This window comes from Rhizobium sp. 'Codium 1' (assembly GCF_020889605.1).
Taxonomy (GTDB): domain Bacteria; phylum Pseudomonadota; class Alphaproteobacteria; order Rhizobiales; family Rhizobiaceae; genus Allorhizobium; species Allorhizobium algae.
Genome location: NZ_JAJGPW010000001.1, coordinates 626,987 through 682,382 on the forward strand (window position 1 = coordinate 626,987; position 55,396 = coordinate 682,382).

At 62.1% G+C, this 55,396-nt stretch carries 55 protein-coding genes, 2 tRNA genes and 1 riboswitch (2 of these 58 cut by a window edge); of the genes, 25 read left to right on the forward strand and 32 right to left on the reverse strand.

Annotated features, from left to right (window positions below; translation table 11 throughout):
- Positions 1-417, reverse strand: partial view of a methyltransferase domain-containing protein gene (locus LJE98_RS02940; RefSeq protein ID WP_229573301.1) — the start only. 522 nt of this gene lie to the left of the window's left edge; only the first 417 of its 939 coding nucleotides appear in the window; its start codon is at positions 415-417; its stop codon lies beyond the left edge, outside the window.
- A gap of 150 nt (positions 418-567) precedes the next feature.
- On the opposite strand from LJE98_RS02940, the gene LJE98_RS02945 reads away from it, so the two are divergent.
- Genes LJE98_RS02945 through LJE98_RS02955 form a run of 3 tightly spaced genes read left to right on the forward strand, consistent with a single transcriptional unit; the run spans position 568 to position 2,722 of the window.
- On the forward strand, positions 568-834 hold the full coding sequence (locus LJE98_RS02945; protein WP_229573303.1) for a DUF6460 domain-containing protein: 267 nt from the start codon (positions 568-570) through the stop codon (positions 832-834).
- A gap of 7 nt (positions 835-841) precedes the next feature.
- Positions 842-1,339, forward strand: coding sequence for a CAP domain-containing protein (locus LJE98_RS02950; protein ID WP_229573304.1), 498 nt, complete (start codon positions 842-844; stop codon positions 1,337-1,339).
- A gap of 36 nt (positions 1,340-1,375) precedes the next feature.
- On the forward strand, positions 1,376-2,722 hold the full coding sequence (locus LJE98_RS02955; RefSeq protein ID WP_229573306.1) for an MATE family efflux transporter: 1,347 nt from the start codon (positions 1,376-1,378) through the stop codon (positions 2,720-2,722).
- Here the strand turns inward: LJE98_RS02955 and LJE98_RS02960 are convergent.
- A complete protein-coding gene (locus LJE98_RS02960; RefSeq protein ID WP_229573307.1) occupies positions 2,698-3,786 on the reverse strand; it encodes a quinone-dependent dihydroorotate dehydrogenase in 1,089 nt (362 codons plus the stop codon). The two genes, LJE98_RS02955 and LJE98_RS02960, sit on opposite strands and share 25 nt — an antisense overlap.
- Complete coding sequence (locus LJE98_RS02965; RefSeq protein WP_229573309.1) at positions 3,786-4,142, reverse strand: DUF952 domain-containing protein; 357 nt, start codon at positions 4,140-4,142, stop codon at positions 3,786-3,788. The genes LJE98_RS02960 and LJE98_RS02965 overlap by 1 nt, the downstream gene beginning before the upstream one ends.
- 98 nt (positions 4,143-4,240) lie before the next feature.
- Between LJE98_RS02965 and LJE98_RS02970 the strand changes: the two genes are divergently transcribed.
- The 5 genes from LJE98_RS02970 (at position 4,241) to LJE98_RS02990 (ending at position 7,476) form a co-directional block, all read left to right on the forward strand.
- Positions 4,241-4,672 carry a hypothetical protein gene (locus LJE98_RS02970; RefSeq protein WP_229573310.1) on the forward strand — a complete coding sequence of 144 codons (432 nt, stop codon included), beginning with the start codon at positions 4,241-4,243 and terminating at the stop codon, positions 4,670-4,672.
- Positions 4,673-4,793: 121 nt separating this feature from the next.
- A complete protein-coding gene (locus tag LJE98_RS02975; protein ID WP_229573312.1) occupies positions 4,794-5,441 on the forward strand; it encodes a response regulator in 648 nt (215 codons plus the stop codon).
- Positions 5,442-5,565: 124 nt separating this feature from the next.
- The gene (locus LJE98_RS02980) at positions 5,566-6,234 is read left to right on the forward strand and encodes a S24 family peptidase (RefSeq protein ID WP_229573314.1); all 669 of its coding nucleotides are present in this window, start codon (positions 5,566-5,568) and stop codon (positions 6,232-6,234) included.
- 12 nt (positions 6,235-6,246) lie between these two features.
- Positions 6,247-6,960, forward strand: a complete 714-nt coding sequence (locus tag LJE98_RS02985; RefSeq protein WP_229573316.1) for a thermonuclease family protein — start codon at positions 6,247-6,249, stop codon at positions 6,958-6,960.
- 102 nt (positions 6,961-7,062) lie between these two features.
- Complete coding sequence (locus LJE98_RS02990; protein WP_229573317.1) at positions 7,063-7,476, forward strand: tellurite resistance TerB family protein; 414 nt, start codon at positions 7,063-7,065, stop codon at positions 7,474-7,476.
- Between the two features lie 6 nt (positions 7,477-7,482).
- On the opposite strand, the gene LJE98_RS02995 is transcribed toward LJE98_RS02990, so the two are convergent.
- Positions 7,483-8,355, reverse strand: a complete 873-nt coding sequence (locus tag LJE98_RS02995) for a transporter substrate-binding domain-containing protein (RefSeq protein ID WP_229573319.1) — start codon at positions 8,353-8,355, stop codon at positions 7,483-7,485.
- A gap of 64 nt (positions 8,356-8,419) precedes the next feature.
- Between LJE98_RS02995 and LJE98_RS03000 the strand changes: the two genes are divergently transcribed.
- Positions 8,420-10,414, forward strand: a complete 1,995-nt coding sequence (locus LJE98_RS03000) for a glycosyltransferase family 2 protein (RefSeq protein WP_229573891.1) — start codon at positions 8,420-8,422, stop codon at positions 10,412-10,414.
- On the opposite strand, the gene LJE98_RS03005 is transcribed toward LJE98_RS03000, so the two are convergent.
- The gene (locus LJE98_RS03005; protein ID WP_229573320.1) at positions 10,363-11,907 is read right to left on the reverse strand and encodes a VOC family protein; all 1,545 of its coding nucleotides are present in this window, start codon (positions 11,905-11,907) and stop codon (positions 10,363-10,365) included. The genes LJE98_RS03000 and LJE98_RS03005 overlap by 52 nt on opposite strands.
- A 54-nt stretch (positions 11,908-11,961) precedes the next feature.
- Here LJE98_RS03005 and LJE98_RS03010 point away from each other — a divergent pair, with 54 nt between their 5' ends.
- Positions 11,962-12,516: an NADPH-dependent FMN reductase gene (locus LJE98_RS03010; RefSeq protein ID WP_229573322.1), complete on the forward strand. Its 555-nt coding sequence runs from the start codon at positions 11,962-11,964 to the stop codon at positions 12,514-12,516.
- A gap of 7 nt (positions 12,517-12,523) precedes the next feature.
- On the opposite strand, the gene LJE98_RS03015 is transcribed toward LJE98_RS03010, so the two are convergent.
- Together LJE98_RS03015 and LJE98_RS03020 are read right to left on the reverse strand one after the other, a co-directional pair.
- Positions 12,524-12,597 (reverse strand) — tRNA-Gly (locus tag LJE98_RS03015).
- A gap of 83 nt (positions 12,598-12,680) precedes the next feature.
- Positions 12,681-13,778 (reverse strand): 2'-deoxycytidine 5'-triphosphate deaminase, encoded by a 1,098-nt coding sequence (locus tag LJE98_RS03020; RefSeq protein ID WP_229573323.1) that lies wholly within the window; start codon positions 13,776-13,778, stop codon positions 12,681-12,683.
- A gap of 73 nt (positions 13,779-13,851) precedes the next feature.
- Positions 13,852-13,930, forward strand: a riboswitch (SAM riboswitch).
- A 45-nt stretch (positions 13,931-13,975) separates the two neighbouring features.
- On the opposite strand from LJE98_RS03020, the gene LJE98_RS03025 reads away from it, so the two are divergent.
- The 3 genes from LJE98_RS03025 to LJE98_RS03035 all read left to right on the forward strand — a co-directional run bounded on the left by LJE98_RS03025 (position 13,976) and on the right by LJE98_RS03035 (position 16,765).
- On the forward strand, positions 13,976-15,154 hold the full coding sequence (locus tag LJE98_RS03025) for an O-succinylhomoserine sulfhydrylase (protein ID WP_229573325.1): 1,179 nt from the start codon (positions 13,976-13,978) through the stop codon (positions 15,152-15,154).
- A gap of 193 nt (positions 15,155-15,347) precedes the next feature.
- Positions 15,348-15,740, forward strand: a complete 393-nt coding sequence (gene apaG / locus LJE98_RS03030) for a Co2+/Mg2+ efflux protein ApaG (RefSeq protein WP_229573326.1) — start codon at positions 15,348-15,350, stop codon at positions 15,738-15,740.
- Positions 15,741-15,820: 80 nt separating this feature from the next.
- Positions 15,821-16,765, forward strand: coding sequence for an MYG1 family protein (locus LJE98_RS03035; RefSeq protein WP_229573328.1), 945 nt, complete (start codon positions 15,821-15,823; stop codon positions 16,763-16,765).
- A 162-nt stretch (positions 16,766-16,927) separates the two neighbouring features.
- On the opposite strand, the gene LJE98_RS03040 is transcribed toward LJE98_RS03035, so the two are convergent.
- From LJE98_RS03040 to LJE98_RS03050, 3 genes are all read right to left on the reverse strand, one after another.
- Positions 16,928-17,917 (reverse strand): Hsp33 family molecular chaperone, encoded by a 990-nt coding sequence (locus tag LJE98_RS03040; RefSeq protein WP_229573330.1) that lies wholly within the window; start codon positions 17,915-17,917, stop codon positions 16,928-16,930.
- A 123-nt stretch (positions 17,918-18,040) separates the two neighbouring features.
- A complete protein-coding gene (argF, locus tag LJE98_RS03045) occupies positions 18,041-18,958 on the reverse strand; it encodes an ornithine carbamoyltransferase (RefSeq protein WP_229573331.1) in 918 nt (305 codons plus the stop codon).
- A gap of 16 nt (positions 18,959-18,974) precedes the next feature.
- On the reverse strand, positions 18,975-20,177 hold the full coding sequence (locus tag LJE98_RS03050) for an aspartate aminotransferase family protein (RefSeq protein ID WP_229573333.1): 1,203 nt from the start codon (positions 20,175-20,177) through the stop codon (positions 18,975-18,977).
- 438 nt (positions 20,178-20,615) lie between these two features.
- On the opposite strand from LJE98_RS03050, the gene LJE98_RS03055 reads away from it, so the two are divergent.
- The gene (locus tag LJE98_RS03055) at positions 20,616-21,149 is read left to right on the forward strand and encodes a GcrA family cell cycle regulator (protein ID WP_229573334.1); all 534 of its coding nucleotides are present in this window, start codon (positions 20,616-20,618) and stop codon (positions 21,147-21,149) included.
- Positions 21,150-21,279: 130 nt separating this feature from the next.
- Here the strand turns inward: LJE98_RS03055 and phoB are convergent, their stop codons facing one another.
- The 7 genes from phoB to phoR all read right to left on the reverse strand — a co-directional run bounded on the left by phoB (position 21,280) and on the right by phoR (position 28,941).
- Positions 21,280-21,963 carry a phosphate regulon transcriptional regulator PhoB gene (gene phoB, locus LJE98_RS03060; RefSeq protein WP_076391845.1) on the reverse strand — a complete coding sequence of 228 codons (684 nt, stop codon included), beginning with the start codon at positions 21,961-21,963 and terminating at the stop codon, positions 21,280-21,282.
- Positions 21,964-21,988: 25 nt separating this feature from the next.
- Positions 21,989-22,702 (reverse strand): phosphate signaling complex protein PhoU, encoded by a 714-nt coding sequence (gene phoU / locus LJE98_RS03065; protein WP_229573335.1) that lies wholly within the window; start codon positions 22,700-22,702, stop codon positions 21,989-21,991.
- A 46-nt stretch (positions 22,703-22,748) separates the two neighbouring features.
- Positions 22,749-23,534 carry a phosphate ABC transporter ATP-binding protein PstB gene (gene pstB, locus LJE98_RS03070; RefSeq protein ID WP_229573893.1) on the reverse strand — a complete coding sequence of 262 codons (786 nt, stop codon included), beginning with the start codon at positions 23,532-23,534 and terminating at the stop codon, positions 22,749-22,751.
- Between the two features lie 35 nt (positions 23,535-23,569).
- Positions 23,570-24,922, reverse strand: coding sequence for a phosphate ABC transporter permease PstA (pstA, locus tag LJE98_RS03075; RefSeq protein ID WP_420710085.1), 1,353 nt, complete (start codon positions 24,920-24,922; stop codon positions 23,570-23,572).
- The gene (pstC, locus tag LJE98_RS03080; protein ID WP_229573336.1) at positions 24,919-26,379 is read right to left on the reverse strand and encodes a phosphate ABC transporter permease subunit PstC; all 1,461 of its coding nucleotides are present in this window, start codon (positions 26,377-26,379) and stop codon (positions 24,919-24,921) included. Before pstC ends, pstA begins: the two co-directional genes overlap by 4 nt.
- Before the next feature lie 68 nt (positions 26,380-26,447).
- Entirely contained in the window at positions 26,448-27,488 is a 1,041-nt protein-coding gene (locus LJE98_RS03085) for a substrate-binding domain-containing protein (protein ID WP_229573337.1), read from the reverse strand.
- A gap of 187 nt (positions 27,489-27,675) precedes the next feature.
- Positions 27,676-28,941 carry a phosphate regulon sensor histidine kinase PhoR gene (gene phoR, locus LJE98_RS03090; RefSeq protein ID WP_420710099.1) on the reverse strand — a complete coding sequence of 422 codons (1,266 nt, stop codon included), beginning with the start codon at positions 28,939-28,941 and terminating at the stop codon, positions 27,676-27,678.
- Between the two features lie 225 nt (positions 28,942-29,166).
- Here phoR and ppk2 point away from each other — a divergent pair, with 225 nt between their 5' ends.
- Positions 29,167-30,048 (forward strand): polyphosphate kinase 2, encoded by an 882-nt coding sequence (gene ppk2, locus LJE98_RS03095; protein WP_229573339.1) that lies wholly within the window; start codon positions 29,167-29,169, stop codon positions 30,046-30,048.
- 39 nt (positions 30,049-30,087) lie between these two features.
- On the opposite strand, the gene LJE98_RS03100 is transcribed toward ppk2, so the two are convergent.
- Positions 30,088-31,269 (reverse strand): FUSC family protein, encoded by a 1,182-nt coding sequence (locus LJE98_RS03100; RefSeq protein ID WP_229573341.1) that lies wholly within the window; start codon positions 31,267-31,269, stop codon positions 30,088-30,090.
- Between the two features lie 269 nt (positions 31,270-31,538).
- Here LJE98_RS03100 and LJE98_RS03105 point away from each other — a divergent pair, with 269 nt between their 5' ends.
- Positions 31,539-32,498, forward strand: coding sequence for an NAD(P)H-dependent flavin oxidoreductase (locus LJE98_RS03105; RefSeq protein WP_229573342.1), 960 nt, complete (start codon positions 31,539-31,541; stop codon positions 32,496-32,498).
- Positions 32,499-32,877: 379 nt separating this feature from the next.
- Positions 32,878-32,953: transfer RNA gene (locus LJE98_RS03110), tRNA-Thr, on the forward strand.
- Positions 32,954-33,187: 234 nt separating this feature from the next.
- Here the strand turns inward: LJE98_RS03110 and LJE98_RS03115 are convergent.
- Complete coding sequence (locus LJE98_RS03115; RefSeq protein ID WP_229573344.1) at positions 33,188-33,583, reverse strand: PRC-barrel domain-containing protein; 396 nt, start codon at positions 33,581-33,583, stop codon at positions 33,188-33,190.
- 230 nt (positions 33,584-33,813) lie between these two features.
- Here LJE98_RS03115 and LJE98_RS03120 point away from each other — a divergent pair, with 230 nt between their 5' ends.
- From LJE98_RS03120 to LJE98_RS03135, 4 genes are all read left to right on the forward strand, one after another.
- A complete protein-coding gene (locus tag LJE98_RS03120) occupies positions 33,814-35,520 on the forward strand; it encodes a long-chain fatty acid--CoA ligase (RefSeq protein ID WP_229573345.1) in 1,707 nt (568 codons plus the stop codon).
- Positions 35,521-35,622: 102 nt separating this feature from the next.
- Positions 35,623-37,251: a glucose-6-phosphate isomerase gene (pgi, locus tag LJE98_RS03125; RefSeq protein ID WP_229573347.1), complete on the forward strand. Its 1,629-nt coding sequence runs from the start codon at positions 35,623-35,625 to the stop codon at positions 37,249-37,251.
- A 297-nt stretch (positions 37,252-37,548) separates the two neighbouring features.
- Entirely contained in the window at positions 37,549-38,943 is a 1,395-nt protein-coding gene (locus LJE98_RS03130) for an MATE family efflux transporter (RefSeq protein ID WP_229573349.1), read from the forward strand.
- Entirely contained in the window at positions 38,940-39,362 is a 423-nt protein-coding gene (locus tag LJE98_RS03135; protein WP_229573350.1) for a glyoxalase superfamily protein, read from the forward strand. Before LJE98_RS03130 ends, LJE98_RS03135 begins: the two co-directional genes overlap by 4 nt.
- 45 nt (positions 39,363-39,407) lie before the next feature.
- Here the strand turns inward: LJE98_RS03135 and LJE98_RS03140 are convergent, their stop codons facing one another.
- Both LJE98_RS03140 and LJE98_RS03145 read right to left on the reverse strand, forming a co-directional pair.
- On the reverse strand, positions 39,408-40,334 hold the full coding sequence (locus LJE98_RS03140) for a carbohydrate kinase family protein (RefSeq protein ID WP_229573352.1): 927 nt from the start codon (positions 40,332-40,334) through the stop codon (positions 39,408-39,410).
- A gap of 77 nt (positions 40,335-40,411) precedes the next feature.
- A complete protein-coding gene (locus LJE98_RS03145; RefSeq protein WP_229573353.1) occupies positions 40,412-41,104 on the reverse strand; it encodes an orotate phosphoribosyltransferase in 693 nt (230 codons plus the stop codon).
- 126 nt (positions 41,105-41,230) lie between these two features.
- Here LJE98_RS03145 and LJE98_RS03150 point away from each other — a divergent pair, with 126 nt between their 5' ends.
- Positions 41,231-41,386, forward strand: coding sequence for a DUF3096 domain-containing protein (locus LJE98_RS03150; RefSeq protein ID WP_229573355.1), 156 nt, complete (start codon positions 41,231-41,233; stop codon positions 41,384-41,386).
- A 69-nt stretch (positions 41,387-41,455) separates the two neighbouring features.
- Here the strand turns inward: LJE98_RS03150 and pyrC are convergent, their stop codons facing one another.
- From pyrC to LJE98_RS03195, 9 genes are all read right to left on the reverse strand, one after another.
- The gene (pyrC, locus tag LJE98_RS03155) at positions 41,456-42,493 is read right to left on the reverse strand and encodes a dihydroorotase (protein ID WP_229573357.1); all 1,038 of its coding nucleotides are present in this window, start codon (positions 42,491-42,493) and stop codon (positions 41,456-41,458) included.
- Positions 42,494-42,558: 65 nt separating this feature from the next.
- The gene (locus LJE98_RS03160) at positions 42,559-43,644 is read right to left on the reverse strand and encodes an HD domain-containing phosphohydrolase (protein ID WP_229573358.1); all 1,086 of its coding nucleotides are present in this window, start codon (positions 43,642-43,644) and stop codon (positions 42,559-42,561) included.
- Positions 43,645-43,661: 17 nt separating this feature from the next.
- Positions 43,662-45,923 (reverse strand): ATP-binding protein, encoded by a 2,262-nt coding sequence (locus LJE98_RS03165; protein ID WP_229573896.1) that lies wholly within the window; start codon positions 45,921-45,923, stop codon positions 43,662-43,664.
- Positions 45,924-45,925: 2 nt separating this feature from the next.
- Complete coding sequence (locus tag LJE98_RS03170) at positions 45,926-46,420, reverse strand: molybdopterin-dependent oxidoreductase (protein ID WP_229573360.1); 495 nt, start codon at positions 46,418-46,420, stop codon at positions 45,926-45,928.
- 17 nt (positions 46,421-46,437) lie between these two features.
- Entirely contained in the window at positions 46,438-46,833 is a 396-nt protein-coding gene (locus LJE98_RS03175) for a response regulator (protein WP_229573361.1), read from the reverse strand.
- Positions 46,834-47,034: 201 nt separating this feature from the next.
- Positions 47,035-47,658 carry a nucleoside triphosphate hydrolase gene (locus LJE98_RS03180; RefSeq protein ID WP_229573363.1) on the reverse strand — a complete coding sequence of 208 codons (624 nt, stop codon included), beginning with the start codon at positions 47,656-47,658 and terminating at the stop codon, positions 47,035-47,037.
- A complete protein-coding gene (locus LJE98_RS03185) occupies positions 47,655-48,437 on the reverse strand; it encodes an ATP-binding cassette domain-containing protein (RefSeq protein ID WP_229573364.1) in 783 nt (260 codons plus the stop codon). The genes LJE98_RS03180 and LJE98_RS03185 overlap by 4 nt, the downstream gene beginning before the upstream one ends.
- Positions 48,437-49,519 carry an ABC transporter permease gene (locus LJE98_RS03190; RefSeq protein WP_229573366.1) on the reverse strand — a complete coding sequence of 361 codons (1,083 nt, stop codon included), beginning with the start codon at positions 49,517-49,519 and terminating at the stop codon, positions 48,437-48,439. The genes LJE98_RS03185 and LJE98_RS03190 overlap by 1 nt, the downstream gene beginning before the upstream one ends.
- Positions 49,520-49,661: 142 nt before the next feature.
- Positions 49,662-50,687 (reverse strand): sugar ABC transporter substrate-binding protein, encoded by a 1,026-nt coding sequence (locus LJE98_RS03195; RefSeq protein ID WP_229573367.1) that lies wholly within the window; start codon positions 50,685-50,687, stop codon positions 49,662-49,664.
- A 229-nt stretch (positions 50,688-50,916) separates the two neighbouring features.
- Here LJE98_RS03195 and LJE98_RS03200 point away from each other — a divergent pair, with 229 nt between their 5' ends.
- A complete protein-coding gene (locus LJE98_RS03200; protein WP_229573369.1) occupies positions 50,917-52,161 on the forward strand; it encodes an ROK family transcriptional regulator in 1,245 nt (414 codons plus the stop codon).
- Entirely contained in the window at positions 52,145-52,573 is a 429-nt protein-coding gene (locus LJE98_RS03205) for an RbsD/FucU family protein (protein ID WP_229573371.1), read from the forward strand. The genes LJE98_RS03200 and LJE98_RS03205 overlap by 17 nt, the downstream gene beginning before the upstream one ends.
- Before the next feature lie 3 nt (positions 52,574-52,576).
- On the opposite strand, the gene LJE98_RS03210 is transcribed toward LJE98_RS03205, so the two are convergent.
- A complete protein-coding gene (locus LJE98_RS03210) occupies positions 52,577-53,224 on the reverse strand; it encodes a Crp/Fnr family transcriptional regulator (protein ID WP_229573373.1) in 648 nt (215 codons plus the stop codon).
- A 244-nt stretch (positions 53,225-53,468) separates the two neighbouring features.
- A complete protein-coding gene (locus LJE98_RS03215; protein WP_229573375.1) occupies positions 53,469-54,509 on the reverse strand; it encodes a 4-hydroxyproline epimerase in 1,041 nt (346 codons plus the stop codon).
- A 349-nt stretch (positions 54,510-54,858) separates the two neighbouring features.
- Between LJE98_RS03215 and LJE98_RS03220 the strand changes: the two genes are divergently transcribed.
- Positions 54,859-55,396 carry the 5' portion of a class I SAM-dependent methyltransferase gene (locus LJE98_RS03220; RefSeq protein ID WP_229573377.1) on the forward strand. 266 nt of this gene lie beyond the right edge of the window, so the window shows 538 of its 804 coding nt (coding positions 1-538); it begins with the start codon at positions 54,859-54,861; the stop codon falls past the right edge of the window.

A 55,396-nucleotide genomic window follows, 5' to 3' on the forward strand; every position in this document is an offset into this window, starting at 1 on the left:
ATGTTCGGCAATCAGCTGTGCGAGCTCGGCCGGGACCGCGTAGCCCAGCCGTTCCACGAGTGCTGCATCGAAGCGGTCGGCATAGTCATCGAACAAGGCCTCCACATAACGGGAGGGCGGCTGGTCAGGAACTTCTTCCGCCCCCAGAAGCGCAAGTTTCAGCTGTGCGCCGAAAAGATCTTCAGGGTCGAGGTCGAGCAGCCGCCTCAGGGCAAGGATCGCCTTTTCCACCAGGCTCGCCTTTTCGGCATAGTCCGCGAACGTGACAAGGCCGGCCGGCCAGTCAGGCACGAGTTCAAGCGCCTGCTCCATCAATTCCACCGCTGCCTCATGTTCGCCATTCTCGGCAAGCATGCGGGCATAGTCGGCACGACGGTCGGCGATGACGTCGCCGGACGAAAACTGGGTAGGCTGCATCGAAGAGATCCTCGCGCCTTCCAGCATGGAGACGGCGCGCGGTCTTGACCGATCGCCGGAAAAAACTCAAGTGCTAATAGGCGCCTGCTTCGCCGGCTTGCGGGGCGGGCGGACCACGCCCATATCAGCGGACGACAACAGGAGATACGAATGGCGGATGGCATCAATCGATTTCTCGGCGACACGCCGGGCCGCACGCTCGTCAAGCTGATCGTCGTTTCGCTCATCGTCGGCTTCGTAATGTCGATCTTCGGGCTCGATCCGATCGACCTGCTTGACGGTATCCGCCATTTCATCCTCGACATCTGGTACACGGGCTTCGATGCGCTGGGTCGCGTTGGTCAATATCTGCTGATCGGTGCAACGGTCGTCATTCCGGCCTTTATTCTGCTGCGCCTCTTTGCGTCCCGGAACTGAGCCGCCGATGGCCGAGATCACCCTTCCCCGTCGCCGGCTGCTTCTGATCTCGGCCGGTCTCCTGACAGCCACGATCGCCGGCTGCCGCTCGACCGACATTCTCAATCCTGGCGAGGGCCAGTCGCGGGCCGAGACCGCGGCAGCATTGCCCTTGGTCAACCGGCTTCGGCAATCACGTGGTCTTTCGTCGCTCTCGCGCGGCCGATCGGCAGAGGTCGCGGCGGTTGCTCAAGCCAAGCGCATGGCACGCGCCGGTCAGATGTCGCATCTGATCGGCTTCAATGACAGTTTCGGTGCCCGCATGAAGGGCCATGACGTGCCCTTGCCGGCAGCGGAAAACATCGCGGCCGGCCAGGACACGGTCGAACGGGCCGTACAAGCCTGGATCGATTCGAAGCGGCATCTCGACAATATGCTCGGTGGCTTCAACGGACTCGGCGTCGCCGTCGCCTGGGATTCCTCTTCCGGCAACCGCCCCTACTGGGCCATGGTGCTCTCGGCCTGAGTGATTCTCCCGCTCCGGTCCCCACCGGAGCGATTTATGCACAGCCCATCATCTTTCGTTTCAAGGCCGATTACGGTCAGCCACCGCTCCGTGCTTGCGATCGCGGTGCCCATGACGCTGGGCTTCATCACCACGCCGCTGCTCGGCCTCACCGATACCGCTGTCGTGGGGAGAAGTGGCGAAGCTGCCCAGCTTGCGGGGCTTGCGATTGCGGCGGCGCTTTTCGATCTGCTCTTCGCCAGCCTCAATTTTCTGAGAGCCTCGACCACGGCACTTGTCGCCCAGGCGCAGGGACGCGGAGAAGCGCTCGAACTCTTTGCCGTCTTCTGGCGCTCCATCGTCCTGTCGCTCGGCTTTGGCCTGCTGATCCTCATCGCCTCCCCCGCCATCGTCGGCTTCGGACCGCCGCTCATGGGCGCAGATGGCGGCGTTCAGGCGGCGGCTGCGACCTATATCGGCATCCGCATTCTCGCCGCCCCGGTGACGTTGTCCAACTTCACCCTGCTCGGCTTCGTGCTCGGACGCGGACTAGGCTCCGTCGGCCTTGCCCTGCAGATCCTGCTCAATGGCGTCAACATTGCCATGTCAATCCTGCTCGGCCTTACCTACGCCTACGGCATTGCAGGGGTCGCCTGGGCAACGGTGATCGGCGAGTTCGTCGCCATGGTCGCCGGCTTCGCCTTCATCTTCTGGCGCTACGGTCGCGACGCCGTCCCGCAGGCCTCGATGGTCACCGACCGTGTAAAGCTGATGGCACTCTTCCGGCTCAACCGGGACATCCTCATCCGCACCTTCTCGCTGATCACGGCCTTCACTGTCATGACCCGGATCGGGGCCGGCTTTGGCGCGGTAACCCTGGCTGCCAATGCAGTATTGATGAATTTCTTCATGATCGCGAGTTTCTATCTCGACGGCATGGCGACGGCGGCCGAACAGATCACCGGCGAGACAATCGGCGGCCGGCAACGCCCGGCCTTCGAGCGTGCAGTCAAACTGACGGGTCTCTGGTCCTTCGGCCTGGCGCTTGCCAGCCTCGCCTTCTTCCTCGCATTCGGAAGCGCGATCATCGGCTTCATCACCACCGCCGGAGATGTGCGCAGCGTCGCTGAAACCTATCTCGTCTATGCTGCCTTCACGGCACTGACAGGAGCGCTGGCCTTCCACATGGACGGCGTCTTCATCGGCGCGACCTGGTCATCCGACATGCGCAACATGATGCTGCTCGCACTGACAGGCTATCTCGCGAGCGTGGCAGTCCTCGTGCCGCTGTTTTCCAATCACGGCCTCTGGATCGCGCTCAACGTGTTCCTTGGGTTGCGCGGCCTGCTTTTGCTCATGAGGCTGAAACCGAAGACCGATCAGACCTTCACCGACAGCCAGTGATCCAGCCTCGAGTCGCGAAGCTCGCGGATATTGGCGACCCTTTCGCGGTCAAGAAGGGTGGACAGCCCGCGCAGGATCCGGCCGGGCAGTGCAGGCCCTTGATAGACCATGCAGGAATAAAGCTGCACGAGGTCGGCACCGGCGCGGATCTTCTCGAGCGCCGTTTCGGCCGAGGAAACCCCACCCACGCCGATGATCGGCAAGTTGGGGCCGACACGCTTGCGCATGCGGGCGAGTACGGCGGTCGACCTGTCGAAGAGCGGGGCACCGGACAGGCCTCCCGCCTCACCGGCAAGCGTTGTGTCGGTCAGGCCGTCGCGTGACAGCGTGGTATTCGAGACGATCAGGCCGTCGAGATCATGTGCGGCCGCGACCTCGGCGATGTCATCCATGCCTTCTTCGGTAAGGTCGGGCGCGATCTTCAGGAAGACAGGCAAGCGCTTGCCGGCGCGCAAGCCCTCTTCCGATCGGGCGGCGAGCACGGCCGAGAGCAGCGCATCGAGGCTCTCCCTCGCCTGCAAATCGCGCAGGCCGGGCGTGTTGGGCGACGAAATGTTGGCGGTGAAATAGGTGGCAACGGAATAGAATCGGCGAATGCCGGCCACGTAATCCGCGACCCGGTCCGTCGCATCCTTGTTGGCGCCGATATTGACACCGACGATGCCCGGGCGGCTGCGACGAGCAGACAGGCGCGCAAGGGCTGCGGCGTGGCCTTCATTGTTGAAGCCGAGGCGGTTGATCACGGCATTGTCGCGTTCGAGACGAAAGATGCGCGGCTTCGGGTTGCCTGCCTGCGGCTTGGGCGTCAGCGTGCCGACCTCGGCGAAGCCGAAACCGAGGGACAGCAGTGCATCCGGAACCTCAGCATTCTTGTCGTAACCAGCCGCCATGCCGAGCGGGTTGGAGAACCGGATGCCGGCTACGGTCTGGGCGAGTCGCGGATCGGCAGGCGCTTTGCAAGCCGGAACGAGGCCGGTCCTGAGTGCCGCGATCGAGAGACCATGGGCGGTTTCGGCATCGAAGAGAAAGAGGCCGCGACGGCCAAGGGAAAAGAGATCGGACATCAGCGAGGATCCTCTTGCATCGGGGGAAAGACATGAAGCCCATCATCCCCGAGCGGCAGGGGCTTTTCCCAGATCACGGCGTCGAGCGGAAGGTCGGCATAAAGATGCGGGAAGAGATCGCCCCCGCGCGATGCTTCCCATTTCAGCGCCTCGCCGAACATCGTGGCGTCGACAGCGACAAGCAGGAGCCCCGCCTGCCCGGCGAAATGCAAACGCGCGGTCTCGACGGCCTGGGCAGAAGTGGAAAAATGGATGTAGCCATCGAGGAGATCGATGGCAGCGCCCTTGAAAAGGCCGGCCACCCGGGCCTCCTGCCATAATTCTCGCGGCACGATCTTGTATATGGTCTTGTCCAAGGTCCCGTCTCTCGCAGATCATGAGGGTTGTGGCGGGTTTGCCGCAAACGCCGGCAAATGTCCACGCCCGGCGAGACGGACGACAGGAGGAGACACAGATGGCCATCAGGAAAACGATGCTCTCGCTTGCGGTCCTTTCGCTCCCAATCACGGCGGCCGTTGCGCAGGAAGCCAATCCGGATCGCTACAGCCTTGAACGGTCCGAGGGCGGCTTCGTACGGCTCGACCGCCAGACCGGGGCGGTGACGCTCTGCACCGAGGCCGATGGAACGCTCACCTGCCGGATGGCCGCCGACGAGCGGGCGGCCTATGATGCGGATCTCGCGCGGCTCGAAAAACGGGTCGAGGCGCTGGAGAGCCAGATCGCCGGCGCGATGCCCGGAAAAAGTGGCGACATGCCCAGCGATGCCGAGATCGACCGATCGATCGGCATCATGGAACGCTTCATGCGCGCCTTCTTCAACCTCGTGCAGGAGTTCCAGGGAGAAGAACAGCGATCGGAACCAGAGAGAATTCCCGACCGGACCTGACGTTCGTCAAGGGCTATTCTTTCATTCGCTGCACGACCATTGTCTAGTGCCGCGGCAAACGTTAAAAGGACTGAACGCATTCGTGCGCAATATGACATCGCTCTTGGGAGGGGGCTTTGACATGGCTGCATCCACCTTCATCATTGCCGACGACCATCCGCTGTTCCGAGGCGCGCTGCGCCAGGCTGTCAGCGGTATCGACGGCATGCAGACGATCATCGAGGCCGGTGATTTCGAAGCCGCGCGCAAGGCAGCGGCGAGCCATTCCGACGCCGACCTGATGCTGCTCGATCTGGCCATGCCTGGCGCTTCCGGCTTTTCGGGGCTCATGGCATTGCGCGCCGAATTCGCCAGCCTGCCGCTGGTGATCGTGTCGGCGTCAGACGACCCCGTCACCATTCGGCGTGCGCTCGAACTCGGCGCCTCCGGTTTCATCTCGAAATCAGCCGGCATCGACGAAATCCGGGCCGCGATCCAGTCGGTGCTCGAAGGGGATATCGCGACGCCGGCGAGTTATCAGGGCGGCCAGGAAACCGACCCCGATGTCGCCGACCTCATCAATCGCCTTCGTACATTGACGCCACAACAGAGCCGCGTGCTTGGCATGCTCGGCGAGGGCCTGCTCAACAAGCAGATCGCCTATGAACTCGGCGTGTCGGAAGCGACGATCAAGGCGCATGTCTCCGCCATCTTACTCAAGCTCAAGGTCGACAGTCGCACACAGGCCGTCATCCAGCTGGGCAAGATCAACATGGCGATGGTCGCCTGACCATCCGGAGAGTCGGAGAGGATTTTATTCCTTTTCGACTTTACTAAGCCTGGCCCCTCGTCTATGATTTGCGCCATTGCCGGACCGGGGATCCAATGCGTTCCGGCGCTGAAGAGGCGCGAACATGCTTTCGCATGACAGCATATGGGCCGCGATCGATCGGCTGGCGGAGCAGCATTCGCTGACGCCGTCGGGTCTTGCGCGCCGGGCGGGCCTCGACCCTACATCCTTCAACAAATCCAAGCGCGTCGGCGCGGACGGCCGCATGCGCTGGCCCTCGACCGAATCCATCGCCAAGGTGCTGGAAGCGACCGGCGCCAGTCTCGATCAGTTCATGCGCCATGTTTCGCCGGACGGCATGCGCGGCCATGCCCTGCCGCAAGGCGCCTTCCCGCCCCAGGCAAGCTCCATACCCCTGCTCGGCATGGCCCAGGCGGGTGCCGGCGGCTTCTTCGATGATGGCGGCTTCCCCGCAGGCCAGGGATGGGATCTCGTTGAGTTTCCAGCAGCGCCCGGGCGCAATAACGGCGTCTATGCACTGGAAGTCCAGGGCGAGAGCATGAAACCACTCTATCGCGATGGTGACATCCTGATCGTCGAGCCCGGCGCCCAGGTGCGGCGCGGCGACCGCGTCGTCGTCAAGACCCGCGAAGGCGAGGTCATGGCGAAGATCCTCGCGCGCCAGAGCGCCAAGTCGGTCGAGTTGCAGTCGCTCAATCCCGAGCATCCGCCGCGCATGCTCGACATGAGCGACGTCGAGTGGGTGGCGCGCATCATCTGGGCGAGCCAGTAGGAAAACGCACCTATGCAACGCATCGGCACCTTCATTGCAGGCGCGATCGGCCTCCTTCTCTGGGCCTATCTCGTGGTGCAGGCCGGTGAACATTTCCGGGAGGATCCGGTCGATTACAATATCGAGGACCTCGATGTGCCGGATCCGTCCGAGCTCGATCTGCCGGAAGTCGGGGCAGCCGTCGAAGAAGCGATCGAGCCCGCCCCACAGACCGAGGCGCGACGCCGGGTCAGGGCCATCGAGCCCAAAGCCTTCGGCTCGCCGGCCTTCACCGACACCGGCGACCTTGAACGGGTCGCGGCACGCGCGCCTCTGTCCGAGGTGGAGACAAAGACAAAACCCAAGGTGGTCCTTCTCCATCGGCCAGTCAGCGTTTCCGCCGGCATCGTCGCCTTCGGTGCCGACCAGCGCGTGCGGCTTGCCGATATCATCGAGACCCCGACAGAGCGCAGCTGTGTTGCAAGCGACGGCACATCATGGCCCTGCGGCGCCATGGCACGGACCCAGCAACGCGTTTTCCTGCGCAACAGGTCGCTTGCCTGCGAGACGAGCGCCACGGCCTGGCAGGGAGAGATCCGGACACGCTGTTGGGTTGGCGTCCAGGATGTCGCGTCATGGCTTGCGAAATATGGGTGGGCGGAGGCAGAGCCGGGCTCAGCCCTGGTCGCACTGACGGAAGAAGCCCGCCTCGCCAGACGCGGGCTTTTTGGTGACCCCGTGCGCTGAGCACGATGCCGCCCGCCAGACTGTCGCTCGGCCAGCGCCTTCCCTTGAAACGCTCCGCCGCACCTCCTACTCTCTGGCCATCGCAACTGGAAAGCATCCTTCATGAACAAGCCCGTTTCTCCGGAAGAGTCCCTGATTTTCGTCATGGTCATGGCGTCTGCCGTCGACAATGCCATGGCCGAAAAGGAACTTGTCCGTATCGGTCAGCTGATCGACATCCTGCCGGTCTTCGACAATTTCGAGAAGGAAAGGCTGATTGAGGTCTCGCAACGCTGCGCCGGTCTGCTTTCAGGGCCGGAAGGTCTGGACATCGTCCTGGAGACCATACGCGACGCCCTGCCGGCATGGCTTCACGAGACGGCCTATGCACTCGCCGTCGAAATCGTGGCCGTCGATCTCACTGTCCGGGCCGAAGAAGTGCGTCTGCTTCAGCTTCTGCGTGATCGCCTCGGGCTCGACAAGCTCACCTGTGCCGCGATCGAACGCAGCGCGTCCGCCCGTTACCGGCAGATCTGATCTCGCTCAGAAAAGACCGGCCGGGAAATATCGCAGATAAATTTCCTCCAGCCGCCCATCCTTCGAAAGCGCGGCCAGCGCGCTTTCAAGCGCGCCTGCCAGCGCGCCATCCTGACCGCCGACCATGATCGTCATGCCTTCGCCGAGATGACGCTCCGACAGGAAGGGTCCATCGAAGAAACGGCAACAGCCGGCTGCTTGCGGGCTTACCATCCAGAAGGACAGCTGCAGGGCGTCGGCGAAGACGGCCGAAACCTCCTTCTCCTTCAGGGCCTGCATTGCGGCATCGCGATCCTCGAACTGGACCCGCTCAATATTCGGGAAGAAGGCCTCCAGCATCGCGGCATGGGCCGTATCCCTGACCACACCGACCTTGCGCCCGAACAGCCCGCTGGCATCCTGGCGTGGCAAGACTACGTCGCTGCGCAGAAGAAAACGGGCCGGCAAGAGCAAATAAGGGCGGGTGAAATTGAAGCGCTCGCGCAAATCCGGCGTGACCGCCACGCCCGCCATGACCGCCTCCCCCTGCTTGGCTTCGAGCGCCTGAGTGAGCTGCGCATAGGGCAGCGCCTGGATCTGGCAGCGCGTCTGCAGCCCGAGTTCCTCGCATAGCGCCCGGGCGAGATCGATATGGAAGCCCGAAAGCCTGCCGTTCTGGTCGGTGAAGTTAAACGGCGGAAAATCTGTCGTCGTCAGGAAGCGCAGGCGCAGAGCGCCACTGACATCGGGCCGGACCAACCGTTCACGCGCATCGAACAGCACCGGAAATTCCGGCTCCTGACTTCTGGCCGACGGTGCCACAAGCCCCCAGGTCAGCAGAAGGGCCACCAACAGCCTCCACAACCCCATTAAATCTAGGGATGTAACTTTTGCGCGCATCTCTATCATCATCGTCTGGGGTCAAAGCGGGGCGTCGTTCAGTCAGATGACGTGTAGCAGCTTGGTGTGGACGAGGGAATACGGCCCGCGGATCGTTGCCGCGCGCCAGGGGCGAACACCGGTGCATGACAGGCGGAGTGCCACAAGCGCGCCCGGCATGATCGATTGCGCGCAGCTGAAAGCGGAAGCACGGCGGCTCCATACACTCGGCATTTCCAAGCCGCTGATCGCCAAGATGGCGCAGCAAGCGGCAATCAACGGAACCAGCGTCGAGGCGGAACTTCTCGCGAGCGGCGCGGTCAACGAGGACGCATATTTCGCCGGTCTGGCGCGCATGTACGATCTGCCCTTTCTTTCCGAGATTGATCCGGCGCTCGTCGTGGACCACGTCCATGGCGACACACAGCTCGCCGAACCACGCATGCTGCGACTGCATCACACGGACAGGCCTCCGATCATGGCCGTGGCGGCGAACATCCTGCACATGGACGGTCTGGCGAAACGCTTCGGTCGTTGTGGAAATGGGGCCGGAAGCCTGGTGGTGACGACGCCGTCCGCAATCCGTCGAGCCATCTGGAAAGCAGGCGAGAACCGTCGCGTCAGCCATGCGGTGCGTGGTCTGTTCGATCATCAGCAACCTCTTTCGGCGCGGCTCGTGGTCACGGGTGATCAGGGCTTTTTCGCCGGCGCCAGCCTTTGCCTGCTCAGTCTGCTCCTGATCTATGCGCCGATGGTCGCGGTGGTGCTCGCCCACATGATGCTGTCCTTCTTCCACACAGCGGCCCTCTTCCTGAGGATGGCTGCGGTCTCCCACGGCCGGCATCATCCGCGACCGGACGTTTCCTTTGAAAGTACCGCGGGCACGCTTCCGATCTATACGGTCATGGTCGCGCTCTATCGCGAGACGGCCGTCGTGCCGCAACTGATCGCGGCCCTCGATGCACTCGACTGGCCACGCAGCCTGCTCGATGTGAAACTGGTCTGCGAGGCGGATGACCTTGAAACGCTGGACGCCATAAGGCGGGCGCAGCCCGGACCGCATATCGAAGTGGTCGAGGTGCCGGCCATGGCGCCGCGCACCAAGCCGAAAGCGCTGACCTATGCGCTATCAGGCGCGCGCGGCGAGTTCCTGACCATCTACGATGCCGAAGATCGACCGCATCCGCAGCAACTGCAGGAGGCCTATCATGCCTTCCGTCTCGGCCCTTCCGAGCTCGCCTGTCTGCAGTCACCACTGGTGATCGACAATGCCGGCGACCGATGGATCAGCGCGATCTTCGCGCTCGAATATTCCGCCCTGTTCCGCCGTCTCCTGCCGGCACTCGGCTTCTATCGCCTGCCCTTGCCACTCGGCGGCACGTCGAACCATTTCAAGACCGCGCTGCTCAAGGCGAGCGGAGGCTGGGACCCCTATAATGTAACCGAGGACGCGGATCTCGGCATGCGGCTCTGTCGCATGGGCTATCGCTCCTCGACGCTCACACTTCCGACCTATGAGGATGCGCCGACCGATTTTGCCATCTGGCTCGCACAGCGCACCCGCTGGTACAAGGGCTGGCTGCAAACATGGCTGGTGCTGATGCGCCATCCCCTGCGTACCGCGCGCGACATGGGCCCGTTTTCCTTCTTTGTCTTCCAGCTGCTTGTCGGCGGCATGCTGGTCGCAGCGCTCAGCCATCCCGGTCTGCTGATCTTCATCACGCTCTCTGTCCTGTCGCTGATGCAGATCCCGGCGCCGCAACCGAATGTCTTCACCACGATGATGCTTGCCATGGACATTTTCAACATCCTGGGCAGCTATGCCGTCTTCTTCGCGCTTGGGGCCACACCGATGACGGACCGGGAGAAAAAGGGCATGGGGTGGAAATGGGCGATGATCCCCGTCTACTGGATGGCCGTGTCGCTGGCAGCCTGGAAGGCCGTGGTCGAGCTCAGGCTCAAGCCCTTTCACTGGAACAAGACACCGCACCAGCCGAGACGCAGCACATCCCTGGCGCTCGGAATTGTTCAGACAAATCCGGCAGTCCCCGCCGTCACGTCCTCGTCCGAGAGGTTGTGATCCCCGGCGACCCGCGTCAGCGTGACCCGGGCGCCGCGGTCTCGCAATTGCTTGGCCAGGATCTCACTCTCGCCGGCTGCGGGATCGTCCGATCCGATGACCATCTGAATGCGCGTGCCCGAGAGATCGGCTTTCGGCGGATCGCTCAGAACCGGCATGGGCCGCAGAAGCACCGCCTCGCGAACGATACCCGGATGCAACATGATCGTGGCCGCGAGAAAATTCGCGCCGTTGGAATAGCCGGCGAAACGCAGGCGCGTTTCGTCAATGCCATAGGCCTGTTTGGCATCCTCGATGAATGCGGCGAAGGCTTCGGCCTCCGCAACGATGTCCTTCTGGTCGAAATCGCGCGGACCGAAGCGGCGAAAGAAGCGGGCCACACCTTCCTCCGTCGCGCGGCCCCGGAGGCTGAGAAGGGTCGACGACGGCGCGATCTTGCGCGCGAAGGGCAGAAGGCTCGCCTCATTGCCGCCGGTTCCGTGCAGCAGGACGAGCGTCGAGCCATCACCGGCATCCGGCTCGTGGATGCGGTGCACGAAGGACAGGTCGCGGTATATGGTCCGAGGTTCTCCCGGAAGCGCGAATTGCGGCAGCATCGGCACGATGTCTTGCGGGCGCAGGTGAAAGTGTTCGGGGATGAAGAGCCGATCTCCGAGGGTTTCCAGCGGCTCGTCGATGGCAAAGCCCGGACCATCGGAGGCGAGTTCGATCAGACAGCCTGCGGGCTCGCGGACATAGAGGGAATAGAAGTATTTGCGGTCATGCATATTGATCGTGTCGTCACCGCGCGATTTCAGCTCGGTCGCCTGCGCTTCGACGGCAGCGCGATCAGCCATGCGCAGCGCCACATGATCGATGGCGCCGGTGCCGGGGGCTGCGGGCCAGAAGCCACTGGCGTCGCGCACATCGATACCCTGACCGCTTTCAGACGTAAGGCGGGTGATCGTGCCTTCGGTCGCCGACACACGGAAAAAGGCATGGCGGGTGAGAAAGTCGGCGGTCTGCTGAGGCTGCTCCGACAGCAGGGTCGCTGCCCGCAGACGGGTGATTGCATCCCTCCCTTCAATGCCGCGCACCGGCCAGGCCGCGCCCGGCTCAACCGCGCTCGTGCCGACGAGCTTGACGATGATGCCATCAGGGTCGATGAGCCTGAGCACAGGCTCGGCGAATTCGGTTGCGGGGCCGGTCGCTGCAACACCGAACTGCAAGGCACGCGTCAGCCAGAAGCCGATCGCATCCGGCTGAATGGCAAAGGCGATTTCGCTTGCCGCCCCATGGCCGACGCGGCCGGGGGAACCGTCTTCCCAGGCCAGAAATGTCACCAGCGAGCCGGGACCTGCGACGGCATCGCCGTAAAACAGATGGAGCTGGGCGGCATCCTCGAAGCCCCCTGTGCGCTTGACGAGCCTCAGGCCCAGAAAACCGCAATAGAAGTCGACATTGGCCTGGATCTTCCGGGTGATCGCCGTGATGTGGTGCAGGCCGCTGGTCATCGCATTCTCCCTGTTCTACCCTCCCTTACAACAAATCCAGACGAGGAAAAAATCATGGTGACACTGCTCGGCATTTCGGGAAGCCTGCGCAAGGGCTCGCTCAATACAGCGCTGCTGAAGGCCGCGACAGAAATCAAGGCCGAGGGCTATGCGCTGGAGGCTTCAGGCATCCACGGCATCCCTCTCTATGACGGAGACCTCGAAGAAGCAGAGGGCATCCCGGCCGCTGTCACCACTCTCAAGGAGAAGATCATCGCCGCCGATGGCGTGATCCTGTTCACGCCTGAATACAACAACGGCATCCCCGGCGCCTTCAAGAATGCCATCGACTGGCTCTCACGCCCTTCCTCCGACATGGCCAAGGTCTTTGGCAACAAGCCCTTCGCCCTGGTCGGCGCCTCGCCCGGCAATTTCGGCACCCTGCTCAGCCAGAACGCCTGGCTCTCGGTCCTGCACACGCTCGGCTGCCAGGTGTTTGCGGAAAAGCGGTTGATGGTGTCTCGGGCACATACGCTGTTCGACGCAGAGGGCAATCTCACCGACGAGGCCACCGCCAAGCGGCTCGGCGATCTGCTGGCGGCGTTTGCGCGGTTTGCGGGGCACAGGTGAGAAGAGCTGGAGCGGGTGAAGGGAATCGAACCCTCGTATTCAGCTTGGGAAGCTGCTGCTCTACCATTGAGCTACACCCGCAACGGGGATGAGAAATCCAACAGTTCGACCGGAGTGTCAAGCCGGATGGGACGGAAAGGGGCGCGAATGCAGCGCCCTCTTTGTCAGGGCAGGCGGAAGTGCTTGGAGAGTTTCAAGCCCTGTGCCTGGTAGTTCGAGCCAAGGCCCGTACCATAGAGGCCCTCCGGGCGCTCCTGCATATGCTCGTAGACCAGGCGGCCGATCACCTGGCCGTGTTCGAGGATGAACGGCACTTCGTGGCTGCGGACTTCGAGCACCGCGCGGCTGCCCGAGCCGCCGGCCGGCGCGTGGCCGAAGCCGGGGTCGAAGAAGCCGGCATAGTGGACGCGGAATTCGCCGACCAGGGGGTCGTAGGGCGTCATTTCGGCGGCGTAGAGCGGCGGCACATGCACGGCCTCGTTCGAGACGAGGATGTAGAACTCGTCCGGATCGAGGATGAGTTCGTCGCGGCCACGGCTGTAGAGCGGCTCCCAGAAATCCAAGACCTCATGGGCACCCTTCAGGTCGACGTCTATGACCGAGGTGTGGTGCTTGCCGCGATAGCCGATCAGGCCTTGCGGGCCCGAACCTTTCAGGTCGATCGACAGCGCAATGCCGCCGCCCGAGACGTTTGGCATGTCGCTCGCAACCAGCGTCTCGGCCTTGTGCAGGTCAAAGAGTTCGGCCTCGCCCAGTAGGGCATGGCCGACCCGGAAACGGATCTGCGACAGGCGGGAGCCGCGTCGCACGATAATCGGGAAGGTGCGCGGCGAGATTTCGAGAAAGAGCTGGCCCTTGTAGCCGGCAGGGACCTTGTCGAATTCCTGGGCGTAATCGACCATGACGCGGGTGAAGATGTCGAGGCGGCCGGTCGAACTCTTCGGATTGGCCGAAGCCGAGATTTCGGCCGGCAGGTCGAGGCTTTCCATCAGCGGCACGATGTAGACGCAGCCGGTTTCGAGAACCGCACCGTATTCGAGATCGATCTCGTGAAGGGTCAGCCGCTCCAGCTTCTCGGCAACCGTATGCCCCCGGCCCGGCATGAAACTCGCGCGCACGCGGATCGCCTTGCCACCCAGGCGCAGATCGAGGCTTGCGGGCTGGATCTGGTCCTTGTCCAGCATGACCTCGCTCTTCAGCTGGCCGCCACCGAACAAGGCGCCGATCGCACGATCGGACAAAATCCCGGGTTTCAAGGTCATGATCTCAATCCTGTTTGGGACCGACAAAACCAAAGCCCACCAATTGACGCAAGGCCCGCGAAGGCGTAAGGCAGCCTTATCCCGTGGTGATTTGGCCGGTCGGCTTGCAGCCACGTTAAACAAGTGGCTAAATAGACCGGGTTTACGAAACCGGTCCGTTCACGCGACCGGTTTTTTTGTGTTCGAAAGGCACGCGCATGAGCAAGAACTGGCGCCCGGCAACCACCCTCGTCCATGGCGGCACGCTACGCTCTCCCTATGGCGAGACGTCCGAAGCGATCTTCCTCACCCAGGGCTTCGTCTATGACAGCTCGGAAGCGGCGGAGGCCCGCTTCAAGGGCGAGAACGAAGGCTATATCTACGCCCGCTACGGCAGCCCGACCAATGACATGTTCGAAAAGCGCATGTGCATGATGGAAGGCGCCGAAGATGCGCGCGCCATGGCGTCGGGCATGGCCGCCGTCGCCGCCGCGGTACTGTGCCAGGTCAAGGCCGGCGACCATATCGTCGCTGCCCGCGCGCTTTTCGGCTCCTGCCGTTACGTCGTCGAGACGCTGGCGCCCCGTTACGGCGTGGAATGCACACTGGTCGACGGCCGGGACCTCGCCAACTGGGAAGCCGCGATCCGGCCGAATACCAAGGTCATGTTCCTGGAAAGCCCGACCAACCCGACGCTCGAAGTGATCGACGTCGCGGGCGTCGCCAAGCTCGCCGACCAGATCGGTGCCAAGCTGATCGTCGACAACGTCTTTGCCACCCCGCTCTTCCAGAAGCCTCTGGAGCTCGGCGCGCATGTCGTCGTCTATTCCGCGACGAAGCATATCGACGGCCAGGGCCGCTGCCTCGGCGGCGTCGTCTTGTCGTCGAAGGAATGGATCGACGAGAATCTGCACGATTACTTCCGCCATACCGGCCCTGCCATGTCGCCATTCAATGCCTGGACGCTTCTGAAGGGCGTCGAGACATTGCCGCTGCGCGTCAAGCAGCAAACGGCGAGTGCCGCAGCGATCGCCGATTTCCTCGCGGAACAGGGTGCCGTGGCGAAGGTGATCTATCCCGGACGCAAGGATCATCCGCAGGCCGATATCATCGCCAAGCAGATGACCGGCGGCTCGACGCTGGTATGCTTCGAGTTGAAGGGCGGCAAGGACGCGGCCTTCAAGCTGCAGAATGCGCTCGAGATCATCAAGATCTCCAACAATCTCGGCGACGCCAAGAGCCTGATCACCCATCCGGCCACCACCACCCATAAGAACCTCACCGACGAAGCCCGCGCCGAGCTCGGGATTTCGGGCGGCACTGTCCGTCTGTCCTGCGGGATCGAGGACACGCTGGACCTGATCGAAGACTTCGAAAAGGCGTTCAAGGCCATCTGAGCCGACACCGAAGCGCTTCGGCATACAAAAATTATCAGCCGCGAGTGGCGTCGCGACTGCCCCCTTGCCCTTGACGCGACGGGCTGCGTCGTTATCCCTTCAAGGCAATGTGACGTTCCGCGGCGGATCTTGTTGCCGCCACAAAGAACGCCATGTCTATGGGAATGAAGACACGCTTTCGCAGGGTCCATGCATGTATCGCGCACTGACACGGGACATCGAGGTTCTGGTCGAACCTTACTATCTCGAGGAACAGTCTGACCCGGATGACAGCCGCTACGTCTGGGGCTACCGGATCGTGATCTCCAATCATTCGGCGAAGACTGTGCGCCTGACGCATCGCTACTGGCATATCACCGACCAGAACGGCCAGGTGGACGAAGTGAGCGGCCCCGGCGTCGTCGGTGAACAGCCCTGCCTCGCTCCCGGCGACACCTATGAATACGCCTCCGGCTGCCCGCTCGATACGCCCTCGGGCATGATGTATGGCACCTATCGCATGGAGACCGACGACGGCGAGGCATTCGATGTCGAAATCCCCGCCTTCTCTCTGGACAGTCCGGGCATGGTTCGCACGCTCAATTAGCGCTTTGCGGTTGAGTTGCGCGTGCCCAGTCGCTATCTGGAAGGTCAGATCCGTACTTCCAGCCAGGGGCACCATCCGGCATGAGCATCCAGTATCTCGTCACCCATAGTGGCGGCTTCCATGCCGACGAACTGCTGTCGTCCGTCATCCTGACGCGCCTTTTCCCGGATGCGAAGATCGTGCGCAGCCGGGCGCCCGACTGGATCACGCCCGCGACAGACCGCATCATCTACGATGTCGGCGGCGCCTATGATGCAAACGCCCAAATCTTTGATCACCATCAGCGCGGCGCTCCGCTCCGCGAGGATGGCCAGCCCTTCAGCTCCTTCGGCCTCGTCTGGAAGCACTATGGAAAGGATTATCTCGCCGTTCTCGGCGTTCCGGTCGGCCATGTCGATGCAATCCACGAGAGCTTCGACACCAAGTTCGTTCTCCCGATCGATCTGCTGGACAATGGCGCCCTCAGCCCCGCGACGGCCGGGCCTCTGGCCGACCTCACACTGCCGAGCCTCCTGGAAACCCTGAAACCCGTCTTCGACGACAGGGCGCCAGGCTCGGACGACCGGGGTTTTCAAGCGGCGCTCTCGATCGCCCGCGCCATCGTCGAAGCCGGCATTGCGCAACGGGCCTCCAAGCTCAGGGCCGAGAGCATGGTCCTCGAGGCGATCGCAGCAACGGGAGACCGACATGTACTGGAATTGCAGATGGGCATGCCCTTCCGTCCCGCGATCGTGAAAGCAGGCGCTGACCACCTGCTCTTCGTCGTGCACCCCCGCGACAAGGACTGGTGCATCACTGGCATCCGCAAATCGGAGAACAGTTTCGAGCAACGCGCCGACCTGCCTGCAGCATGGGCGGGATTGAGCAATGGCGACCTTGAAGCCGTGTGCGGCGTCGAAGGCGCCAGCTTTTGCCACAACGCTCGCTTTATCGCAGCAGCGCGTTCGCGCGAGGCTATCCTCGCCATGGCGGACATCGCTGTCACCGAAGCGCTCCGGGCGGACAAGCTCACCACGGAAGCCTGACGAACCGTCGGCGATCAGGCGGCATGAAAATCGATGCCCGCCTCATGTCCAAGCCATGCGACAGGGCCTTCCCGTCGCTTCCAATCTGCAAAAACCGGATCTTGCCGGGCACCAAAAAAGCCGGATCGCTCCGGCTTTTCGTGTCTTCTTCCGTGCCTGCTTTCAAGCCGGCGTCAGCTCTGCCGGCTCGAAGTGGTAGTCGGTCGAGCAGAATTCGCAGGTCACCGTGATCTGCCCGTCTTCCGTGCTCGCTTCGATCTCCTCAGCGGTGAAGCCCTGGAGAACGCCCTTCAGGCGGTCCCGGGAACAGCTGCATCGATCATGGACCGCCTGAGGCGCATAGGCACGAACGCCGCGCTCATGGAACAGGCGGAAGAGCAGCCGCTCGACGCCGACCAGGGGATCGGTGAGCTCGTCGGCGTCGATCGTATCGACCAGCATCCGGGCTTCGTCCCAGGCTTCGTCACCATGCAGGTCCGTATCGCGGTCGTCGCCGTCGCCACCATGCAGGTCCGGATGGCGCATGCGCTCCGGTGCATCCGGCAGGAACTGCGCGATGAGGCCGCCGGCGCGCCAGGTCCGGCGCGGCTTGCCGTCCTCGTCGCGGTCGAAGAGCTCGGCAGCGCCCAGACGCACCCTGGTCGGGATCTGTTCCGACTGGCGGAAGTAGACCCCGGCAATGTCCTCAAGCGAGGTCCCGTCGAGCGGCACGATGCCCTGATAGGGCTGCATGTAGGCGCCCTGGTCGATGGTGAAGGCCAGCATGCCCTCGCCGAGCAGTTCTTCGGGCGATGCGCGACCGGAAGCCACCGCATCCGCCACAGCCTGTTCATCGAAACGGGCATAGGCGCGCACGCTTTCGGGCGAGCTGAAATCGGCGACGAGCAGGTCGACCGGGCCGTCACCCTTGGTCTGGACCGTGAACTTGCCTTCGAACTTCAGCGAAGTGCCGATCAGCACCGTCAGCACGATCGCTTCGGCGAGAAGCCGTGCGACCGGCGCCGGATAGGCGTGACGGTCGAGGATGGAATTGACCAGCGGTCCGAGCTGCACGGCGCGACCACGCACGTCGAGACCGTCCACCTGGAAGGGGACCACACGATCGTCGCCGGCGAAACCGAATTCGCCGAGTTCTGCTTGTTTCATCGCCATGAATGTACTCCCGGCACACGGGGTGCCATACGCTTGGCCGCCTGAGCGGCCCGATCAGAAAGGGCACAGATGGGATCACCTGCGCCAAACGTCAAGTCGGACATAAATTGCCTGAAACCGGCCTCAGATTGCGCCGAGGCACCAGGCGAGGATCGATTTCTGCGCATGCAGGCGGTTCTCCGCCTCGTCGAAGACCACCGACTGCGCGCCGTCGATCACCTCGTCGGTCACTTCCTCGCCGCGATGCGCCGGCAGGCAGTGCAGGAAGAGTGCCTCGTCATTCGCCTTCTTCATCAGGTCTGCATTGACCTGGAAAGGCTGGAAGACATTGTGGCCGCGCGCCTTGTGCTCCTGGTTCATCGACACCCAGGTGTCGGTAATGACGGCATCGGCACCGGTCACCGCGCGGTCGGCATCATGGCAAAGCATGATCTCGCCGCCATTGTTGCGAGCCCAGTTGAGGATCTTGTCATCCGGTTCGGAGCCGAGCGGCACGGCCATGTTCATGCGGTAGCCGAAGCGGGCAGCGCCTTCGACCAGTGAATGAAGGACATTGTTGCCATCGCCGGTCCAGGCCAGCGTCTTGCCGGCGACGGAGCCCCGATGCTCCTCGATCGTCATGATGTCGGCCATGATCTGGCAGGGATGCGTCATATCCGTCAGAGCGTTGATGACAGGCACCGTCGCGTGTTCCGCCATTTCAAGAAGGCGGGCATGGTCGGTCGTGCGGATCATGATGGCATCCACATAGCGCGACAGCACCTTGGCGGTGTCACCGATCGTCTCCGCACGGCCGAGTTGCATTTCGGTGCCGGACAGGAACAACGTCTCGCCGCCCAACTGGCGCATGCCGACATCGAAGGAAACACGCGTGCGCGTCGAGGGCTTCTCGAAGATCATCGCGAGCATCTTGCCGGCGAGCGGCTTGTCGGCGGTGCCGGCTTTCGTCGCCTGCTTGCGGGTCTTTGCGTCTTCTAGAATGCTGCGCAGATCCCCTGACGTCATGGCGGAGAGATCGAGAAAATGCTTGGAAGAGGCCATGAGAGAGCGTCCTGTCTTAGGCAGAGGCTGCGACTGCAGCTTTGGCGCGGATCTGTTCGGCTGCGTGTTCGATGCGGGCAAGGCCGTCGCGCGCTTCCTCTGCCGTGACCGTCAGCGGCGGCAGCAGGCGGATCACGTTGTCACCGGCGGGAACACCGAGCAGATGCTCGTCACGCATTGCCATCAGAAGGTCGGTGTTCGGAACCTTGGCCTTGATCCCCAGCATCAGGCCTTCGCCGCGCACATCCTCGATCACATCCGGGAAACGATCCTTCAGTGAAGCGAGGCCCTGGCGGAAGACCAGCGCCGTGTCGCGCACGTTGTCGAGAAAACCGTCCGCCAGCACGACATCGAGCACGGCATTGCCGACGGCCATGGCGAGCGGGTTGCCGCCATAGGTCGAGCCGTGGGTGCCGGGTTTCATGCCAGAAGCGGCCTCCTCGGTCGCAAGGCAGGCACCGAGCGGGAACCCGCCGCCGATGCCCTTGGCGACCGCCATAAGGTCTGGGGTGATGCCGGCCCATTCATGCGCGAAAAGCTTGCCGGTCCTGCCGACGCCGCACTGGACTTCATCAAGGATCAGCAGCAAGCCGTGCTCGTCACAGAGGTCGCGCAGTGCCCGCAGCATTTCGACAGGGATCGGACGGATGCCGCCCTCGCCCTGGACCGGCTCGACCAGAATGCCAGCCGTTGAATCCGTGATCGCGGCCTTGAGTGCCTCAAGATCGCCGAACGGCACCTGGTCGAAGCCAGGCGCTTTGGGGCCGAAACCTTCCAGATATTTCTCCTGGCCACCCGCGGCGATCGTCGCAATGGTTCGACCGTGGAAGGCGCCTTCCATGGTGATGATGTGGAATTTCTCCGGATGCCCCTTGGCAAAGTGGTAACGGCGGGCAGTCTTGATCGCGCATTCCAGCGCTTCTGCGCCGGAATTGGTGAAGAAGACGCGCTCGGCGAAGGTGACCTCCGCCAGGCGCCTGGCCAGCGCCTCCTGACCCGGCACTTCGTAGAGGTTCGACAGGTGCCAGACCTTGTCGGCCTGGTCCTTGAGGGCACCGACGACATGCGGATGACCATGACCGACAGACGTGACGGCGACACCGGCTGCGAAGTCGAGATAGCGCTCGCCGCTTTCCGTCACCAACCAGACGCCCTCGCCTCGTTCGAAACGCAGAGGCGCCCGATTATAGGTCTGGTAGAGCGGCGTAGCTTCGGCCATGGCGTTCACGATCCTTTTCGACAATCCGTCACACCGGACGGTGCGGCCTCCACGAGGCTCCGAAAAAATTAAAAATGCCGCCTTGCGGCGGCGCGGGCACTATCCCCACTCACCCTTGCAATGTCAACGTTTTCTGCAGGAATCGCGGCAGTTGGAGCGATTTCGGCCAACACGCGCAGGACGAGTGCCGGCGAAGATTCCATCTGTTGCATACTTGACTCACTCGGGAAGCAAGTTGGGGAAAACCGCGAAATCGATTCCAGATGATTCCCGCGACTCTTGTCACGGAGTCAGCCGACCTCTAGGTTAAATTTCATTAACAGATTGCATGCGGCGGAAGTGCTCACCGACAATATCGAGGCGGTTTTGTTTCGGATTCATTCGAAGCAACGGTGACGGATTCTGCCATGACAGACGCGAGCGGCGGAGATGAATGGCATGAACTGGACTGATGAGAGGGTTGAAAGACTCAAGCGCCTCTGGGCCGAAGGCCTGAGCGCAAGCCAGATTGCAGCGCAACTGGGCGGCGTAAGCCGAAACGCCGTAATCGGCAAAGTGCACCGGCTTAACCTTCCGGGTCGCGCCAAGGCAGGAGGCAACTCGTCTGCGGCACGTCCGGCCAAGCGCCCTGCACAGACGCAGCGTCCGGCAAGTTTCCAGAACCGCCCGGCAGCCAGCACGACCACCCGCACCGTCACCCGCGCTGCAGGCGCCACGATGCTGAAGGAAGAGATCGAGGTCGAGGCCTACGAAGAGGTCGAAGTTCGGCGTTCCCTGAACGTGGTTGTTCCGATTTCGCGCCGCCTGGCACTGACGGAACTGACCGAGCGGACCTGCAAGTGGCCGATCGGCGATCCGATGAAGGACGACTTCCACTTCTGCGGCTGCGAAATCGCCGACAGCGCGCCCTACTGCACTTACCATGCAAAGCTCGCCTATCAGCCGGTCAGTGAACGCCGCAAGGCTCGCTGATCCCTCGGCCAGAGACAGAGACATCCAACGGGTCCTTCGGGGCCCGTCTTCTTTTGGCGCCCGCACCAACAAGGAAAAGGGGCCGCAGCGGATGATCCGCGCGGCCCCTTCGATCGTCTTGCAAGCCGGTTCAGGCTTCCATGGAGTAGCCCGCACCGCGAACCGTGCGAATGACATCCTGCATGTTGGAGAAATTCAGCGCCTTGCGCAGGCGGCCGACATGCACATCGACGGTGCGCTCGTCGACATAGATATCATGTCCCCAGACACCGTCCAGCAGCTGAGACCGGGAATAGACGCGCCCCGGGGAGGCCATGAGGAATTCCAAGAGCCGGAATTCCGTCGGACCGAGACGAACCTCGCGGCTCTTGCGATGAACACGATGTGTCTCACGGTCGAGCTCTATGTCCCCGCAACGCAGGACACTGGAGAGAACCTCGGGCTTGGCACGCCGCAGCATGGCCTTGACGCGAGCCATCAGTTCCGGCGTGGAGAAGGGCTTCACGACATAGTCATCTGCTCCCGTCGCCAGGCCACGAACCCGCTCGCTTTCCTCGCCACGGGCCGTCAGCATGATGATCGGCAGGCGCTCGGTTTCGGGGCGCACACGCAGGCGCCGGCAGAGCTCGATGCCCGAGACGCCCGGGAGCATCCAGTCGAGGATCAAGAGATCGGGAACCCGCTCCTGCAGGCGGATCTCTGCCTCGTCCCCCCGCAGGATCGTCTCGACTTCGTATCCCTCGGCTTCAAGGTTGTAACGGAGGAGGACCGACAGGGCCTCCTCGTCTTCCACCACGGCTATCTTCGGCTGCATCAAAAACCAACCTCGCTGGCCAACATCACTCGGTGATCGCACCGACGGAAGAGGTGAGGTCTTCCTTCGGGCGCTCGCCTTCCGGCTGTGCGCCGGTCGTCATGTAATAGATCGTCTCCGCGATATTCGTCGCGTGATCGCCGATACGCTCGATGTTCTTGGCGCAGAACAGAAGATGCGTGCAGCTCGTGATGTTGCGCGGATCTTCCATCATGTAGGTCAGGAGTTCGCGGAACAGCGAGGTGTAGATTGCGTCGATTTCTTCGTCGCGATCACGGATCGACTTGGCCTTCTCGGCCGAGCGCGTCGTATAGACGTCGAGCACTTCCTTGAGCTGGGCAAGCGCCAGGTCCGAGAGATGTTCGAGGCCACGGGCGAGCTTGCGCGGAACGCCGGTCGCCTGAATGGCCACCACACGCTTGGAGTTGCTCTTGCCGAGATCGCCGACACGCTCGAGGTCCGCAGCGATGCGAAGAGCGCCGATGATTTCGCGCAGGTCTGATGCGACCGGCTGGCGCTTGGCGATGGTCACGATCGCCTTGTCACCGATCTCGCGTTCCATGGCATCCATGACGACGTCGTCAGAAATGACCTTCTGCGCAAGTGCGGCGTCGGAATTGACCAGCGAGCGCACGCTTTCGGCGACCATCTGTTCCGCAAGACCGCCCATTTCGGAGATGCGGCGCATCAGGAACTTCAGTTCCTCGTCGAAGGCCGAGTAGATGTGAGAGGAGCCCATTTGAAACGTCCTTGAAATTGAGTTCAACCGTGAATGACGTCAGGGCTCAGCCGAAGCGGCCCATGATGTAATCCTGGGTGCGCTGGTCATCCGGGTTGGTGAACATCTTGTCAGTGTCGTTCTCCTCGACCAGCTCGCCGAGGTGGAACATAGCCGTGCGCTGGGAAACGCGGGCGGCCTGCTGCATCGAGTGGGTTACGATCACGATCGTGAAGTTCTCGCGCAGTTCATGGATCAGCTCCTCGACCTTTGCAGTCGCGATCGGGTCGAGCGCCGAGCAGGGCTCATCCATCAGGATGACTTCGGGGCTGACGGCAACGGCACGCGCGATGCAGAGACGCTGCTGCTGACCACCGGAGAGGCCGGTCCCGGCAGAGTCGAGACGATCCTTCACCTCATTCCAGAGGCCGGCCTTCTGCAACGCGATCGAGACGATCTCGTCCAGCTCGGCCTTGTTGCGGGCCAGGCCGTGAATGCGCGGACCATAGGCGACATTTTCGTAGATCGATTTCGGGAAGGGGTTGGGTTTCTGGAAAACCATGCCGACCTTGGCGCGCAGCTGCACGGGGTCAACCTTGGGGTCGTAGATGTTTTCCGCATCGATCTGGATGTTTCCCTCGACGCGGCAGCTCGCAATCGTGTCGTTCATGCGGTTGATGCAGCGCAGGAAGGTCGACTTGCCGCAGCCCGACGGTCCGATGAAGGCCGTCACGGAGCGGGGGCGGATGTCGATGTTGACGTCCTTGAGGGCGTGCTTGTCACCGTAAAACACCTGCACGTTGCGGGCGGTGATTTTGCTTTCAGTCATGGGTGGCGCTTTCGTCGTGGTCATCTTGGTCGCGAGATTGTTCATCATCATATAACTCCTTACCAGCGACGCTCGAAGCGGCGACGAAGAATGATTGCGATCAGGTTCATCAGGATCAGGAACACGAGGAGCACGATAATCGCACCGGAGGCACGCTCCACGAAGGCCGGGTCGCCACGCTGGGTCCAGTTATAGACCTGGACCGGCAAAGCGGAGGCCGGCTGGAAAAAGCCGTCCGGTGGACCGGCCGGGTATTCGCGCACGAAGGCAACCATGCCAATCAGGAGCAGCGGCGCTGTTTCACCGAGCGCGCGGGCAAGACCGATAATCGCGCCAGTCAGGATGCCCGGCATGGCCAGCGGCAGGACGTGATGGAAGATCGACTGCATCTTCGAGGCGCCGACGCCGAGTGCCGCATCGCGGATCGACGGAGGCACGGCCTTGAGTGCCGAGCGGGTGGCGATGATGATCGTGGGCAGCGTCATCAGCGTGAGAACGAGACCGCCGACGATCGGAGCCGATTGCGGCAGGCCGACAAAATTGATCAGGACGGCAAGGCCCAGAATACCGAAGACGATCGAGGGCACGGCGGCGAGATTGGCGATATTGACCTCGATCAGGTCGGTGAACCAGTTCTGCGGCGCGAACTCCTCGAGATAGATCGACGTCGCGACACCGAGAGGTAGCGACAGCACCAGCACGATGAGCATCATATAGGCTGAACCGATGATGGCGACACCGAGGCCTGCCGCCTCCGGACGCGTATCGGATGCGTCAGGCGCGGTGAAAAAGCCCCAGTTGAACTTGGTCACCAGAATGCCGGCTTCCTTCAAATTGTCCGCAAGAACGAGCTGTTCCGGCGAGACATTGCGATCGAGAGCCGCGCTCTCCATCGTCACGCGACCCTTGTAGTAGCCGTCAATACGGCCACCGGCGAGGAAGTCGAAGGGGTAGGTCTGGCCGATAACGGAGGGATCGGCGATGACGAAGCGACGCAGATCGGCGGCCGCTTCCTTCGAGATGAGCTCGGCAGCAGCCTTGGGCGTCAGGCCCTCGGCAGCAAGTCCCTTGTCTTCCAGCGCCTTGGCCACGGCCTGCTCGATGAGCGGCGCATAGCCAAACGTGGTGACCTTGGCAATGTCCGCCGGGTCGCGATTGCCAGCCTTGTCGAGCTTTGCCGGATCCAGATAGACGTCCAGCGTGACGAAGGTCTGCTGGAACGAGGACAAGCCGTTCGACATGATGGAGAGCAGAAGTCCGATCAGTGCAACGATGCCGAAGGTGACGGCTGCCTTGCCCCACATGCGGAAGCGGACTTCGGCCTTGTTGCGGTTGCGCGTGCGATCATCGACCGTGAGGATCGACTTCTTTTCCGCAGGCATCGGGGATCCGATAGCGGTGAGATCGGTCATTCGTACTGCTCCCGGTACTTGCGGACAATGTAAAGGGCCACGACGTTGAGGCCGAGGGTGATGACGAAGAGGGTGAGGCCGAGGGCGAAGGCGACCAGGGTCTCGGGACTTGCGAATTCCGTGTCACCGGTCAGCTGGCTGACGATCTTGACCGTTACCGTGGTCATCGCCTCGAAGGGATTGATGTCGAGCTTGGCAGATGCGCCGGCTCCGAGAACCACGATCATGGTCTCACCAATGGCGCGGCTCGCGGCCAGCAGGATCGCACCGACAATGCCCGGAAGTGCCGCCGGAAGAACCACCTGCCTGATCGTCTCAGACTGGGTCGAGCCCAGCGCGTAAGAGCCATCGCGCAAAGTCTGCGGCACGGCGTTGATGATATCGTCCGACAGCGAGCTGACGAAGGGGATGATCATCACGCCCATTACGAGGCCCGCAGTCAGGACGGAAGACGAAGACGTCCCGAGACCCAGGGGCTCGGCGAAATAATCACGGAGGAAGGGACCGACAGTGACCAAGGCGAACAGACCGTAGACGATGGTCGGAATGCCCGCCAGAACTTCGATTGCCGGCTTGACGATGCTGCGGGTGGTCGGACCGGCATATTCCGACAGATAGACCGCGATCATCAGACCGATCGGGACTGCGACGATCAGCGAGATGATGGAGACGTAGAAAGTGCCCCAGAGCAGCGGCAGGATGCCAAGTTCAGAGCCACCACGGAATTGCGGGTTCCAGACGGTCGAGAAGAAGAACTCGCTCGCCGGATACATGGTGAAGAATACGTAGGTTTCAAAGACGAGCGATCCGACGATCCCGACAGTCGTCAGAATGGCGACCAGCGACGAGAGGAGGAGCACCGTCTTGACGAAACTTTCGCTCAGATTGCGTGCGCGCAGTTCCGGGTTGATGCGGATATAGGCCAGCGGCAAAGCGGCAATGGCAAGCGCCAGCACGGCGATCGTCATCAGCAGGTGACCGAAATCGGACTGGCTACGGTAAGACTTGGCCGCCTCGAAAACTTCCACCGGCACGTCTGAGCCGAGAGCAACGCCGACCTCGGCGAGCCGAGCGCGGACATTGCCGGCGTCGAGCGCCTCGACATTGACGTCGGCACCGGCCTCGGCAGCGCGAGCCTCGACAGCGCTCAGACCATCCGCTATGCGCCGGACATCCGCCATGACCAGACTCTGGGCACCACCCTCGGGCACGATGCTGTCGGGAATGGTCGCCGCGATGCGGCCTTCAACGATTACCGGCTGAATGAAGAGCCAAGCCATCAGCAACAACAGAGCCGGGACAGCCGTGACAAGGCCGACGACCTGTCCGTAATAGCCGGGCAGAGAGTGAAGCTTCGTGCCGCGTGCGGCCGAAACGGAAAGAGCCTGCCGCCGGCCGAGAACGAAGCCGAGTGCCGCAAGCACTAGAATACAGAGGACGATGATGCTCGCGTTCATGTTACCCGCCATTTCCCCAGCAGAAAGAAACCGGCGGCACGCTTCGTGCCGCCGGTCGCTGCGTCAGATCAGTTCAGCGGCGCCATCGGCGTGCGGGCCTTGACGGCTTCCTGCGTCTTGGCCAGCTCCGGGTCGGAAACGAGACCGTAGGCAGCCAGCGGGCCATCCGGGCCGGCCATTTCGTCCGAGACGAAGAACTCTACGTATTCCTGGAGACCCGGGATGACGTCGAGATGCGCGTTCTTGACGTAGAAGTAGAGCGGACGCGAAACCGGGTATTCGCCCTTGGCGATGGTTTCGACCGACGGCACGACGCCGCCCATGGTTGCTACGCGCAGCTTGTCGGTGTTGTTCTGGTAGAAGGACAGACCGAAGACGCCGATCGCGTTCTTGTTGGCGTCGACGCGGGAGAGCGTCTCGGTGTAGTCGCCGTCGATGTCGACCGATACGCCATCGGTGCGGAGCGCCATGCAGCCTTCTTCAGCCTTGTCTTCGTCGCCACCGGCTGCCGTCTTCAGGGCTTCAAACGTGCCGTTATCTTCGCAACCAGCAATGATGACCTTGGTATCGAACACTTCGCGGGTGCCGTGCTTGGTGCCCGGAACGAAGGCCAGGATCGGCTGAGCCGGCAGGTCGGCGCGGATTTCATTCCAGGCCTTGTAGGGGTTGTCGACCAGCTGGCCGTCCTTGACGACCTTGGCCGCGAGAGCGTTGTGCCAGTCAGCGGCGGTGAAGGCATATTCCGGACCATTGATGTCCGAGGCAAAGACGATGCCGTCGTAACCGATGCGGACTTCCTGGATGTCGGTCACGCCGTTGGTCTTGCAGAGCTCGATGTCAGACTTGGAGATGCGCGACGACGAATTGGCGATGTCGATGGTGTTCTCGCCCACGCCTTCGCAGAGCTTCTTGCGGCCAGCGCCAGAACCGCCGGACTCAACAACCGGAGTCCCGAAGTCGGTGTTTTCGCCGAAGGCTTCGGCAACGATAGAGGCATAGGGCAGAACGGTGGAGGAACCAGCAATCTGGATCTGGTCGCGGGCTACAGCAGCGCCGGCGAAGGCCACGGAGGCCGCCAAGGCAGCTACGGAAAGTTTCAGAGCGTTCATGATCATCTCCCGGAATGGGCTTGTGTGTCTTTGCGGCCGTCGCGGCGAGTGCCAAGCGTCGACCGCTGCGTTCTAGCGGCTCTAGGCTCACGCTTTTATGTCAGTTGGGTGAAACATTTGTGACAAAGATAGTCGTTGAAAAACAACAACATATGCGGTCGACAGCTCTGGGCATTGCCGTTTTATGTCAGAAGCGCACGGTAAATTCGCTGCCGGAGCCGATCTTGGACTTCACAATCAGGCGCGCACGGTGCCTCGTCAGGATGTGCTTGACGATGGCGAGCCCCAGACCGGTGCCCTTTTTCGACCGGCTGTCCTCGACACTGACTCGGTAGAAGCGCTCCGTGAGGCGCGGCACGTGCTCGCCCGGAATGCCCGGACCATGGTCGCGCACGCTCACTTCTGTCGCGCCGCCCGGTTCACGACGCAGCGACACCTCAACCACCTTGCCGTCCTGGCCGTATTTGCAGGCGTTCTCGATCAGGTTTTCGAAGACCTGTACGAGCTCGTCGCGCTCGCCCATCACCTCGACCTTTTCGTCCGGCAGATCGAGCCTGATCTCGACCCCGAGGTCGGCTGCGAGCGGTGCGAGGCTATCGCGCACATGCCCGAGGATCGGCGCGAGTTCCACTTTCTGATCCGGCGGCAAATGGGCCTTCAGTTCCAACCGGGATAGAGACAGGAGATCGTCCACGAGACGGCTCATGCGGTTCGCCTGATCGAGCATGATGGCGAGGAAGCGGTCCTTCGCCTTCGCGTCGTCACGGGCCGGTCCCTGCATGGTTTCGATGAAGCCGCGCAAAGAGGCGAGCGGCGTGCGCAGTTCGTGGCTGGCATTGGCGACGAAATCGCTGCGCATCCGGTCCAGGCGCCGCAGCTCCGAAATGTCGCGGAAGGAGAGAAGAAAATAGGCTGTCGCTTCCGCCCCGTCGGAAAGCACGGGGGCAACGCGGACGATATAGACCCTTTCCGAGGGAAGGCGTTCGGAGTGCTCGATCTGGTTCGGCTCGCCGGTTTCGATCGTCTCGCGGATCATGTCGAGAATGCCGGGCGAGCGCCAGCGCGTCGAGACATGCAGTCCGGCCGGCGGCGTGCCGAAGACCTTCTCAGCCTCCTGATTTCCCGCAATCAGCTCGGAAGCCGCATTCAGCACGAAGATCGGCATATCGAGCGCATCGAGCGAAGCAAGGATCAGCGGCAGCGGGTCTGGCGGCGGCTCGGGCGCAGCGAGAGCCGGCGCAATCACGCTCTGACCGTCCTTTGACGGCCATTGGCGGAAGACCGCGAGCAGGAACAGGAGCACGAAGAGAGTGACGGCCAAGCCGGTGGCGGCCCCGGTCGCCCAGGCGCCGACTGCGAGGATCGCCGCAGACAGAATGTAGGGCCAAGCGGAGAATACCCGCCTGAGTTCGGCGCGCCAACCGTCGCCCGATCCGGCGCCGCCGGTCCTCATATCCTTTGCCCCGCTGTCGTCTGCCATTGCGCGCCGCGCGCTCCGCCTCGTCATCACTGGATGCCTGATAACTGCGATTCATGACAGAAGTTACACCACTCCACCATCGCACCACGCGGCTTATCCCCGCCTGTGCATTCGACCAGACCTGGAACCGACCCGCTTGAACTTCATTTCGGCATAGGCTCAAGTAGCAGAAATCCAACAAAGCAGACGGGGAAGACGATGGACGCGCAGACGGAAAGCCGGGCAGTGACACTGACGGTCGGAGGCAAGCAACAGGTTTTCGATGTCGACCAGCCAGACCTGCCGGACTGGATCGAAGACGAAGCCCTGAAGTCCGGAGGCTTCCCCTACAACAAGAAACTCTCGCAGAAGAAATACAATGCGGAGTTGGAGCAGTTGCAGATCGAACTCGTCAAAGTGCAGTTCTGGATGCAGAAGACCGGCGAACGGGTCATGGCGCTGTTCGAGGGCCGCGATGCGGCAGGCAAGGGTGGAGCGATCCATGCAACGCTCTCCTACATGAACCCGCGCTCCGCCCGGGTGGTCGCCCTGACCAAGCCGACGGAGACGGAGCGTGGCCAATGGTATTTCCAACGCTACATCTCGCACTTCCCGACGGCGGGGGAATTCGTCCTCTTCGACCGCTCCTGGTACAACCGTGCCGGCGTCGAACCGGTCATGGGCTTCTGCACGCCGGACGAATATGAAAGCTTCCTGGAGCAGGTGCCGCGTTTCGAAAAGCTGATCGAACGGGAAGGCATTCGCTTTTTCAAGTTCTGGCTGGGCACCGGGCAGGAAATGCAGCTGAAGCGCTTCCATGATCGCCGGCACGACCCGCTGAAGTGCTGGAAACTGTCACCCATGGACATCGCCGCACTAAACAAGTGGGACGACTATACGATGAAGCGGGACCGGATGCTGAAGGAGACGCATACTGAGCGTGCGCCCTGGACCGTGCTGCATGCCAACGACAAGCGCCGCGCACGACTGAATCTGATCCGCCATATGCTGCTGTCACTCGACTACGACGGCAAGGACTTGGAAAACATCGGCAAGCTGGACAAGAAGATCATCGGTAGCGGGCCGGACTTTCTGGCCTGAGAGAGTTGCCTCCCGAGACCGCCCTGCCCGCTGCCGCGATCATTGTCCGGGCAGGACGCGAATGGCATAGAGATTTACACCGCGTCCGCCGCCCTCGATGTCGGCATTGATCAGGAGGCGCCCCGGCGTGGAGGGCGCCATGTCGTTCTCGAAGGAAACGCGAAAGAGCGCGTCGAGCTTTTGCGGATTAACCGTGAAGCGGTGGCGCGGGCAATCGCTCATGCGTGGGAAGTCGCATTCCACCGATATCTGGACCGGCTTGTCGTCTGTCGATTGCAGTGTAAGCGCAATGGTGGACGTACGGCCGGCCATTTCCCGAAGGACGTCTGCCGGCACGGTCACTTCGACGGCACCCGCTGCGTCACGGCTGCGCGAAACGATCTGGGCGGCATTGCCATCGCCGGCCGCAACGATATCGACCAGGGCATTGGCGCGCGGCCGGATCGCGGAGACCTGCTGCGGCTCGAACACCTCGATCCAGTCATCGGGAAACCCGCCGCGGGCATCGAGCGCCTGGGGACCGGCCGCGCCTTGCGACAATGCCGGATCGGGCGTTCCGGAGAAGTCCTCGGACTCGACACGCGGGGGCGGATTGGGCACGGACGTGTCGCGCTCCGCATCCGACAGCAGCAGGCCGGACGAATAGACCCACCACGCGCCGATCCCGAGGGTCGCGACAAAGACCGAAAGCATCAGGAGGCGCGCCACGAGGCCGCGCCGACGTCGCGGTGCCTTCAGCGGCCGCTCCGAGCGCATGTCGGGCATGGGACCCTCGTCATTCGCATGGGCGTCGTGCGCCAATGTGGATGACATTTCGATCTCATCGTCGAAGGAGGGATCGCCCTGACCCGCCGCCCGGGAGACCGGTGGGTCAAGGGATGCAAAACCCGGTTCGACGCGGCCTCCGCGACGCTCCGGCAAAGGTGTTGTTGCCGGTTCCGGCGCCGCGCGCAGCGTCGGCGCCACCGGAACAGCAGCTTGCGGAGCAGAAACCTCCGGCCTTACCTCCAGCCGGGCGCGCTCTTCCTGTTCGATCGAATGGATGAGCGCCTCAAGCCGGCGCCGCTGATAATTGATCGCCTCGGGGTCATCGATGTTCTGCTTGCCCAGCCCCGTCTCCAGGGCCTGTCGCGCCGACTGATAGACACGGGCGCGCGTCTCCGCATTGGCGCGGTCGGAACGCTCGAGGGCGTTCCTGATGGCCGTTTCCAATCCACTCATTGGCCGCCATACTCCTTCGGGGGTCGCCCAAGCCACATCGCAATCATCGTATAGATTCGGTAAACGCTCGATTTTTCCAGCACAAGCCCGGAAACCCCGTATGCAGCGCAATAAACACAGGAATGAGGCCAGATCGCCCCGGCCGCGCGCGGGCCAACGAAGGCGGCTTTGCCCGTTCACAGCGCGAATTGTGCAGCCCGGCTTTCCTCCCGGCGAAGGATCTGATATTTGACGTTTGCGTAAACGTAAACTTCCTGGGAGGTGAAGTGATGGCCCTGCCGCCGATCCTGAAAGACACTCTGAGACTACCCGTCGTCGCCTCGCCGCTCTTCATCATATCACACCCGAAACTGACCTTGGCCCAGTGCAAGGCCGGTATTGTCGGCTCGTTCCCGGCACTCAATGCCCGGCCCGAGGCGCAGCTCGATGAGTGGCTCGCCGAGATCACAGAGGATCTCGCATCCTACAATGCGAAGAACCCGGATCGTCCGGCCGCCCCCTTTGCGGTCAACCAGATCGTGCACATGTCGAACAAGCGGCTCGAGCACGACCTGATGATGTGTGTGAAATACAAGGTTCCTATCGTGATCTCCTCGCTCGGGGCCGTGCCGGAAGTGAATGCTGCCGTACATTCCTACGGCGGGATCGTGTTGCATGACGTCATCAACAACCGTCACGCGAACTCGGCGATCCGCAAGGGCGCGGACGGCCTGATTGCTGTTGCGACCGGGGCTGGCGGCCATGCCGGCACGCTTTCGCCCTTTGCCCTCGTCCAGGAAATCCGCGAGTGGTTCGACGGCCCGCTTCTTCTTGCCGGTGCGATCGCCAATGGGGGCGCGGTGCTCGCCGCCCAGGCGATGGGGGCCGACATGGCCTATATCGGCTCCCCCTTTATCGCGACCGAAGAGGCTCGCGCCTCGGCGGAATACAAGCAGGCGATCGTCGATGCCCATGCCAATGACATTGTCTACTCCAACTATTTCACCGGCATTCACGGCAACTACCTGAAGCCTTCCATTGCGGCCGCAGGCCTCGATCCGGACAATCTGCCGGAGGCCGACCCGTCGAAAATGGACTTTGACAAGGCGACCACCGGCGCCAAGGCCTGGAAGGACATCTGGGGCTGCGGTCAGGGCATCGGCGCGGTCAAGGCCGTCGAGCCGGTTTCCGCCGTGGTCGACCGGCTGGAGCGCGAATACAGGAGCGCAAAAAAGGCGATTTGCGGCTGAGATCATCATTGCTGGCGTCCCCGCGGATCCAAGTTTCGGGGACGCCAGCATCGGCTTTTTCGGACCCCGCCTGCACTCGCCGCATCCATCCTCCGCCTTCTTCAGCGGGCGAATAATTGGCGAACGGAAAGTCGAGGACGAGGCGGGACTGCAGTTGGACGCCAATCAAGGAGGCTTTGCGGAACTGCCCTCGCAGTTCGAGGACGACACGGGCGCATTTGGACAACTGGCCCAAGACTTGGCCGCTTAACCAGAAGCGCCCGCCCGGTTGCGGCCGGTGATTTTTTGTCCCGCGGCCGAAATGCGTCTTGAAATCAGCAGGCAATCCTTGTATCAGCCCCTCACCAAACGCGGCAGGCTAAATTCCTGCTCGACGTAGGCCGCTTTAGCTCAGGTGGTAGAGCACATCATTCGTAATGATGGGGTCGCAGGTTCGAGTCCTGCAAGCGGCACCATTTCTCAAAGAAATTCTGAGGCTCCGGCCTTCCCCGCCGAAGCTTTCTGTGCAATGAGCGCCGTCGGGCGCGAGTGCCGTAAACTTTAGTACGGGCTCGGGCGGGTTGATTGACGTCTCTCCTGCTGCAGCGCGATTACGCTGCCGTCCATTTGCCAATCCACATTCGTTGAAGACGCGAAAAAGGGCCCCGCTTCACGAGGCCCTTCGATGGTGGTGTTATGACGATACCCAATCAGATCCAGTACGGCGGAACACCGTAGTAGTCATAGACCGAGCGGCCGTTGTCGCGGTACCAATCTTCGCTGTCATCTCGGTGCTTCGGCGCCGCCTCGACCTGCTCTTTGGTGAGATCGATTCGATAGCCGTCGAGGCCCTCGTCATAGGTCAGCTTTTCCCAGGGCAGCGGGTAATAGTCGTCACCGATACCCCAGAAACCACCGAAGCTCAGAATTGCATAAGCCACGCGGCCCCCACGTTTTTCCAGGATGATACGCTGGATCGAGCCGATGCGTTCGCCGTCGCGGCCGTAGACCGCAGTGCCTTCGACCTTGTCGCTGGCAATCAGGTTTGGAGTATCCTTGACATAGGGATCCTGGCCACTGGTGGTCGTTCGATTTTCCTGCAACATTGAGATATCCTCCGTCTTGCTTTTCGATGAACGGATAACGGCGCATGCGGGAGCATGGTTCCTTTCAAAACGCCACGGAGGTCCGACAGGATTGTTGACGTTTACGTCAAGGTTAGATAGCTTTGCCACAGTTGCACTGCCGGCGTGAAAACGCGTAAGTTCTGGGGACCTGAGGAGGAATCGGCCCCCGCGACGGGCATGCAGACAACGAAGGTTTCGGGAGGAACACGATGACGGAAACTATGAGCCGCTTGAGCGGCCGCGCCGCCGACAAGATCTGGGTTAAGTCGTATCCGGCCTCCGTGCCGGCCGAGATCGCACCGCATGCTCATCAATCGCTCGGCGCGCTCTTCGAAGCGAGTTGCGCCAAGTTCGCCGACAGGCTGGCCTTTTCCAGCATGGGCCGCGGCATGACCTTCCGCGAACTGGAACTGCAATCGCGCAAGGTTGGCGCCTGGCTGCAGTCGAAGGGTCTCGCCAAGGGCGACCGTGTCGCCGTCATGACGCCGAACATCCTGCAGAACCCGGTGGCCGTCTATGGCATCCTTCGTGCCGGCATGATCGTGGTGAACGTCAACCCGCTCTACACACCGCGCGAACTCGAACACCAGCTCAAGGATTCCGGCGCCAAGGCGATCGTCGTCCTCGAAAACTTCGCCCACACGGTCGAACAGGTCGTCGCCCGCACAGAGGTCAAGCATGTCGTGGTTTGCGCCATGGGCGACATGCTGGGCTTTAAGGGCCACATCGTCAATCTCGTCGTGCGCAAGGTGAAGAAGCTCGTGCCCGCCTGGTCCATCCCCGGCCACAAGAGCTTCAAGGCCATGCTGTCGGAAGGCGAGAAGCTTACGCTGAAGCCGGTCGAAGTCATTTCGAGCGACGTCGCTTTCCTGCAATATACCGGCGGCACGACCGGCGTTTCCAAGGGGGCGACGCTGACCCATGCCAATCTCCTGTCCAACAAGCAGCAGATCGCGCTGTGGCTGGAGGCCGCCTTTGCGGGCCAGTCGCGCCCCGAGGTGCTGAACTTCGTCTGCGCGCTTCCGCTCTACCATATCTTCGCCCTCACCGTGAATTCGCTGATGGGCATTGCGCTCGGCGGCCACAATCTGTTGATCGCCAATCCGCGTGACATTCCGGGCTTCATCAAGGAGTTGCAGGGCTTCAAGTCGCATATCTTCCCGGGTCTCAACACGCTGTTCAATGCGATGATGAACAATCCGGAGTTCAAGAAGCTCGACTTCTCCTCGCTGATGCTCGTGCTTGGCGGCGGCATGGCTATCCAGCGGCCGGTGGCCGAGCGCTGGCTGGAGATGACGGGACGACCCATCACCGAAGGTTACGGGCTCTCCGAGACCTCTCCGGTCGCGACCGTCAACCGTCTGGATGCGCGCGAGTTCACCGGCATGATCGGCCTGCCCCTCCCCTCGACGGACATCGAGATCCGCGATGAGGACGGCAATACGCTGCCGGTCGGCGATGTGGGCGAAATCTGCATCCGGGGTCCGCAGGTCATGGCGGGCTATTGGCAGCGTCCGGAAGAGACGGCCAAGGTGATGAGCGATGACGGCTTCTTCCGCTCCGGCGACATGGGCCTGATGGACGAACGCGGCTATGTGAAGATCGTCGACCGGAAGAAGGACATGATCCTCGTCTCCGGCTTCAACGTCTATCCGAACGAGATCGAGGAAGTGGCCGTCATGCATGCCGGCGTCCTCGAATGCGCTGCCGTCGGCGTGCCGGACGAGCATTCGGGCGAGGCGGTCAAGCTCTTCGTGGTCAAGAAGGACGAGGACCTCACCATCGAGGAACTCAAGGCCCATTGCGCCGCAAACCTGACCAATTACAAGCGGCCCCGCTATATCGAGTTCCGCGCCGACCTGCCCAAGACCAATGTCGGCAAGATCCTGCGGCGCGAGTTGCGGGACGGAAAATAAATCGATTTAAATTTGGGGAGGCTGAGGCCTCCCCTTCATCTTGATCCTGTCTCAAGTCGCTAATAAGGTCCCCGGCATCATCGCCGAACCAGGGACATTCCGATGCAATCCATCATCGACACATTGACGAAGACGGTCCAGGCCACCCGTGCGGAAGACCTGCGTGCCGCATTCTCGGCCGATCCGCAGCGCTTCAGCCGTTTTACCGCAGCTCTCGACGACCTGTTGATGGATTACTCCAAATGCGCGGTGAACGACGAGGTGCTCGACCTGCTCGAGGAACTCGCAGCAACAGCCGGCGTGGCCGACAAGCGCGACCAGATGTTCTCCGGCGCGCCGATCAACTTCACGGAAGATCGCGCGGTCCTGCACACCGCCTTGCGCAACCGCTCCAACCGCCCTGTCATGGTCGACGGCCGCGATGTGATGGCAGACGTCAATGCCGTTCTCGCAGCCATGGGCGCCTTCGCCGAGGGCATCCGCTCGGGCGAGACCAAGGGGGCCACCGGCAAGGCCATCACCGATGTCGTCAATATCGGCATTGGCGGTTCGGATCTCGGTCCTGTCATGGCGACACTGGCACTCGCCCCCTTCCATGACGGCCCGCGCCTGCATTTCGTCTCCAATATCGATGGCGCCCATATTGCCGACACGCTGAAGACATTGTCTGCCGAAACCACGCTCTTCATCGTGGCATCGAAGACCTTCACCACGATCGAGACGATGACAAACGCGCAGACGGCGCGCGCCTTCGTCGCCGATGCGCTCGGCGAGGCTGCCGTCGGCCATCATTTCTGCGCCGTCTCGACAGCCCTCGACAAGGTTGCCGCCTTCGGCATCGATCCGACCCGCGTCTTCGGCTTCTGGGACTGGGTCGGCGGACGGTATTCGATCTGGTCGGCCATCGGCCTGCCGCTGATGATCGCGATCGGCTCCGACCATTTCGGAGAGTTCCTCGATGGCGCCCACGCCATGGACGAGCATTTTCGCACTGCCCCCTTCCGCGACAACCTGCCAATGCTTCTCGGCGCGCTCGGCGTCTATCATCGCAAGGTTCTGAACTACGCGACGCGCGCGATCCTGCCCTATGACCAGAGGCTGTCGCGCTTCCCGGCCTATCTGCAGCAGCTCGACATGGAATCGAACGGCAAGAGCGTGACGGTCGACGGAAAGCCGGTTGCCGGTGCCTCCGGCCCCGTCGTCTGGGGCGAACCCGGCACCAACGGACAGCACGCCTTCTACCAGCTCATCCACCAGGGCACGAGCGTCATCCCGGCCGAGTTCATGATCGCCGCCAATGGTTTCGAACCTGACTTGCGTCACCAGCATGAGCTGCTGATCGCCAATTGCCTCGCCCAGTCTGAAGCCCTGATGAAGGGCCGCACACTTGCCGAGGCCAAGAGCCAGCTCACCGCCAAGGGCATTGCCGGCGAAGAGGCCGACTTCCTCGCCCCGCACCGCGTCTTCTCCGGCAACCGCCCCTCGATCACCTTCGTCTATGACCAGCTGACCCCGTTTGCGCTCGGTCGCCTGATCGCACTCTATGAACACCGCGTCTTCGTTGAAGGCGTGATCTTCCGCATCAATTCCTTCGACCAATGGGGCGTGGAACTCGGCAAGGAACTGGCGACGGGGCTTCTGCCGGTGGTGCAGGGCAAGGTCGCGGCAACCGGGCATGACAGCTCGACTGCAGGGCTTGTCGCGGCACTTTCGGAGCGGAAGATGGGGTGAGACTGGAAAGGCCCCCGAGCGCTTACGCGCGACACGGCCGAGGGGCGGCGCCAAGAAACCCGTCGAATGGATGCGGCTGTCCGCACGCCCTCCCTCCGGTGACCCGATCCCTGCGGACCGTCATTGACAATCTCCCCTTTCAATGGTTCTTGGCGCGCAGGTTCCGAGCACCTGCCGCCTGCAGACGAAAGTCACGGTAAAGCCGGCACGCAGGTTTCTTCTCACCCTCGAAGCATTTCGTCGGTGGGCAATGCAGGCCCCCATCACAATCGAAATGCCTCTTCGGAGGAGTGAGTGATGTCTCTGCGACAATCGCCCGAAAATCGTTTTCTGACTGCCTCTCCTGGCAAGATCTTTGCCGCCACCGCACTGCCCATGATCGCGATCATGGGCATGAATGGCGTGCTCGGCATCGTCGACGCCTTCTTCCTCGGCCATTTCGTCGGCGCCGAGGCCATGGCGGCGGTCGGCATGACCTTCCCGATCCTCATGTTCACTATCGCGCTGTCGACCCTTGTGGGTGGCGGGATGTCGAGCCTGCTGGCGCGTCAGCTTGGCGCCGGCGATCGCGATGCAGCCACAGCGACCTTTGCAGGCGCACATGGCCTTGCCCTCTTCATTGCGTCTGCGCTTATCCTGCTCTTCTGTGCCGGGGGCAGAGGTTTCTCGATCAAGCTTGCCGGCTCCGACGGACCGATTGCCGACATGGTCTGGGTCTTCCTGGCGATTACCCTGTTCGGAACTCCCGTCCAGTTCCTCCTGGGTGTCCATGCCGATGCCTGTCGCAATGAAGGTCATGCCGGAACGATGGCCCTCATGTCGCTTGGTGTTACACTCGCCAACATCCTGCTGAACTACATTCTGGTGGCTCGGCTGGAGCTGGGCGTAGCGGGATCGGCCTTCGCTACGCTCTTTGCGCAGACACTTGGATTGAACCTGCTCGTCATCTTGCGCCGGCTTCTGCCCAATATGCTGCTATTGAGCATGGTTTGGCGAAGCCGGTGGACTGGCTCCTGGAAACGGATCGCGATTCTCGGGGCGCCTCTCTGCCTGGGTTTTGCCGGAATGGCGCTTTCCGCTGCCAGTGTCGTTATGGCCATGCGCTTTGCGGCAAGTGCCGACTATGCTAAAACCATCGCAGCCTACGGGATAGCGACACGCATCTTCGGGTTTGCCTTCATGCCAAATATCGCTGTCGGAATGGCCATGCAAAGCATTGTCGGCAACAATGTCGGCGCCGGACTTTATACGCGTTCCGATGCGGTGCTGCGGATCGGGGCTACAACGGCACTGCTTTACTGCATTGCTGTGGAGGGTCTGCTCCTCAGCCAGGGAAGCCTGCTCGGCGCCCTGTTTGTCACCGACCCGGATGTGATCAGCGAGGTGGGCCGGATCCTCCGGATCATGGGCGCGCTCTACCTGTTTTCAGGCCCTATCCTCGTGCTCGGCCTCTATTTCCAGGCGGTGGGCCAGCCGGCCCGCGCCGCACTGCTCACGGTCGTCAAGCCCATCATACTGGTGCCGTCACTGGTGACGGCGGCAACTATCCTGCTCGGTGGAAACGCATTGTGGTTTGCCTATCCAGCGGCCGACATCCTCGCTGCGGCGGCCAGCGCTCTCATCCTCGCGACCGCGATGAAGACACGGAGCCATGCCGGCCTCGGTCTGGCTGCAAGGGGAGCCCGGTCATGACCGTTAGAACCATTGCGGAAGCCAAGGCGCAGGCAAAGGCGCTGCGTGCCACCCTCGCTGCGGAGGGGACCATTGTCGGACACGCCAAAGCACTTGAACTGGTCGCGCATCAAAACGGCGCGCGCAACTGGAACACCTTGTCAGCCCAACTCGCGAAGGCGGCTCCAACCCGGTTTCATCTGCACCAAAGGGTCAGGGGGCATTATCTTGGTATGGCATTCGAGGGGGAGATTACCGCGATTACGTCTTCAAGCAGCGGCCACTCGGTGTCCATCCGGTTTGACCAGCCGGTGGACACCGTCACCTTCAAAGGTTTTACCAATATGCGGCGCGTCGCAAGAGGTGTCGTCGATGACAGCGGTCACTCCGCAGAAAAGACGTCAAACGGCATGCCGAATCTGATGATCAGTGGCGCCTAGGTCAGCGTTCGTGCTGTGAGAGGCGTTGTGGCATCCCGAGCCCTCTCAGAACCCGATCTCGGCCGCCGTCGGTGGGTTGGCCCCTGCCCGCGACACCGTCACGGCCGCAGCCTTGGCGCCTACCGTCAGCGCTTCACGCACCGCCTCTTCCGAGAGCGTCGCGACCTTCTCCTTGGTCAGCAGTCCCTGACGCTTCAGCGACGCCAAGATGCCCGCGTCGAAGGTGTCGCCGGCGCCGACGGTGTCGACCACCTCGACCTTGTTCGAGGGAACCGAGACCTTGAAGTTTGCGGTGTAGCCTGTCGCCCCTTCCGCGCCCTTGGTCAGCACCACGAGCTTGGCGCCGCGCGTCAGCCAATAGGCGGCGCGCTCGTCCTGTGTGCCCGACAGCTCGAACCAGTCGAGGTCCTCGTCGGAGAATTTCAGGATGTCGGACATGTCGGCCATGCGGGCGATGCGGGCCTGGTGGGCGGCCTTGTCCTTGATGAAGCCGGGGCGAATGTTCGGGTCGAGCGAGATGACGCGGGTCTTGTGCTCGCGGGTCATCAGCGCCTCATAGGTCGAGCCGCAGGGTTCCGGGATCAGGCTGATCGCGCCAAAATGCAGGGCTTCGCAGCTGTCGTCGAGCGTGGGCAAGTCGGCTTCCGTGATCATCCGGCCTGCCGTGTTTTCGTCGTAGAAGGCATAGGATGCCTGGCCGTTGGTGAGCTTGACCAGCGCGATCGTGCAGGGGCGCGAGAGCGTCGCGCAATAGCTGTAGTCGACGCCGGATGACTTCAGCGTGTCGCGCAGGATGTCGCCCAGCATGTCGTCGGAAAGGCCGGTGAAGAAGCCCGTCTCGATGCCGAGGCGCCCAAGGGCAATCGCCGTGTTGAAAATCGCGCCGCCGGCATAGGGCGAAAAGGCCCGCTCGCCGAGCGTGGTTTCGCGTGGCAACATGTCGATCAGCGCTTCGCCGCAACACAGGATCATTTCGACCTCCCAGTCTTCCGTTTCAATCGATTTAAACCAAGTCGCGCTCGATTTCCAGTGTGTCCGTGAGCATTTGCTCAGGCCAAGGACGAAACCCCACCGTTTCGTCCCGACCATTCGAGCGGTGCATCGAGGAAGGCCTCGACCTCGGAGAGCGTCTTCTCGTCGAACAGTTTCTGCTCGCGAGCAACGGCGAGCACGTGCCGCCATGTCGCGATGTAGTGCAACTTCACCTTGCCATCGTCGAAGCGCTGCTGGGCCTCGGGGAAGATGCCGTAGAAGAAGAGTGCGATGCCGTGATCGACGCCGCCGCCGGCAGCCCTGATCGCGTCGATAAACTTGAACATGCTGCCGCCAGCGGTTGTCAGGTCCTCTATGACGAGAACGCGCGATCCCTCCGGCATGTTGCCTTCGATCTGTGCATTGCGGCCATGGCCCTTGGGCGCCTTGCGGACATAGATCATCGGCAGGCCGAGGCGATCGGCGAGCAGAGCCGCAAACGGAATGCCAGCCGTCTCGCCGCCGGCGATGCAATCGAACTGCTCGAAGCCGGCATTGCGCATCAGGGTGGCGGCGGCAAAATCCATCACCGCAGAGCGCACGCGCGGATAGGAGAGAAGCTTGCGGCAGTCGATATAGACGGGGCTCTTCATGCCGGAGGAAAGCTTGTAGGGCTCGCTGGCGTTGAAATGCACCGCCTTGATCTCCCAGAGCATCTTCGCCACGAGGTCGGCCATCACGGCGGGGTCGGTGAAGGGGGTCTGGATCATGGGGCTCTCCTGTCAGATACGGTCAGAAGCGCAATAGCAGCAAGCCGTGCCGCCCGCCAGATCAACCGTGTGGAACAATCCGCTTCGCCAGATCTTTACGGCTGGCCACACACGAAGGAATAACCCATGGACAACATGCTCGTCATCCAGCCGCTTGTCGCCCTCATCGCCGGCATCCTGATCCTGATCATGCCGCGCCTGCTCAATTATGTCGTTGCCATCTATCTGATCATCATCGGCGTGCTCGGTCTCTGGCCGCAGCTTGGCTCGCTCGGCACCTGACCGGACGGACAACGCGTCCAGATCGGCCACATCAAAGGCCTCGTACACCCGCACGAGGCCTTTGGCGCATCAGGCAACATCCCAGTGCAGTGGGAATTTCGGATTGAAGACGGTCACCGGACCAGCGCCGGTGACGATCTTCGGCGGAAACGTCACCGATTCATCCCGTTTCACGAGCGTGATCGTCTCCTCATTCGGCGCCAGACCATACCAGGCGGGGCCGTTCAGCGAGGTGAAGGCCTCGAGCTTGTCCAGAGCGTCTTCCTGCTCGAAGACATGGGCAAGGCAGCTCATGGTGTTGATCGAGGTATAGATGCCGGCGCAACCGCAGCCGCATTCCTTCAGCGGATCGACATGCGGCGCGCTGTCGGTGCCGAGGAAGAAGCGGGCATCGCCTGAAGCGGCCGCCTTGCGCAGCGCCTGGCGATGGTTCTCGCGCTTGGCGACCGGCAGACAATAGTAGTGCGGCTGAATACCGCCGACGAGAATGTCGTTGCGGTTGATGATCAGGTGATGCGTGGTGATCGAGCCCGCGAGGTTGCGATCGGCGCTACGGATGTACTGAACGCCATCTTCGGTCGTCACATGCTCCATGGTGACCTTCAGCTCCGGGAGACGCTTGCGCAACGGATCGAGGACGGTGTCGATGAAGACCTTCTCGCGGTCGAAAATGTCGACTTCGGGCGTCGTCACTTCGCCATGGACGCAAAGCGGCAGGCCGATCTTCGCCATCCGCTCCAGCACCGGCATGGCCTTGTCCATGTCGCGCACACCGCCGTGGGAATTGGTCGTGGCACCGGCGGGGTAAAGCTTGACGGCCGTGATCAGGCCGGAACGCTTGCCTTCTTCCACGTCGTCAGGGTTTGTGTGCTCGGTCAGATAGAGCGTCATCAGCGGTTCGAAACGGTCGCCTGAAGGCACTGCCTTGAGGATGCGCTCGCGATAGGCGCGCGCATCCTGCGTTGTCACCACCGGCGGCACGAGGTTCGGCATGATGATGGCGCGGGCGAAATGTCGGCTGGTATCGCCGATCACGCCTTCCAGCATGGCACCGTCGCGCAGATGCAGGTGCCAGTCGTCGGGGCGGCGGATGGTGAGCGATGACATGAATAGGCCTCCGGCTTGACGATTACCCGCCGCCCTTAGCATGTCCGCCCACGGGGATCAAAGGATCAGGCGACCCGATCGCTTGCCGATCCCACGGCCTTTTCCGCCTCTTCCGCCTGCTCGCGCCGGTCCTGTTCCAAGATCGCCCGAATGCGAGGCAGAGCGCGTTCGAAGGCAGCCACGCAGTCCGGATCGAACTGGGTGCCGGCACGGCCGAGAATATGCTCGACCGTACGCTCGAAGCTCCAGGCCGGCTTGTAAGGGCGTTCTGTCGTCAGTGCGTCGAAGTTGTCGGCGATGCAGACGATCCGCCCGGAAATCGGGATGGCCGTGCCGACGAGACGGTTCGGATAGCCCTGCCCGTCCCAGCGCTCGTGGTGGCTGGCGGCAATCTCGGAGGCGAGCTGCAGAAGCGACGAACGGGAGCGTCCGAGGATGTCGCTGCCGATTTCGGCATGCGACTGCATCTGGCGATATTCGGCTTCCGTCAGTCGGCCCTGTTTCAGAAGAACCGTGTCTGGCATCGCGACCTTGCCAATGTCGTGCATCGGGGCCGCCAGGCGGATATCGTGGCAGACATGGCTCGGCAGACCCAGTTCAATCGCGATCGCTTCCGAATAGGCCGCGACGCGCAGGGTATGGCGGGCGGTTTCGGGATCCTTGTACTCAGCGGCCAGCGTCAAGCGATGGATAATCTCCTGCTCGCGCTCGCGCAGTTCACCCACCGCACGTTCGACCTCGCGTCGCAGCCATTCGGCCTGATCGGCAAGCTGGCGGCGAGCCCTTGAAAGGCTCACGATGTTCTGGACGCGGGCCTGGAACTCGACAGGGTTCACCGGCTTGGTCAGGAAATCGATCGCACCGGCGTTGAGAGCGGCCATGCGGGTCGTCATGTCTTTGTCGGCCGTGACGAAAACAACGGGAACATCGGCATATTTCTCGAAGCGCACGATTTCCGTGTAGAGCTCGACACCGTTATAGACCGGCATCTGGTAGTCGATGATGGCAATGTCAAACTCAAGCTCCGGCAATGCGGAGAGCACGGCGTCGGGGCTCGCGAATGGCAGAGCCTCGCAATTGTCGAGCTTGCCGACGAGCTTCGTCAGGAGCTTCAGATTGGTGCTGTTGTCGTCCACCAACAAAATACGCATGAACGCCTCCTTGCTTCTCAGGCAACCAGTTTAAATTTAAGCGCGAGGATTTCCTCGCCGAGCAATTCGATATCTTCAGGCGCCGGGGTCTGGCTCCTGAGCGCATTCGCCTTCACCGCCAGGTCGTTGAACCCGACATTGGAGGCTGCCCCCTTGATCGTGTGCAGAACGCGGTCGATCTTGTCCGGATCGTTCCGGTGGAGCGCCTCGGTCAGCTCATCGAGCAGGCCGGTCGCATCGTCGAAGAAGGATTCGACCAGTTCCTGGAAGACATCTTCGCCAAGCGCGTCGACGAGTTCGGCGTGGCGCGCCTCGTCCAACCCCTCGATGCCGAGCTCTGGCATGGACTGAAGTGGCATGGCGGCAAGATCCAGGTCCGGCAATTCCAGTTTCTGGGGCGCAGTCGTCGGCGCCGGGACCGGGACCGGCCTGGTTTCGCGATCCGTCGACGTGGCGTGAGCAATCATCTTTCGCAATCTCTCCAATGTCACAGGCTTGGACTCGAAGCCTTTCATTCCAGCGTCGAGGCAGCGGCGGCGGTCGTCGTCCGATGCGTTGGCGGTCATCGCGATAATCGGCGCTTCGGCCGAGGGGCCGCCTTCGGCAATGATCCGCTTCGTCGCCTCAATGCCGTCCATGACAGGCATCTGCATATCCATCAGGATCAGATCGAAGGCATGTTCGCGAGAAAGGGAGACGGCTTCGGCGCCGTCATTGGCGATCTCCACGTCCTGCCCGAGACGGGCCAGGAAGCGGGTGGCAACGATCTGGTTAACCTTGTTGTCTTCCACCAGAAGGATGCGGCGACGCGGCAGGGTCTCCTCGGCCACCACCTGGGCGGCGAGACCATTCGCCTCCAGGCGGGTCACGGGAACAACTGCCAGTTCGAACCAGAAGATGGAGCCGACGCCGACGGTGCTGCTCATACCGAGTTCGCCGCCGAGGATCTCGACGATCTGCTTGCAGATGGTGAGGCCAAGACCGGTGCCACCGTAGCGGCGGCTGATCGAGGCATCGACCTGCGAGAAGGGCTTGAAGAGCTTGTCGAGACCCGCCTCGTCAATGCCGATGCCGGTGTCCTCCACCTCGAAGCGGATCATCAGCTTGCCTTCGCGATAGAAGTCGCGCAGGCGCAACGTGACGGTTCCCTGCTGGGTGAACTTCACCGCATTCGATAGCAGGTTCAAAAGAACCTGCCTCAGGCGCGTCGGGTCTGTCTTGACGTAGAGGGCATGCAGAGAGTCCGGAAGGTCCAGGATCACCGTATTGCCGTGGTCGTCGGCACGACCTCTGATAATGCTGACACTGCTTTCCGCAAGCGCGCAGACGTCGAAGGCACGCTCTTCCAGTTCCAGCTTGCCATGCTCGATCTTGGAGAAGTCGAGGATCTCGTTGATGATCTCAAGCAGGGCCTCGCCCGAGGAGCGGATCGTCTTGACGCTCTGGATCGCGTCATCGGGAAGGTCTGAGAGCTCGAGCAGTTCCGACATGCCGAGGATCGCGTTCAGCGGCGTCCGGATCTCGTGACCCATGGTCGCCATGAATTGAGATTTGGCGCGGTTTCCGGCGTCGGCGCCTTCATAAGCCTCGCTCAGCTGCGTCGCCATCACCTGCAAGTCGTGGCTCGACCGACGCACCGAACGGAGCTGGCGGTTCAGGATGATGACGAGGAACACGACCGAGACCATCAGGAGCGCGAGCATGACCGTCGAGGTGCGCTCCAGGTTGAGGATCGTCGCCCGGCTGTCCGCCCGCTCATGGCTGACGCGCGTATTGGTGTAAAGAAGGAAGTCCTCGGCCACACGCCCCATGCCGGCAAGATCTGTTTCGAGCCAACGCAACTGCTCCTGCGTCGGCGGGGTGCCGGCGGCATAGGCATCGAATATCGGCTGTGCGGCGCGGACGCCCTCGGTGATGCCGGCGATGTAGCCGTTGATCTTCTCGTCGCCGGAGAAGTAGGTGCCGAACTTTGCCTGGTCGAGGATGGAAACGCGGGAGAAAAGAATATCGTAGCGCAGCGATAGCTCGTCGAGCAATTTCGGGTTCTGCTCTTCGTCACGCATATTCGAGAGGCTGTGAGTCAGCTGGCGCACTTCCCGATCCAGCTGGTAGACAGACCAGAGCGAGTTCTCCCGCACGCCATCTTCCATAATGCGATACTGGCGGGCGATGTCGACGAACAGGATGAGCAGCACGAAGACAAGCACAGCCGAAAGCGTCTGCAGGACGATGGCAATCGTGCCTCCGCCTGCAAATTTCCGTGCTGTGGCGCGCGTCATGGTCACCGGCCGACCTCGATTTCCTTGATCTGCCAGACAGAGCGCGAGAAGTATTTCTCGTTGTAGAGGTCGGCATCGAGGTCGAAGGGATAGACCAGCATCAGGGGCCCCTTGTCCCGCACCGACATCGGCTTTCCGTCGAGTTTCGTGGCGAGGATCGCCTGGAGCCTGGCGTCGTCGGCCGGCACGTCTGCCGCGTAGTCGTTGAGCGCGCGTACCTTGAGGATCGTGCCTGTCGCTCCGACGGCGGTGAGGATCTCGCGCAGCAGTGGGCCTTCGAAGGTCACCTTGCCTTCCGTCCAGGGTGTTTCCATCTCGGCCTTGCGATGCTTCAGACCGTCCAGCATCGCCCGGTCGAACTGCGCCGTATCACCCGCATTCGTATTGGAGATCTCACCCTTCACGGTCAGCACGACCGGGCCGGTCGGCGGGTCCAGCGCAAGAACGGAGGTGGCGCTGATCAGGCTTGCGAGAAGTGCGCCTACAAAGCTTCTCATGACCGATGTTTCCCTTCTTACGCCGAACGGAGTTCGGGATGGACGGCCTCGGCGCCGAGATGATCGGCCAGCAACTTGCGAAAAGCGACAGCCTCGACCGGCTTGCGGAGGAAATCCGTGACGCCCGCGGCCTTGGCTTCCTCACACAGACGCGGTTGATCGTCTGCCGTTACCATCACCACGGGAGTATCGCAGTAGCGATCCATCAGGCGCACGGCCTTGACGAACTGCAGCCCGGACATGCCGGGCAACTGGTAATCGACGATCAGGATTTCGAAGCTTTCCGTATGGCACAGCATCAATGCCGTGTTTCCATCGCCGGCGACCTTGATCTCCTTGGACGTCACCTTCTTGGCGAGGTGCTTTATGATCATCGCATTGGTCGGGTTGTCCTCGACAATCAATACCGCCATTACCTTCACCCTTTGAAAACGCCAGCTTGAAACCCCGGAGCCCTTTTGGCCCGGCGGGAACGGCGTTAACCTTTCATGGAGAAGTTGTATCAGGGAGAGGCTGATATTCGCTGAACCGAACCCGTACAATTTTACCGATGGCGCATTTAATTAGATCTTAAGAATTTACGCAGACTCGGCGAAGCCCTGTGAAAGGTCCATTCAGAACTGGTCGAAAGTGAAATCGGCCGGACGGCTGCGTTGCAGCACGAGCCTGCCATTGGGCAGATCGTTGTTTTCGACTTTCGCTTCGATCTGTGCCGGAGTGAGACCGTAGCCAACCCATCGGGCAATGAGCCGCCGCTCCAGTTCCTCGATCGGCGGCGCGACCATGACGGACAGGTCGAAGAGATCGGCGAGGTCTGCCCACGGCCCCTGATCAAGCAGCAGGTAATTGCCCTCGGCGATCACGATGCGATCCTCGGGCGAAATGCAACGGGCCGCCGCGATCGCAAGCTCCCGGGCGCGGTCAAAGACCGGCACGAAGACTTCGCCGCCTGCCTTTACCGCGCGAAGCAGATCGGCAAGTCCACGCACGTCGAATGTGTGCGGCGCACCCTTGCGGGGAAGATCGCCGCGTTCGTCGAGAATGGAATTGTCGAGGTGGAAGCCGTCCATCGGCAGCACCGCGCTGCGATGGCCTCTTTCGCCGAGGGCTGCATGCAGGCGATCCGCAAGCGTCGACTTTCCGGCGCCGGGAGGTCCGGCAACGCCGACGAGCAAGCGGGCGCCACCATGCGCCCGCCGCTCGATTTCAAACAGAAGATCGTCGAGTTCTGAACTCATGTAGCAAGTTCGGTGTCCGGCGCCGGACGCGCTCCTGTCATGAAGGCTACGGCATCCGACATGGTGTAGTCCTTCGGATTGATCACGCAGAGTCGTTTGCCCAGGCGATGGACATGGATGCGGTCGGCCACTTCGAAGACATGCGGCATGTTGTGGGAAATCAGCACGATGGGCATGCCGCGTGAGCGCACGTCGAGGATCAGTTCCAGCACCTTGCGGCTTTCCTTGACGCCGAGCGCCGCCGTCGGTTCGTCGAGGATGATCACCTTGGAACCGAAGGCCGCCGCACGCGCGACCGCCACACCCTGGCGCTGGCCGCCCGAGAGCGTCTCCACCGCCTGGTTGATGTTCTGGATGGTCATCAAGCCGAGTTCGGAGAGCTTGTCGCGCGCGATCTTCTCCATCGCCGGCCGGTCAAGCTTGCGGAAGACCGAGCCCATGATGCCCGGTTTGCGCAGTTCGCGACCGAGGAACATGTTGTCGGCGATCGAAAGGGCCGGCGACAGAGCAAGGTTCTGGTAGACGGTCTCGATACCGGCCTTGCGTGCCTCGATCGGCGAGCGGAAGTTGATCGCTCGACCCTCGAGCTTGATCTCGCCCTCATCAGGCGTGACAGCACCGGAGATCGCCTTGATCAGCGAGGACTTTCCGGCACCGTTGTCGCCGATGACGGCGAGGATTTCGCCCGGATAGAGGTCGAAATCGGCCTGATCGAGGGCCGTGACGCGGCCGTAACGCTTGACCAGACCGCGGGCGGTGAGAATGGGTTCCTGGGTCATCAGCCTGCTACCTTTCTGATCCACTGGTCGATTGCGACGGCGGCGATGATGAGAACGCCGATCAAGAGATAGGTCCATTGCGGGTCCGTACCGATCAGGCGCAGACCGAGCTGGAAGACACCGACGATCAGCGCCCCGAAAATCATGCCGAGGACCGAGCCGCGTCCGCCGAAGAGCGAGATGCCGCCGATGACCACCGCCGTGATGGATTCGATGTTGGCGAACTGGCCGGCGGTCGGGGAGACCGAACCGATGCGGCCGATGAGTGCCCAGCCGGCGAGTGCACAGATGAGGCCCGACAGCGTGTAGACGGAGATCAGCATGCGCTTGACGTTGACACCTGCGAGTTCCGCCGCGTCCGGATCGTCGCCGACCGCGTAGACGTGCCGGCCCCAGGCAGTGTGATTGAGCACATACCAGAGGACCGCAACCAGAAGCACCATGGCAATGACGCCATAGGTCAGCACGGCACCGCCCATGCGGATGTTTTCGCCGAAGAACTTGAGGATCGGCGCATTGGCGTCGATATCCTGGCTGCGGATCGTCTCGTTGGCGGAATAAAGGAAGTTGGTGGCGAGCACGATCTGCCACATGCCGAGCGTCACGATGAAGGGCGGCAGCTTCATGCGCGCCACGAGCACGCCGTTGATAAAGCCGCAGAAGGCCCCGACAGCCAGACCACAGATCACGGCCAGTTCGGGTGGCAGGCCGTAGCGAAAGGCGAACTGGCCCATGACCACCGACGACAGAACCATGATCGCGCCAACCGACAGATCGATGCCGGCGGTCAGGATCACCAATGTCTGGGCGGCACCGACGATGCCAACGATCGCGACCTGCTGAAGGATCAGCGTCAACGTGAAGGCCGAGAAGAACTTGTTGCCGAGAATGAAGCCGAAGGCCGCAACCGACAGGACCAGCACGATCAGGGCGACGGCTGCGGGGCTTGAATGAAGAAAATGCTGGAAGCGCTCCATTGCCGTGCGCTCGTGTCTGTCGAAAGACGCGACCTGGGTGGAACTGCCCGAGAGGACCTTCTCGAATTCCTGCGGATTTCGCGTTTCGGGATTGGCCGGCTGCATGAGTCATCCTCCCTGCCGTTGTCGATTTTTGTCATTCCATGAAGGATACGCCGGACATGGCTGCGCACAAGGCCGGGCGATCAGCCGACTGGCGGATGGAGACCATCCGCCAGTGCTGCAGTTCAGGCGCGCAAGGCGGGGATCAGCCCCAGCACTTGTCCGTGCCAGCCTTGGTGTCGATGGACTCGACGCCAGCAGCCGGCTTGTCGGTGACGAGCGCGACGCCCGTGTCGAAGAAGTTCTTGCCTTCGGAGGCCGCGGGCTTCTCACCGGTGTCTGCGAACTTCTTGATCGCTTCGATGCCGAGCGATGCCATCAGCAGCGGATACTGCTGCGAGGTCGCACCGATGACGCCTTCGGCGACATTCTTGACGCCCGGGCAACCGCCGTCGACGGAAACGATCAGTACGTCACCTTCCTTGCCGACAGCCTTCAGCGCTTCGTAGGCGCCGGCAGCAGCCGGTTCGTTGATGGTGTGCACAACGTTGACGGAGGGATCCTTCTGCAGAAGGTTTTCCATGGCGGTCCGGCCGCCTTCTTCGTTGCCGTTGGTGACGTCGTGGCCGACGATGCGCGGATCGGTTTCGTCGCCGATCTTGTTGATGTCGACCGTGTCGATGCCGAAGCCCTTCATGAAGCCCTGGTTGCGCAGGACGTCAACCGACGGCTGCGACGGGGTGAGGTTCAGGAAGGCGATCTTGGCGTCCTTGGCGGCGTCGCCGAGGGTTGCTGCCGCCCATTTGCCGATCAGTTCGCCAGCGAGAAGGTTGTCAGTGGCAAAGGTCATGTCGGCGGAGTCAATCGGCTCCAGCGGCGTGTCGAGGGCGATGACGAGCAGACCTGCGTCGCGGGCCTTCTGGACGGCTGGAACGATACCCTTGGTGTCGGAGGCGGTGAGCAGGATGCCCTTCGCGCCGTCGGCGATGCAGGTTTCAATCGCCGCAACCTGGCTCTCCGAGTCGCCGTCGACCTTGCCGGCATAGGCCTTCAGGGTCACGCCGAGTTCGGCGGCCTTGGCAGTCGCGCCTTCCTTCATCTTGACGAAGAAGGGGTTGGTGTCGGTCTTGGTGATGAGGCAGGCAGAAACGTCGGCGGCCTGCACCGGCGCGGCGAAGACAACGCCGAGGGCCAGGGCCGAGAGAGCAGCAGTAATCAGAGACTTTTTCATTTGGTATCCTCCCGAATGGTGTCGGCCAGCTCCTCCGGCCGCAATGCTTCGGCACGGATCGCCTCCTAGCAATCCGATCGGGTGCCTGTCGGCCCCCATTCCTCCACGCCCCCATTTAGAACATCAGAACATTTCGGCTGTCAATAAATAAATCCAGTTGAATTATTAAATCAGTGTGACATCCTGCAGAGGCTTTCGTAAAAGGAAGCGGTCGGGAGGAGCGACCTCAGTGTCACAAGATGATCAAGGAAGACTGGCGGATCCGGCGCCCCGGGTGAGTGCCGGCGGCGGCTCGAACCAGGTGCGTGTGCGCGCCTATAACGAGCGGCTGGTGCTGTCGCTCGTTCGGCAGAATCCGGGATGCTCCAAGGCCGACATCGCTCGCCTGACGGGACTTTCCGCGCAGACGGTCTCGGTCATCATGCGCTCGCTGGAAAGCGACGAACTGCTGATGCGCGGCGAGCCGATCCGTGGCCGGGTCGGACAACCCTCAGTGCCGATGTTCATCAATCCGGACGCCGCCTTTTCCTTCGGGGTCAAGATCGGCCGCCGCAGCGCCGACGTCGTGCTGATGGATTTTGCCGGCAAGATCCGCAAGCAGCGGCACCGGACCTATCGCTACCCCCATCCGGATCATCTGCTGCCCTTCATCTGCGACGGCATTGCCGAGATGGAAGGGGACATGGACACGACCTTGCGCACGCGGATTGCCGGTATCGGCATCGCGGCGCCCTTCGAATTGTGGAACTGGGCGGAAGAAGTCGGCGCGCCCGAGGGCGCGATGGACATCTGGCGGCAAGTCGACCTGCAGGCCCAGGTGCAGACCCGGATGTCGCATCCCGTCTATCTGCGCAATGACGCCACCAGCGCCTGCGGTGCGGAACTCGTCTTCGGGGCCGGCCAGCGCTATCCCGACTTCGTTTATTTCTACATCGGCTCCTTCATCGGCGGCGGCATCGTCGTGAATTCGGCGCTCTTCGTCGGGCGCACGGGAACGGCAGGTGCCATCGGCCCCCTCCCCGTGCGCGACAAGCACGGCGAGACGCGCCAGCTGCTCGACATCGCCTCGATCTTCGTGCTGGAAAACCTGCTTCGTGAGCGTGGCATCGATCCGCAGCCGCTGTGGTATGCGGCTGAGGACTGGATCGACTTCGGTGAACCGCTGGAGATCTGGCTGCAGGATACGGCAGCCGCACTTGCTCAGGCGATCATCGCCGCCGCCTCGATCATCGACTTTGCCGCAGCCATCATCGACGGCGGCTTCCCCGCCTGGGTGCGCCATCGGCTGGTCAGGGCGACCATCGAGGCGATGAACCGTCTCGATCTGCAGGGCGTCGTCATTCCCGACATCGTCGAGGGCGAAGTCGGCGCCCAGGCCCGCGCCATCGGCGGCGCCAGCCTGCCGATCTTCGACCGTTACCTGATCGATCAAACCGTGCTGTTCAAGGATACCACCCATGCTGAAGGGAATTGATCCCCTCCTGAGCCCCGAGCTTCTCGCCACTCTGCGGGCCATGGGCCACGGCGACGAAATCGCCATCGTCGACGGCAATTATCCGGCGCTGGAGCACGCCAGACGGCTCGTGCGGCTCGATGGCCATGCGCTCGTTCCCGTGCTGAATGCGATCCTGAGCGTGATGCCGATCGACGACTTTGTACCGGAAGCGATCTTCCGCTCCGTCGTGGGCAGCAAGCCGGACCAGATTGACCCCGTCCATCGGGAAATCATCGACTGCTGCGCAAGCCATGAGCCGACAGTACCCGTCACGAACCTGATCGGGGCTGATTTCTACAACAGGGTGAAGGCCGCCCATACGGTCGTACAGACCGGAGAGCCGCGCCTCTACGCCAATGTCATCCTGCGCAAGGGCGTGATCTACCCGTAAGCTCTACCCTTCGAGGGCGCGGGAGATACGCCGGGACAACTCGACAGGGTTCTTGAGAACGATGGCGCGGCTGGTGCGCTCCACCAGCTGCTCGCGCGCCAGCCTCGACATTTCGCGCGATACCGTTTCACGGCTTGCGCCGATATGCTCCGCCAGTTCCGCATGCACAAGCGGCGGTGAAATGATGCGTTCGCGGCCCCCGTCGTTGCGCACGCGCGAAAGCCTGAGCAGCGTATTGTAGAGCCGGTGCTTTGTGTCCAGGAAGGAGAGTTCCGACAGGCGGTCGTTCATGGCGCGGATGCGCTTGGACAGGAGCTGGAGCAGCGCCAGCGCCACGTCGGCTCTCTGCTGCAGGATATCGTGAAAGACGATGCAGGGGATCACGGTGACCGTGGCGTCGCTGACGGCCATCAAGCTCGCCGAGCGGGCCATGTCGTCGATGGCGGACTGTTCGCCCAGGATGTCGCCGCGCTTGAAGCTACCGAGAATGGCTTCCTTGCCGACCGAAAACCGCAGCACGGCGCGGATCTCCCCGGTCAGCACGATAAAGACATCCTTGGACATGTCTTCGAAATCGACGAGACTTTCGCCGGCACTCAAGGTGCGCGAATGGCAGCGAGCCAGCCACTCGCGGTCTTCTTCCGGGGTCAACCCAGCAAATATCGCGCATCCGCGCAGTGTCGGAAGCGTGTTTGCCGGGAGCGGCACGGAAGAACCTGTCGAAGGGTTAGCTTTCATTTACGGATTACTTGTCGCATTCATGTCTATGAATCTTACTTATTCGGTCGCGTCGATCGATAGCAAGATGCCGAAAAACAAGACCCTTATAATTCGGCTACCAGATATCATTGAATTTCATTCAATTTGGAACAACGCGGAAACCAAGTTGAGACAGTCAACCAATCGAACCTGACGACGGGCCCCAGACATCGGTCAGGGCGAAACCATGCTCGAAGGGGTCGAAGGGGTCCAGCGCCACCTGATGCAGGCCGAAGGTGAAACCACGGCCGCTGATCGTCGGAATGACGGCCGGGCGTCCGGCGACCTCCGAAACGGCAGCGAGACCGACCTCGAACTCTGAACCGATGATCGAGCGGGACAGCATCACATCGCCGACCTTGACCTTGCCACGCGCATGAAGTGTCGCGAGATTGGCTGAATTCCCGGTACCGCAGGGGGAACGATCGACACGTCCCGGCCACATGGTCGTGCATGTGCGGATCGCGCCATCGGGATCGACATCGCGGAACATCACATAGGCCACGCCCGAAATTGCCGGGATTTCGGGATGAACCACCTGGATCTTCCGGTTGATTTCCTCCTTGAGGATCATGCCGGCTTCGACCAGCGCCCTTGCATTGCCCTTTTCGATGGTCAGTCCCACCTGATCGACATCGACCAGCGCATAAAAAATGCCGCCATAGCTCAGGTCGAAGGTGATGCGACCCCATTGCTCGGTCTCGAGCGAAACATCCAGGTCGTGGACGAAGGAGGGGACCATGGTGAGTTTCACCCGCTCGCAGCGCCCGTCGCGACAGGTGGCCGTCGCCTTGACGAGTCCGGCCGCTGTTTCCAGCATCACGATCGTCTCCGGCTCCTGCATCTCGACCATGCCACTTTCGAGAAGTGCTGTCGTGACGCAGATGGAATTGGAGCCCGAGCTCGCATGGGCCTGGTCCGGCTGTAGGATGACGAAGGCCGCATCGGCCGCCGGGTTCTTCGGCGGCAACAGCAGGTTGACAGAGCCAATCGGCGCACCGCGAGGTTCCAGCACGAGCATGCGCCGGAGCGCCTCACCCTTCGGGTCCGTGTTTAGCCAGAGCAACTGATCCGCCACGGTCTCACCCGGGATCTTCGGGACGCCACCGGTGGCGACCCTGCCGATTTCACCCTCGGCATGCACATCGAGCAGTTGAAGTGTGCGCTTCCATCTCATGTCTTTTATCCCACACTCGGTCGAGTTCACCGCCCCGAAGCGGAGCGTTGCCATTCAAGATCACAAGGACACCCGTGAGCTCAAGAGGCACCCTCGCGGTTCCCGATCAGCAACGTTGCAGCATCCTGTAAATCAGCACTGCGTCACATCCAAGTGCTTTTGTTGAACAGTTCGACAGACAATCGAGGGAGCGGAGGGCAAATGGGGAGGCGACAAATAGCGCCGTCTGGTCTTCTTTTGCTTAACGCATCACTGAAGCCCGATCCTGAGATTAACCCTTTATTAACTCTCTCCCGAAGCGGGCCGCCGTAAGTGTTAGCTTTGGTCCAGATCTAGACTGGAGACCGCCATGCACCGGATGGAGACGATCAATCGCAAGACCTGGGAAAACGCCTGGTCGATCCGCGAATACAGTCGCAGCGAAGGCTTCCTCGACGAAGGGGAGCGAACAGCATTCGACCTTGGGACGGCACAGGTCGGAAAACGCGTTCTCGATATCGGGGTCGGTGGCGGCCGGACCGCAGGCCTGCTCGCGAACGGTCGGGACTATATCGGCATCGACTACACGGCGCCCATGGTGGAGCGGGCAAGGGCCAACCACCCGGCATTGCGGTTCGAGCATATGGATGCGCGCGATCTGAGCGCCTTTGCCGACGCATCGTTCGATCTGGTCGTCTTCAGCTTCAACGGCATCGATTCGGTCGATCCGGCCGGTCGAGTGCGGGTGCTGGAAGAAGTCTCCCGGGTGCTTTTCCCCGGCGGGCACTTCGTCTTCTCGACCTTTCACAAGGACTGGCAGGGATTCGAGGCCCTGCCCGACTACAGGCGAGTGGAATGGACTATGGATCCGCTGCGGCTGGGGTTCAGGCTCTATCGCTATGTCGAGG

What these genes read in the sequence shown, in the direction of transcription:
- LJE98_RS03180 (WP_229573363.1), bottom strand. Translation starts at nt 47,658, where the DNA reads ATGAGTTCAGAACTCGACGATCTTCTGTTTGAAATCGAGCGGCGGGCG.
- pyrC (WP_229573357.1), bottom strand. Translation starts at nt 42,493, where the DNA reads ATGTCATCGCTCACCATCCGCCGCCCCGACGACTGGCACCTGCATCTG.
- LJE98_RS03005 (WP_229573320.1), bottom strand. Translation starts at nt 11,907, where the DNA reads ATGACCAGCGGCCTGCACCACATCACGGCGATCACCCGGAAGATCCAG.
- LJE98_RS03190 (WP_229573366.1), bottom strand. Translation starts at nt 49,519, where the DNA reads ATGCAGCCGGCCAATCCCGAAACGCGAAATCCGCAGGAATTCGAGAAG.
- LJE98_RS02970 (WP_229573310.1), top strand. Translation starts at nt 4,241, where the DNA reads ATGGCCATCAGGAAAACGATGCTCTCGCTTGCGGTCCTTTCGCTCCCA.
- LJE98_RS03035 (WP_229573328.1), top strand. Translation starts at nt 15,821, where the DNA reads ATGAGCATCCAGTATCTCGTCACCCATAGTGGCGGCTTCCATGCCGAC.
- LJE98_RS03085 (WP_229573337.1), bottom strand. Translation starts at nt 27,488, where the DNA reads ATGAACGCTCTGAAACTTTCCGTAGCTGCCTTGGCGGCCTCCGTGGCC.
- LJE98_RS02950 (WP_229573304.1), top strand. Translation starts at nt 842, where the DNA reads ATGGCCGAGATCACCCTTCCCCGTCGCCGGCTGCTTCTGATCTCGGCC.
- LJE98_RS03120 (WP_229573345.1), top strand. Translation starts at nt 33,814, where the DNA reads ATGACGGAAACTATGAGCCGCTTGAGCGGCCGCGCCGCCGACAAGATC.
- pgi (WP_229573347.1), top strand. Translation starts at nt 35,623, where the DNA reads ATGCAATCCATCATCGACACATTGACGAAGACGGTCCAGGCCACCCGT.
- LJE98_RS03040 (WP_229573330.1), bottom strand. Translation starts at nt 17,917, where the DNA reads ATGGCGATGAAACAAGCAGAACTCGGCGAATTCGGTTTCGCCGGCGAC.
- LJE98_RS03160 (WP_229573358.1), bottom strand. Translation starts at nt 43,644, where the DNA reads ATGCGTATTTTGTTGGTGGACGACAACAGCACCAATCTGAAGCTCCTG.
- LJE98_RS03100 (WP_229573341.1), bottom strand. Translation starts at nt 31,269, where the DNA reads ATGAGTGGATTGGAAACGGCCATCAGGAACGCCCTCGAGCGTTCCGAC.
- argF (WP_229573331.1), bottom strand. Translation starts at nt 18,958, where the DNA reads ATGGCCTCTTCCAAGCATTTTCTCGATCTCTCCGCCATGACGTCAGGG.
- pstC (WP_229573336.1), bottom strand. Translation starts at nt 26,379, where the DNA reads ATGAACGCGAGCATCATCGTCCTCTGTATTCTAGTGCTTGCGGCACTC.
- LJE98_RS03025 (WP_229573325.1), top strand. Translation starts at nt 13,976, where the DNA reads ATGAGCAAGAACTGGCGCCCGGCAACCACCCTCGTCCATGGCGGCACG.
- LJE98_RS02995 (WP_229573319.1), bottom strand. Translation starts at nt 8,355, where the DNA reads ATGCGCGCAAAAGTTACATCCCTAGATTTAATGGGGTTGTGGAGGCTG.
- LJE98_RS03150 (WP_229573355.1), top strand. Translation starts at nt 41,231, where the DNA reads ATGGACAACATGCTCGTCATCCAGCCGCTTGTCGCCCTCATCGCCGGC.
- LJE98_RS03105 (WP_229573342.1), top strand. Translation starts at nt 31,539, where the DNA reads ATGGCCCTGCCGCCGATCCTGAAAGACACTCTGAGACTACCCGTCGTC.
- ppk2 (WP_229573339.1), top strand. Translation starts at nt 29,167, where the DNA reads ATGGACGCGCAGACGGAAAGCCGGGCAGTGACACTGACGGTCGGAGGC.
- phoR (WP_420710099.1), bottom strand. Translation starts at nt 28,941, where the DNA reads ATGAGGACCGGCGGCGCCGGATCGGGCGACGGTTGGCGCGCCGAACTC.
- LJE98_RS03115 (WP_229573344.1), bottom strand. Translation starts at nt 33,583, where the DNA reads ATGTTGCAGGAAAATCGAACGACCACCAGTGGCCAGGATCCCTATGTC.
- LJE98_RS03165 (WP_229573896.1), bottom strand. Translation starts at nt 45,923, where the DNA reads ATGACGCGCGCCACAGCACGGAAATTTGCAGGCGGAGGCACGATTGCC.
- pstA (WP_420710085.1), bottom strand. Translation starts at nt 24,922, where the DNA reads ATGACCGATCTCACCGCTATCGGATCCCCGATGCCTGCGGAAAAGAAG.
- LJE98_RS03170 (WP_229573360.1), bottom strand. Translation starts at nt 46,420, where the DNA reads ATGAGAAGCTTTGTAGGCGCACTTCTCGCAAGCCTGATCAGCGCCACC.
- LJE98_RS02945 (WP_229573303.1), top strand. Translation starts at nt 568, where the DNA reads ATGGCGGATGGCATCAATCGATTTCTCGGCGACACGCCGGGCCGCACG.
- phoB (WP_076391845.1), bottom strand. Translation starts at nt 21,963, where the DNA reads ATGCAGCCGAAGATAGCCGTGGTGGAAGACGAGGAGGCCCTGTCGGTC.
- LJE98_RS02955 (WP_229573306.1), top strand. Translation starts at nt 1,376, where the DNA reads ATGCACAGCCCATCATCTTTCGTTTCAAGGCCGATTACGGTCAGCCAC.
- apaG (WP_229573326.1), top strand. Translation starts at nt 15,348, where the DNA reads ATGTATCGCGCACTGACACGGGACATCGAGGTTCTGGTCGAACCTTAC.
- LJE98_RS03130 (WP_229573349.1), top strand. Translation starts at nt 37,549, where the DNA reads ATGTCTCTGCGACAATCGCCCGAAAATCGTTTTCTGACTGCCTCTCCT.
- LJE98_RS03195 (WP_229573367.1), bottom strand. Translation starts at nt 50,687, where the DNA reads ATGAAAAAGTCTCTGATTACTGCTGCTCTCTCGGCCCTGGCCCTCGGC.
- LJE98_RS03050 (WP_229573333.1), bottom strand. Translation starts at nt 20,177, where the DNA reads ATGGCCGAAGCTACGCCGCTCTACCAGACCTATAATCGGGCGCCTCTG.
- LJE98_RS03140 (WP_229573352.1), bottom strand. Translation starts at nt 40,334, where the DNA reads ATGATCCTGTGTTGCGGCGAAGCGCTGATCGACATGTTGCCACGCGAA.
- LJE98_RS03135 (WP_229573350.1), top strand. Translation starts at nt 38,940, where the DNA reads ATGACCGTTAGAACCATTGCGGAAGCCAAGGCGCAGGCAAAGGCGCTG.
- LJE98_RS02960 (WP_229573307.1), bottom strand. Translation starts at nt 3,786, where the DNA reads ATGTCCGATCTCTTTTCCCTTGGCCGTCGCGGCCTCTTTCTCTTCGAT.
- LJE98_RS03145 (WP_229573353.1), bottom strand. Translation starts at nt 41,104, where the DNA reads ATGATCCAGACCCCCTTCACCGACCCCGCCGTGATGGCCGACCTCGTG.
- LJE98_RS02985 (WP_229573316.1), top strand. Translation starts at nt 6,247, where the DNA reads ATGCAACGCATCGGCACCTTCATTGCAGGCGCGATCGGCCTCCTTCTC.
- LJE98_RS03010 (WP_229573322.1), top strand. Translation starts at nt 11,962, where the DNA reads ATGGTGACACTGCTCGGCATTTCGGGAAGCCTGCGCAAGGGCTCGCTC.
- LJE98_RS03055 (WP_229573334.1), top strand. Translation starts at nt 20,616, where the DNA reads ATGAACTGGACTGATGAGAGGGTTGAAAGACTCAAGCGCCTCTGGGCC.
- LJE98_RS02980 (WP_229573314.1), top strand. Translation starts at nt 5,566, where the DNA reads ATGCTTTCGCATGACAGCATATGGGCCGCGATCGATCGGCTGGCGGAG.
- LJE98_RS03205 (WP_229573371.1), top strand. Translation starts at nt 52,145, where the DNA reads ATGCTGAAGGGAATTGATCCCCTCCTGAGCCCCGAGCTTCTCGCCACT.
- LJE98_RS03185 (WP_229573364.1), bottom strand. Translation starts at nt 48,437, where the DNA reads ATGACCCAGGAACCCATTCTCACCGCCCGCGGTCTGGTCAAGCGTTAC.
- LJE98_RS02990 (WP_229573317.1), top strand. Translation starts at nt 7,063, where the DNA reads ATGAACAAGCCCGTTTCTCCGGAAGAGTCCCTGATTTTCGTCATGGTC.
- LJE98_RS03175 (WP_229573361.1), bottom strand. Translation starts at nt 46,833, where the DNA reads ATGGCGGTATTGATTGTCGAGGACAACCCGACCAATGCGATGATCATA.
- LJE98_RS02975 (WP_229573312.1), top strand. Translation starts at nt 4,794, where the DNA reads ATGGCTGCATCCACCTTCATCATTGCCGACGACCATCCGCTGTTCCGA.
- phoU (WP_229573335.1), bottom strand. Translation starts at nt 22,702, where the DNA reads ATGGGCTCCTCTCACATCTACTCGGCCTTCGACGAGGAACTGAAGTTC.
- LJE98_RS03215 (WP_229573375.1), bottom strand. Translation starts at nt 54,509, where the DNA reads ATGAGATGGAAGCGCACACTTCAACTGCTCGATGTGCATGCCGAGGGT.
- pstB (WP_229573893.1), bottom strand. Translation starts at nt 23,534, where the DNA reads ATGACCACGACGAAAGCGCCACCCATGACTGAAAGCAAAATCACCGCC.
- LJE98_RS03020 (WP_229573323.1), bottom strand. Translation starts at nt 13,778, where the DNA reads ATGACCTTGAAACCCGGGATTTTGTCCGATCGTGCGATCGGCGCCTTG.